Source organism: Mycobacterium sp. NGS48 (assembly GCF_059812585.1).
The window spans coordinates 1-53,844 of record NZ_JCALCY010000020.1 but is presented as its reverse complement, the minus strand read 5'-3'; the positions used below and the strand labels follow the sequence as shown (position 1 = coordinate 53,844).

Annotated in this window: 62 protein-coding genes (1 of these 62 only partly in view); 40 read left to right on the top strand and 22 right to left on the bottom strand. The window is 65.1% G+C overall.

Annotated features, from left to right (window positions below):
- Both AC5Y42_RS21770 and AC5Y42_RS21765 read right to left on the bottom strand, forming a co-directional pair.
- On the bottom strand, positions 1-365 hold the 5' end (the start) of the coding sequence (locus AC5Y42_RS21770; RefSeq protein ID WP_499900642.1) for an NADP-dependent oxidoreductase. The gene continues 574 nt to the left of window position 1, outside the view; the window shows 365 of its 939 coding nt (coding positions 1-365); it begins with the start codon at positions 363-365; its stop codon lies beyond the left edge, outside the window.
- 129 nt (positions 366-494) lie between these two features.
- Entirely contained in the window at positions 495-1,250 is a 756-nt protein-coding gene (locus tag AC5Y42_RS21765; RefSeq protein ID WP_499900647.1) for a L,D-transpeptidase, read from the bottom strand.
- A 224-nt stretch (positions 1,251-1,474) separates the two neighbouring features.
- Here AC5Y42_RS21765 and AC5Y42_RS21760 point away from each other — a divergent pair, with 224 nt between their 5' ends.
- The 3 genes from AC5Y42_RS21760 to AC5Y42_RS21750 are packed head-to-tail and all read left to right on the top strand — an operon-like array spanning position 1,475 to position 3,518.
- The gene (locus AC5Y42_RS21760) at positions 1,475-2,125 is read left to right on the top strand and encodes a cysteine hydrolase family protein (RefSeq protein ID WP_499900641.1); all 651 of its coding nucleotides are present in this window, start codon (positions 1,475-1,477) and stop codon (positions 2,123-2,125) included.
- On the top strand, positions 2,122-2,895 hold the full coding sequence (locus AC5Y42_RS21755; protein ID WP_499900640.1) for a CoA transferase subunit A: 774 nt from the start codon (positions 2,122-2,124) through the stop codon (positions 2,893-2,895). Before AC5Y42_RS21760 ends, AC5Y42_RS21755 begins: the two co-directional genes overlap by 4 nt.
- Positions 2,892-3,518: a 3-oxoacid CoA-transferase subunit B gene (locus AC5Y42_RS21750; protein ID WP_499900639.1), complete on the top strand. Its 627-nt coding sequence runs from the start codon at positions 2,892-2,894 to the stop codon at positions 3,516-3,518. Before AC5Y42_RS21755 ends, AC5Y42_RS21750 begins: the two co-directional genes overlap by 4 nt.
- Here the strand turns inward: AC5Y42_RS21750 and AC5Y42_RS21745 are convergent.
- Both AC5Y42_RS21745 and AC5Y42_RS21740 read right to left on the bottom strand, forming a co-directional pair.
- Positions 3,515-5,650: an elongation factor G-like protein EF-G2 gene (locus AC5Y42_RS21745; RefSeq protein WP_499900638.1), complete on the bottom strand. Its 2,136-nt coding sequence runs from the start codon at positions 5,648-5,650 to the stop codon at positions 3,515-3,517. The genes AC5Y42_RS21750 and AC5Y42_RS21745 overlap by 4 nt on opposite strands.
- Positions 5,651-5,731: 81 nt before the next feature.
- A complete protein-coding gene (locus AC5Y42_RS21740) occupies positions 5,732-6,139 on the bottom strand; it encodes a TIGR03668 family PPOX class F420-dependent oxidoreductase (RefSeq protein ID WP_499900637.1) in 408 nt (135 codons plus the stop codon).
- 214 nt (positions 6,140-6,353) lie between these two features.
- Between AC5Y42_RS21740 and AC5Y42_RS21735 the strand changes: the two genes are divergently transcribed.
- The 4 genes from AC5Y42_RS21735 to AC5Y42_RS21720 all read left to right on the top strand — a co-directional run bounded on the left by AC5Y42_RS21735 (position 6,354) and on the right by AC5Y42_RS21720 (position 11,506).
- On the top strand, positions 6,354-7,424 hold the full coding sequence (locus AC5Y42_RS21735; protein WP_499900636.1) for a S1C family serine protease: 1,071 nt from the start codon (positions 6,354-6,356) through the stop codon (positions 7,422-7,424).
- 90 nt (positions 7,425-7,514) lie between these two features.
- On the top strand, positions 7,515-9,281 hold the full coding sequence (gene treS / locus AC5Y42_RS21730; protein ID WP_499900635.1) for a maltose alpha-D-glucosyltransferase: 1,767 nt from the start codon (positions 7,515-7,517) through the stop codon (positions 9,279-9,281).
- The gene (locus AC5Y42_RS21725; RefSeq protein WP_499900634.1) at positions 9,278-10,591 is read left to right on the top strand and encodes a maltokinase N-terminal cap-like domain-containing protein; all 1,314 of its coding nucleotides are present in this window, start codon (positions 9,278-9,280) and stop codon (positions 10,589-10,591) included. Before treS ends, AC5Y42_RS21725 begins: the two co-directional genes overlap by 4 nt.
- Before the next feature lie 195 nt (positions 10,592-10,786).
- Entirely contained in the window at positions 10,787-11,506 is a 720-nt protein-coding gene (locus tag AC5Y42_RS21720; protein WP_499900633.1) for a DUF1275 family protein, read from the top strand.
- Between the two features lie 52 nt (positions 11,507-11,558).
- Here AC5Y42_RS21720 and AC5Y42_RS21715 read toward each other — a convergent pair whose 3' ends face one another.
- Positions 11,559-12,563, bottom strand: a complete 1,005-nt coding sequence (locus AC5Y42_RS21715) for an Lrp/AsnC family transcriptional regulator (protein WP_499900632.1) — start codon at positions 12,561-12,563, stop codon at positions 11,559-11,561.
- Positions 12,564-12,702: 139 nt separating this feature from the next.
- Between AC5Y42_RS21715 and AC5Y42_RS21710 the strand changes: the two genes are divergently transcribed.
- On the top strand, positions 12,703-13,560 hold the full coding sequence (locus tag AC5Y42_RS21710) for an LLM class flavin-dependent oxidoreductase (protein ID WP_499900631.1): 858 nt from the start codon (positions 12,703-12,705) through the stop codon (positions 13,558-13,560).
- 63 nt (positions 13,561-13,623) lie between these two features.
- Here the strand turns inward: AC5Y42_RS21710 and ag85C are convergent, their stop codons facing one another.
- The 3 genes from ag85C to AC5Y42_RS21695 all read right to left on the bottom strand — a co-directional run bounded on the left by ag85C (position 13,624) and on the right by AC5Y42_RS21695 (position 15,637).
- A complete protein-coding gene (ag85C, locus tag AC5Y42_RS21705; RefSeq protein ID WP_499900630.1) occupies positions 13,624-14,616 on the bottom strand; it encodes a diacylglycerol acyltransferase/mycolyltransferase Ag85C in 993 nt (330 codons plus the stop codon).
- A gap of 231 nt (positions 14,617-14,847) precedes the next feature.
- Entirely contained in the window at positions 14,848-15,396 is a 549-nt protein-coding gene (locus tag AC5Y42_RS21700) for a metallophosphoesterase family protein (RefSeq protein WP_499900629.1), read from the bottom strand.
- Positions 15,341-15,637, bottom strand: coding sequence for a hypothetical protein (locus tag AC5Y42_RS21695; RefSeq protein WP_499900649.1), 297 nt, complete (start codon positions 15,635-15,637; stop codon positions 15,341-15,343). Before AC5Y42_RS21695 ends, AC5Y42_RS21700 begins: the two co-directional genes overlap by 56 nt.
- 3 nt (positions 15,638-15,640) lie before the next feature.
- On the opposite strand from AC5Y42_RS21695, the gene AC5Y42_RS21690 reads away from it, so the two are divergent.
- Positions 15,641-16,096: a MaoC family dehydratase gene (locus tag AC5Y42_RS21690; protein WP_499900628.1), complete on the top strand. Its 456-nt coding sequence runs from the start codon at positions 15,641-15,643 to the stop codon at positions 16,094-16,096.
- 9 nt (positions 16,097-16,105) lie between these two features.
- On the top strand, positions 16,106-17,008 hold the full coding sequence (locus AC5Y42_RS21685; protein WP_499900627.1) for an alpha/beta fold hydrolase: 903 nt from the start codon (positions 16,106-16,108) through the stop codon (positions 17,006-17,008).
- An 11-nt stretch (positions 17,009-17,019) separates the two neighbouring features.
- Here AC5Y42_RS21685 and AC5Y42_RS21680 read toward each other — a convergent pair whose 3' ends face one another.
- Both AC5Y42_RS21680 and AC5Y42_RS21675 read right to left on the bottom strand, forming a co-directional pair.
- A complete protein-coding gene (locus AC5Y42_RS21680) occupies positions 17,020-18,309 on the bottom strand; it encodes an acyl-CoA dehydrogenase family protein (protein ID WP_499900626.1) in 1,290 nt (429 codons plus the stop codon).
- A 19-nt stretch (positions 18,310-18,328) separates the two neighbouring features.
- The gene (locus tag AC5Y42_RS21675; protein WP_499900625.1) at positions 18,329-18,805 is read right to left on the bottom strand and encodes an SRPBCC family protein; all 477 of its coding nucleotides are present in this window, start codon (positions 18,803-18,805) and stop codon (positions 18,329-18,331) included.
- A gap of 56 nt (positions 18,806-18,861) precedes the next feature.
- Between AC5Y42_RS21675 and AC5Y42_RS21670 the strand changes: the two genes are divergently transcribed.
- Positions 18,862-19,476, top strand: a complete 615-nt coding sequence (locus AC5Y42_RS21670) for a GNAT family N-acetyltransferase (RefSeq protein ID WP_499900624.1) — start codon at positions 18,862-18,864, stop codon at positions 19,474-19,476.
- A 65-nt stretch (positions 19,477-19,541) separates the two neighbouring features.
- The gene (locus AC5Y42_RS21665) at positions 19,542-19,892 is read left to right on the top strand and encodes a hypothetical protein (protein ID WP_499900623.1); all 351 of its coding nucleotides are present in this window, start codon (positions 19,542-19,544) and stop codon (positions 19,890-19,892) included.
- Here the strand turns inward: AC5Y42_RS21665 and AC5Y42_RS21660 are convergent.
- From AC5Y42_RS21660 to AC5Y42_RS21650, 3 genes are read right to left on the bottom strand one after another with little or no spacing between them, the layout of a single operon-like run.
- Complete coding sequence (locus AC5Y42_RS21660) at positions 19,871-20,926, bottom strand: glycoside hydrolase family 183 protein (RefSeq protein WP_499900622.1); 1,056 nt, start codon at positions 20,924-20,926, stop codon at positions 19,871-19,873. The genes AC5Y42_RS21665 and AC5Y42_RS21660 overlap by 22 nt on opposite strands.
- Entirely contained in the window at positions 20,914-21,591 is a 678-nt protein-coding gene (locus AC5Y42_RS21655; RefSeq protein ID WP_499900621.1) for a DUF427 domain-containing protein, read from the bottom strand. Before AC5Y42_RS21655 ends, AC5Y42_RS21660 begins: the two co-directional genes overlap by 13 nt.
- Before the next feature lie 24 nt (positions 21,592-21,615).
- Positions 21,616-22,290 (bottom strand): TetR family transcriptional regulator, encoded by a 675-nt coding sequence (locus AC5Y42_RS21650; RefSeq protein ID WP_499900620.1) that lies wholly within the window; start codon positions 22,288-22,290, stop codon positions 21,616-21,618.
- Positions 22,291-22,359: 69 nt separating this feature from the next.
- Here AC5Y42_RS21650 and AC5Y42_RS21645 point away from each other — a divergent pair, with 69 nt between their 5' ends.
- From AC5Y42_RS21645 to AC5Y42_RS21635, 3 genes are all read left to right on the top strand, one after another.
- The gene (locus tag AC5Y42_RS21645) at positions 22,360-23,424 is read left to right on the top strand and encodes a ferredoxin reductase (RefSeq protein ID WP_499900619.1); all 1,065 of its coding nucleotides are present in this window, start codon (positions 22,360-22,362) and stop codon (positions 23,422-23,424) included.
- A gap of 17 nt (positions 23,425-23,441) precedes the next feature.
- Positions 23,442-24,542, top strand: a complete 1,101-nt coding sequence (locus AC5Y42_RS21640) for a fatty acid desaturase family protein (protein WP_499900618.1) — start codon at positions 23,442-23,444, stop codon at positions 24,540-24,542.
- Between the two features lie 82 nt (positions 24,543-24,624).
- Positions 24,625-25,503 carry an alpha/beta fold hydrolase gene (locus AC5Y42_RS21635; protein WP_499900617.1) on the top strand — a complete coding sequence of 293 codons (879 nt, stop codon included), beginning with the start codon at positions 24,625-24,627 and terminating at the stop codon, positions 25,501-25,503.
- Positions 25,504-25,515: 12 nt separating this feature from the next.
- Here AC5Y42_RS21635 and AC5Y42_RS21630 read toward each other — a convergent pair whose 3' ends face one another.
- The gene (locus AC5Y42_RS21630) at positions 25,516-25,728 is read right to left on the bottom strand and encodes a TOBE domain-containing protein (protein WP_065014754.1); all 213 of its coding nucleotides are present in this window, start codon (positions 25,726-25,728) and stop codon (positions 25,516-25,518) included.
- A 68-nt stretch (positions 25,729-25,796) separates the two neighbouring features.
- Positions 25,797-26,405 carry a TetR/AcrR family transcriptional regulator gene (locus AC5Y42_RS21625; protein WP_499900616.1) on the bottom strand — a complete coding sequence of 203 codons (609 nt, stop codon included), beginning with the start codon at positions 26,403-26,405 and terminating at the stop codon, positions 25,797-25,799.
- Positions 26,406-26,517: 112 nt separating this feature from the next.
- On the opposite strand from AC5Y42_RS21625, the gene AC5Y42_RS21620 reads away from it, so the two are divergent.
- Both AC5Y42_RS21620 and AC5Y42_RS21615 read left to right on the top strand, forming a co-directional pair.
- Complete coding sequence (locus AC5Y42_RS21620) at positions 26,518-27,852, top strand: cytochrome P450 (RefSeq protein WP_499900615.1); 1,335 nt, start codon at positions 26,518-26,520, stop codon at positions 27,850-27,852.
- A gap of 15 nt (positions 27,853-27,867) precedes the next feature.
- Positions 27,868-28,326, top strand: coding sequence for a YiiD C-terminal domain-containing protein (locus AC5Y42_RS21615; RefSeq protein WP_499900614.1), 459 nt, complete (start codon positions 27,868-27,870; stop codon positions 28,324-28,326).
- Positions 28,327-28,407: 81 nt separating this feature from the next.
- Here the strand turns inward: AC5Y42_RS21615 and msrA are convergent, their stop codons facing one another.
- Complete coding sequence (gene msrA / locus AC5Y42_RS21610) at positions 28,408-28,920, bottom strand: peptide-methionine (S)-S-oxide reductase MsrA (protein WP_499900613.1); 513 nt, start codon at positions 28,918-28,920, stop codon at positions 28,408-28,410.
- Positions 28,921-28,988: 68 nt separating this feature from the next.
- Between msrA and AC5Y42_RS21605 the strand changes: the two genes are divergently transcribed.
- From AC5Y42_RS21605 to AC5Y42_RS21590, 4 genes are all read left to right on the top strand, one after another.
- Entirely contained in the window at positions 28,989-29,495 is a 507-nt protein-coding gene (locus tag AC5Y42_RS21605; RefSeq protein ID WP_499900612.1) for a nuclear transport factor 2 family protein, read from the top strand.
- Complete coding sequence (locus AC5Y42_RS21600; RefSeq protein WP_499900611.1) at positions 29,492-30,508, top strand: NAD-dependent epimerase/dehydratase family protein; 1,017 nt, start codon at positions 29,492-29,494, stop codon at positions 30,506-30,508. Before AC5Y42_RS21605 ends, AC5Y42_RS21600 begins: the two co-directional genes overlap by 4 nt.
- Before the next feature lie 110 nt (positions 30,509-30,618).
- Positions 30,619-31,401: a class I SAM-dependent methyltransferase gene (locus tag AC5Y42_RS21595; protein WP_499900646.1), complete on the top strand. Its 783-nt coding sequence runs from the start codon at positions 30,619-30,621 to the stop codon at positions 31,399-31,401.
- 64 nt (positions 31,402-31,465) lie between these two features.
- Complete coding sequence (locus AC5Y42_RS21590) at positions 31,466-31,846, top strand: DUF427 domain-containing protein (RefSeq protein WP_499900610.1); 381 nt, start codon at positions 31,466-31,468, stop codon at positions 31,844-31,846.
- Positions 31,847-31,852: 6 nt separating this feature from the next.
- Here AC5Y42_RS21590 and AC5Y42_RS21585 read toward each other — a convergent pair whose 3' ends face one another.
- Entirely contained in the window at positions 31,853-32,260 is a 408-nt protein-coding gene (locus AC5Y42_RS21585; RefSeq protein WP_499900609.1) for a nuclear transport factor 2 family protein, read from the bottom strand.
- A gap of 46 nt (positions 32,261-32,306) precedes the next feature.
- Between AC5Y42_RS21585 and AC5Y42_RS21580 the strand changes: the two genes are divergently transcribed.
- From AC5Y42_RS21580 to AC5Y42_RS21520, 13 genes are all read left to right on the top strand, one after another.
- Positions 32,307-33,230 (top strand): DNA-3-methyladenine glycosylase family protein, encoded by a 924-nt coding sequence (locus tag AC5Y42_RS21580; RefSeq protein WP_499900608.1) that lies wholly within the window; start codon positions 32,307-32,309, stop codon positions 33,228-33,230.
- Positions 33,231-33,312: 82 nt separating this feature from the next.
- On the top strand, positions 33,313-33,861 hold the full coding sequence (gene dps / locus AC5Y42_RS21575) for a DNA starvation/stationary phase protection protein Dps (RefSeq protein ID WP_499900607.1): 549 nt from the start codon (positions 33,313-33,315) through the stop codon (positions 33,859-33,861).
- Positions 33,862-33,923: 62 nt separating this feature from the next.
- Positions 33,924-34,910, top strand: coding sequence for a pirin family protein (locus AC5Y42_RS21570; protein ID WP_499900606.1), 987 nt, complete (start codon positions 33,924-33,926; stop codon positions 34,908-34,910).
- A 240-nt stretch (positions 34,911-35,150) separates the two neighbouring features.
- On the top strand, positions 35,151-35,783 hold the full coding sequence (locus AC5Y42_RS21565) for a TetR/AcrR family transcriptional regulator (RefSeq protein WP_499900605.1): 633 nt from the start codon (positions 35,151-35,153) through the stop codon (positions 35,781-35,783).
- A 71-nt stretch (positions 35,784-35,854) separates the two neighbouring features.
- Positions 35,855-36,802: an SAM-dependent methyltransferase gene (locus tag AC5Y42_RS21560; RefSeq protein WP_499900604.1), complete on the top strand. Its 948-nt coding sequence runs from the start codon at positions 35,855-35,857 to the stop codon at positions 36,800-36,802.
- A 28-nt stretch (positions 36,803-36,830) separates the two neighbouring features.
- Positions 36,831-37,769 carry a class I SAM-dependent methyltransferase gene (locus AC5Y42_RS21555; protein WP_499900603.1) on the top strand — a complete coding sequence of 313 codons (939 nt, stop codon included), beginning with the start codon at positions 36,831-36,833 and terminating at the stop codon, positions 37,767-37,769.
- A 79-nt stretch (positions 37,770-37,848) separates the two neighbouring features.
- A complete protein-coding gene (locus AC5Y42_RS21550) occupies positions 37,849-39,255 on the top strand; it encodes an aldehyde dehydrogenase family protein (protein ID WP_499900602.1) in 1,407 nt (468 codons plus the stop codon).
- 49 nt (positions 39,256-39,304) lie between these two features.
- Positions 39,305-40,165: an SDR family oxidoreductase gene (locus AC5Y42_RS21545; protein ID WP_499900601.1), complete on the top strand. Its 861-nt coding sequence runs from the start codon at positions 39,305-39,307 to the stop codon at positions 40,163-40,165.
- A 9-nt stretch (positions 40,166-40,174) separates the two neighbouring features.
- The gene (locus tag AC5Y42_RS21540) at positions 40,175-41,146 is read left to right on the top strand and encodes an NADPH:quinone oxidoreductase family protein (protein WP_499900600.1); all 972 of its coding nucleotides are present in this window, start codon (positions 40,175-40,177) and stop codon (positions 41,144-41,146) included.
- On the top strand, positions 41,143-41,622 hold the full coding sequence (locus AC5Y42_RS21535; protein ID WP_499900599.1) for a DUF456 domain-containing protein: 480 nt from the start codon (positions 41,143-41,145) through the stop codon (positions 41,620-41,622). The genes AC5Y42_RS21540 and AC5Y42_RS21535 overlap by 4 nt, the downstream gene beginning before the upstream one ends.
- 79 nt (positions 41,623-41,701) lie before the next feature.
- Positions 41,702-43,477 (top strand): serine/threonine-protein kinase PknH/PknJ, encoded by a 1,776-nt coding sequence (locus tag AC5Y42_RS21530; RefSeq protein ID WP_499900598.1) that lies wholly within the window; start codon positions 41,702-41,704, stop codon positions 43,475-43,477.
- A gap of 17 nt (positions 43,478-43,494) precedes the next feature.
- Entirely contained in the window at positions 43,495-43,965 is a 471-nt protein-coding gene (locus AC5Y42_RS21525) for an Rv0361 family membrane protein (RefSeq protein ID WP_499900597.1), read from the top strand.
- Positions 43,966-44,059: 94 nt separating this feature from the next.
- The gene (locus tag AC5Y42_RS21520) at positions 44,060-45,274 is read left to right on the top strand and encodes a DUF7373 family lipoprotein (RefSeq protein WP_499900596.1); all 1,215 of its coding nucleotides are present in this window, start codon (positions 44,060-44,062) and stop codon (positions 45,272-45,274) included.
- A 9-nt stretch (positions 45,275-45,283) separates the two neighbouring features.
- On the opposite strand, the gene AC5Y42_RS21515 is transcribed toward AC5Y42_RS21520, so the two are convergent.
- Together AC5Y42_RS21515 and AC5Y42_RS21510 are read right to left on the bottom strand one after the other, a co-directional pair.
- Positions 45,284-46,096 (bottom strand): tyrosine-protein phosphatase, encoded by an 813-nt coding sequence (locus AC5Y42_RS21515; protein WP_499900595.1) that lies wholly within the window; start codon positions 46,094-46,096, stop codon positions 45,284-45,286.
- Entirely contained in the window at positions 46,096-47,307 is a 1,212-nt protein-coding gene (locus tag AC5Y42_RS21510) for an acyl-CoA dehydrogenase family protein (RefSeq protein WP_499900645.1), read from the bottom strand. Before AC5Y42_RS21510 ends, AC5Y42_RS21515 begins: the two co-directional genes overlap by 1 nt.
- A 56-nt stretch (positions 47,308-47,363) precedes the next feature.
- On the opposite strand from AC5Y42_RS21510, the gene AC5Y42_RS21505 reads away from it, so the two are divergent.
- The 4 genes from AC5Y42_RS21505 to AC5Y42_RS21490 all read left to right on the top strand — a co-directional run bounded on the left by AC5Y42_RS21505 (position 47,364) and on the right by AC5Y42_RS21490 (position 50,762).
- Positions 47,364-47,825 carry a nuclear transport factor 2 family protein gene (locus AC5Y42_RS21505; RefSeq protein ID WP_499900594.1) on the top strand — a complete coding sequence of 154 codons (462 nt, stop codon included), beginning with the start codon at positions 47,364-47,366 and terminating at the stop codon, positions 47,823-47,825.
- 88 nt (positions 47,826-47,913) lie between these two features.
- Positions 47,914-49,005: a Re/Si-specific NAD(P)(+) transhydrogenase subunit alpha gene (locus tag AC5Y42_RS21500; protein ID WP_499900593.1), complete on the top strand. Its 1,092-nt coding sequence runs from the start codon at positions 47,914-47,916 to the stop codon at positions 49,003-49,005.
- Positions 49,006-49,341, top strand: coding sequence for an NAD(P) transhydrogenase subunit alpha part 2 (locus AC5Y42_RS21495; RefSeq protein ID WP_499900592.1), 336 nt, complete (start codon positions 49,006-49,008; stop codon positions 49,339-49,341).
- Complete coding sequence (locus AC5Y42_RS21490) at positions 49,338-50,762, top strand: NAD(P)(+) transhydrogenase (Re/Si-specific) subunit beta (RefSeq protein WP_499900591.1); 1,425 nt, start codon at positions 49,338-49,340, stop codon at positions 50,760-50,762. Before AC5Y42_RS21495 ends, AC5Y42_RS21490 begins: the two co-directional genes overlap by 4 nt.
- On the opposite strand, the gene AC5Y42_RS21485 is transcribed toward AC5Y42_RS21490, so the two are convergent.
- Positions 50,759-50,884 carry a hypothetical protein gene (locus AC5Y42_RS21485; RefSeq protein ID WP_156657862.1) on the bottom strand — a complete coding sequence of 42 codons (126 nt, stop codon included), beginning with the start codon at positions 50,882-50,884 and terminating at the stop codon, positions 50,759-50,761. The genes AC5Y42_RS21490 and AC5Y42_RS21485 overlap by 4 nt on opposite strands.
- Before the next feature lie 141 nt (positions 50,885-51,025).
- Here AC5Y42_RS21485 and AC5Y42_RS21480 point away from each other — a divergent pair, with 141 nt between their 5' ends.
- Entirely contained in the window at positions 51,026-51,682 is a 657-nt protein-coding gene (locus AC5Y42_RS21480) for a TetR/AcrR family transcriptional regulator (RefSeq protein ID WP_499900590.1), read from the top strand.
- Here AC5Y42_RS21480 and AC5Y42_RS21475 read toward each other — a convergent pair.
- Together AC5Y42_RS21475 and AC5Y42_RS21470 are read right to left on the bottom strand one after the other, a co-directional pair.
- On the bottom strand, positions 51,645-52,511 hold the full coding sequence (locus tag AC5Y42_RS21475; RefSeq protein ID WP_499900589.1) for a class I SAM-dependent methyltransferase: 867 nt from the start codon (positions 52,509-52,511) through the stop codon (positions 51,645-51,647). The two genes, AC5Y42_RS21480 and AC5Y42_RS21475, sit on opposite strands and share 38 nt — an antisense overlap.
- Positions 52,475-52,945 carry a GbsR/MarR family transcriptional regulator gene (locus AC5Y42_RS21470; protein WP_499900588.1) on the bottom strand — a complete coding sequence of 157 codons (471 nt, stop codon included), beginning with the start codon at positions 52,943-52,945 and terminating at the stop codon, positions 52,475-52,477. Before AC5Y42_RS21470 ends, AC5Y42_RS21475 begins: the two co-directional genes overlap by 37 nt.
- 98 nt (positions 52,946-53,043) lie before the next feature.
- On the opposite strand from AC5Y42_RS21470, the gene AC5Y42_RS21465 reads away from it, so the two are divergent.
- Positions 53,044-53,817, top strand: coding sequence for an SDR family oxidoreductase (locus AC5Y42_RS21465; protein WP_499900587.1), 774 nt, complete (start codon positions 53,044-53,046; stop codon positions 53,815-53,817).
- The last annotated feature ends 27 nt before the right edge of the window (positions 53,818-53,844 follow it).

Below are 53,844 nucleotides of genomic sequence, written 5' to 3'. Positions count from 1 at the left end.
CACGATAATTCGGTGGGTTTGGGGATCAGCTGGTCCACCGGGACGACGGCGTGGGTGGCATGGCTGGATCGGCGCAAGCTGAAGCCCAGCACCTCGTCTCCGATCGCGAAGTCGCGCACTCCGCTTCCCACACCGACCACCACCCCGGCCAGGTCACTGCCTTGGCCGGACGGAAACGTCGCGGGGAACATCTCATGCATTGCCCCGACCCGGATGCCGGCCTCACCGGGGTTGATGCCCGTGGCGCGCACTTCGACGAGCACCTCGGCCTTCTCAGGCGACGGCATATCGATCTCAGCGACGTACAACTCTTCGCGCCCGCCGTAGCGGTCGAAACGAACAGCGTGTGCTTTCGAAGATGGCATCGTGGACTCCTGCCTGCCGGCTTTTCCCCTAGCCTGCCGGAACCGCTACAGCGCCGTCACCATGCCGACGCTGGTGTCGCGGACTGCTTCAACGGCGTTGCTACCAAACCCAATTGCGAGCAGTTCTGATCAAGCCACCACTTCGATCGGGTCACCGATGTGCACGGTGTCGAAGTACCAGGCGGCATTGTCCGGGCTGAGGTTGATGCAACCGTGGCTGACGTTGGCGTATCCCTGTGAGTCCACCGACCACGGCGCCGAATGCACGTAGACGCCGCTCCAGGTGACCCGCACCGCATAGGAGGCGGTGATCTTGTAGCCGTCCGGCGAATTCAATGGAATCCCAATGGTGCGCGAATCCATCACGACGGTGCGCTCTTTGCCCAGCGCGGTGAACGAACCGATCGGTGTCGGGCGGCTGGGTTTGCCCATCGACGCCGGCATCGTGCGCAACACCTCGCCGTCGACGCTAACCGTGAACGTATGCGCGGAAATCGAGGCGACGGCCAGCACTTCCGAGCCGGTCTCGAAGCCGGTCGACAGGCCGTGCACGTCGACGGCCACGTGGCTGTGCGACGGCCAGTAACTGTCGGGAATGAACTGCACGACGTTGTCGTCAACCCAGTTGAAATGCCCGCTGGTCTGGCTGGGCGAACTGACTTTGATCGTTCGCTCGATGGCGGCGCGGTCGGTGACCGGTCCGGTGAATGTGACGACGACCGGATGAGCCACACCCACCGTTTGACCGTTGGCCGGCTGGATCGACGCGACGCCGACGGCCGCGTTCGGCGGCGCAATCGCGGCCATGCTCGGGCTCGCCGAACCCGCCACCCCCATCGCGGCGACAGCCACCGTGACCAACACATATCGAACCGCTTTACGCACGGTCTTCACCCTCCGAGATGGTGCGATCGACCGCACCGCATTCTGCTTTCATACATCTACCCGTCCAGGGTACCCAGCAAACCCAATACAAGTCCGGCATCAGCCGCTATGCAGGCCTGACTGCCGGCCGGTCATCCGTTCGCAAGGTCACGGCCGCCTGCAAAGCCGATATCGATCCCGCGGGAATATTCGCAGTGGGCACGCCTTGTGTTACACCCAAGGTTATGAGCGATCCGTACACATGTCCGCGGGCGGGATCAGCGGCGTTGGTGCTGATCGATGTCCAGCGGGACACCTATGCCGACGACGGGCAACTGCGCGTCGACGGAACCCGGGAAGCGATCCCGGCAATGGCGCGGCTGGCTGCGGCGTTTCGCGAACGCTCGCTCCCGATCGTCCATGTCGTCCGGCTTTATCGGCCGGACGGTTCCAACGTCGACCTGGCGCGGCGGCAGTCGGTCGAACACGGTGCCCAACTCCTGGCGCCCGGTAGCGCGGGGTCGCAGATCGCACCGGAGTTGTTGCCCAAAGCTGTTGAGTTGGACCATGAACTGTTGCTGCGCGGCGGTCTCCAACAACTGGGCACTTATGAGCACGTGATGTACAAACCCCGGTGGGGCGCTTTCTACCAAACCAGCCTCGAAGAACACCTGCGTGAAAGCGGCAGTGACACCGTAGTTTTCGCGGGCTGCAATTTTCCGAACTGTCCGAGGGCCTCCATGTACCAGGCGTCCGAACGCGACTTCCGGGTCATGTTGGTGTGCGACGCAATGTCTGGCCTCTACGACCAGGGCATCGAGGAATGCCGTCGAATAGCTGTCGATGTGCGAGATTTGACGGCGACGCTGGTGTGGCTCGACGGGGAGCTGCCGTGACTCGCAACAAGCTGGTCGGCTCGGCCGCCGAAGCGGTCGCCGACGTCCCCGACGGCGCCAGCCTGGCCGTCGGCGGCTTCGGATTAGCAGGCATCCCATGGCTTCTCACCGAGGCGCTACTGAGCCAGGGCGCCGGCGACCTGACGATCGTGTCCAACAACTGCGGTGTCGACGGCGCCGGCCTGGGGCTGCTGTTGGACGCGCATCGGATCAGCCGGGTGATTGCCTCGTACGTGGGCGAGAACAAAGAGTTCGCCCGCCAATACTTGACCGGCGAACTCACCGTCGAGCTCACCCCGCAGGGCACCCTTGCCGAGCGGTTGCGCGCCGGCGGCAGCGGCATCGGCGCGTTCTACACCCCCACCGGCGTCGGTACCCTGGTCGCCGACGGTGGGCTGCCGTGGCGCTATCGCGCAGACGGCAGTGTCGCATTGGCCTCGCCGCCCAAGGAAGTCCGCAGCTTCGGTGGCAAGCAGATGGTGCTCGAAGAGGCGATCGTCACCGATTACGCGCTGATTCGCGCCGCAGTTGCCGACAAGGCCGGCAACTGTCGGTTCCACGCGGCAGCCCGCAACTTCAACCCGCCGGTCGCAATGGCGGGCCGTGTCACCGCGGTCGAGGCCGAGCGGATCGTCGACGTCGGCGAACTGCACCCCGACGATGTGCACCTGCCGGGCATCTTCGTCCATCGGGTTGTCGTGCTGACTCCAGAACAGGCTGCGCGCAAGTACATTGAGAAACGCACTGTCCGGCGGGCGAGACGACAATGACCTGGACCCGCGATGAAATGGCCGCCCGCGCCGCACAGGAATTGCGCAACGGCGATTACGTCAACCTTGGCATCGGCCTGCCGACGCTGATCGCTGACCACATTCCCGACAGCGCCGACATCACAGTGCACGCCGAGAACGGCATCCTCGGCGTCGGCCCATTCCCGTTCGAGGAGGACGTGGACCCGGATCTGATCAACGCAGGCAAACAGACTGTCTCGGTCCTTGCGGGTGCGTCGTTCTTCGATTCCGCGACCAGTTTCGCCATGATCCGCGGCGGTCACGTCGACGTCGCCGTGCTGGGTGCCATGCAGGTCGCGATGAACGGCGATCTGGCCAACTGGGCGGTCCCCGGGTCGATGGTGAAGGGAATGGGTGGTGCGATGGATCTGGTGGCCGGTGCCCGCCGGGTCATCGTCCTCATGGACCACGTCACCAAAACCGGCGCCGCCAAACTGGTTTCCACCTGTCAATTGCCACTGACCGGGCGTGGTGTGGTCAGCCGGATCATCACCGACCTCGCCGTACTGGACGTGTCGGGCACCGGCTTCACGGTGGCTGAACTGGCGCCGGACGTGGAGATCGCCGACGTCGTCGCCAAGACCGACGCGCCGGTGTGCTAGCCGGCGGCCTTCACTCGGGTAGCCGCTGACTCCGGCATCGGTTCATACCGGGCGAACGACCGAGTGAAGGAGGCAGCGCCGTGCGACAGCGAGCGCAGGTCGATGGCGTAGCGGGTCAACTCCACTTGGGGCACTTCGGCTTTCACGACCGTTCGATCGCTGCCGGCGGTATCGGTACCCAGTACGCGGCCGCGCCGTCCCGACAAATCACTCATCACCGCGCCGACGAGATCGTCGGGTACCAACACCGAGATCTCATCGATCGGCTCGAGCAGAGCCACTTTGGTCGCCGCGGCGGCTTCCTTGAGTCCCAGTGAGCCGGCCATCTGGAACGCGAAATCCGACGAGTCGACGCTGTGTGCCTTGCCGTCGAGCAGTGTGACCCGGATGTCGACCACCGGGTATCCGGCATGCACACCTTTTTGCATCTGCGCGCGGACCCCCTTCTCCACGCTCGGGATGAACTGACGCGGCACTGCGCCGCCGACCACCTTGTCGACGAACTCGAAGCCCGAGCCCTCTGGTAGCGGTTCCACCTCGACGTCGCAGACGGCATATTGGCCGTGCCCGCCGGACTGCTTGACGTGGCGGCCGTGGCCCTTTGCCTTGCCGGCGAACGTTTCCCGCAGCGGCACCCGTAAGTCCACGGTGTCCACCGACACGCCGTAGCGGTTGGCCAGGCCGTCGAGCACGACGCCGGCGTGCGCCTCGCCCATGCACCACAGCACGACCTGGTGGGTCTCGGGGTTCTGCTCGATGCGCAGGGTCGGATCCTCGGCGGCCAGTCGGCCCAGCCCGACCGAGAGCTTGTCCTCGTCGGTCTTGGCGTGCGCTTGGATCGCGATCGGCAGCAGTGATTCGGGCATCGTCCACGGTTTGAGCACCAGTGGTTCGGCCTTGTCGGAGAGGGTGTCACCGGTCTCTGCCCGGCTGAGCCGGCCGATCGCGCACATATCGCCGGCCAATACAACCGACGCGGGCCGCTGCTGTTTGCCGAGCGGAAACGACAGCGTGCCGATGCGCTCGTCCTCGTCGTGGTCGAGGTGGCTATTCCCGTCACCGAAAAAAGATGCAAAATGGCCCGACACGTGAACCGTCGTGTCGGGCCTGATGGTCCCGGAGAACACCCGGACCAGACTCACCCTGCCGACGTAGGGGTCCGACGTCGTCTTCACCACCTCGGCAAGCAGCGGCGCATCGGCGTCGCAGGTCAACGTGACGTGCGAGGCGCCCTGCGGGGTAAACACCTCCGGCAGCGGATGTTCCAGCGGAGACGGAAATCCGCGGGTGGCAATCTCCAGTAACTCCAGCGTGCCGACACAGGTTGCGCTGCACACCGGGATCACCGGGAAAAACGAACCGCGCGCGACCGCCTTCTCCAAGTCGTCGATGAGCACCGACTCGTCGATGGTCTCCCCGCCCAGGTAGCGCTCCATCAACGATTCGTCCTCGGACTCCTCGATGATCCCCTCGATCAGGGCACCCCGGTGTTCTTCGATCTGATCGGCATACGAGGGGTCCGGTGAATGAGTGGTTCGCTTGCTGCCGTCATACTCGTAGTGAGTCTGGGACAGCAGGCCGATAAGACCACTGCCGGCCGGCAGGTACAGCGGTAAAACCTTGTCGCCGAACGCTTCTTGAGCAGCAGACAGCGCGTTCTGGTAATTGGCGCGGGCATGGTCGAGCTTGGTGATGACCACCGCCCGCGGCATACCGACCTGGCTGCACTCCTGCCAGAGCGATTTGGTCGGCTCGTCGAGAGCCTCGTTGGCGGCGATCACGAACAGTGCGCAGTCCGCGGCGCGCAGACCGGCCCGCAGCTCGCCGACGAAGTCGGCGTAGCCGGGGGTGTCGATGAGGTTGACCTTGATGCCGTCGTGTTCCAGCGACGCCAGGGCAAGCCCCACCGAGCGCTGCTGGCGGATCTCGGCCTCGTCGTAGTCGCACACGGTGGTCCCGTCGGCGACGGTTCCGGGTCTGGACAGCACACCGGACGCGACGAGGAGGGATTCGACGAGGGTCGTCTTGCCGCCGCCGGACGGGCCGACCAGCACCACATTGCGTACGGCGGCCGGACTGTCCGCGGTGGGCGCGGATCCGGCTCCTTGGGAAGTATTCGCCTTGTCTGCCATGACGGGTTTCTCCTCATACGCCGCGCCTCGGGCCTACTAGGTCACCATTCTCTTTGCGTCCGCGCAGCACAAGAGGAGAATTCAGGCGTGCCAGCTGCTCCAGCGGCTCACCGCAACCGCGATAACCGGGCCGTTCAACGGAACCGATTGATACTGGGAGTATTTGGCGCGCAGCAGGTTGTAGCCCAGCTGTAGCGTGTCGTCGTCGCGGTGGATCGCCGCGATTCCGTCGATGCGGACCCACCACAACTGTGCCCAGTCGTCGGTGTAGTGGTCGGCGAGCACACTCACGTGTGGGCTGTTCTCGATGTTGGCCAATCGGCGCAACCGGGTCGTGCTCTTCGGCTTCGCGTCGACGGCGGTGTAGACGACGTCGTCGCGCACCGCGAACACCACCGGAACCAGGTGCGGCGTCCCGTCGGGCGCGACGGTGGCCAGCCGGGCTACCGGCGCACCCGCGAAGCGGGCCTTGGGGTCGAAGTCGACCACCAAGCCAGCCTATGGGGTGGGCTGCGCCGCTCACCAGCAAACCGTCGCGATCGCCGAGACTGGCCTGGGCCGTTTGCCCGGACGGTGCCGTGGTTACTCCCTACCGCGTGTCTTGGACCCGGATGCGGGCTACGGTGAAGTGGACCAGTTCGCGCCGTCGGAATCCGACGCCCGGAGAATTCGGGTGGGTGTCACCCTTGCAGGAGGTATCGGGATGAGCGGATCACACCGCCGAACGCCCTGGTGGCGGTCGTGGTTACTCGAGGTGGCGGCGGTGGTGGGACTGGTCGCGGCCTTGGTGGCTCCAGTAGCGCCGGCCGTCGCCACGCCGCTGGCGCCGCCCGGTCCGTCGGCGCCGCCGGCCGACCCGTTGACGACTGTCTCGCAGGTGGGGGCGCAGATCGTCGACATCGACACGAAGCTGGGATACCAGAGCGCGGTCGGCGCCGGGACCGGCATCGTGATTGATCCCAGCGGCGTGGTGCTGACCAACAACCACGTCATCGCGGGTGCGACCGACATCAGCGCCAGAGCTATCGGCAACGGTCAGACCTATCCGGTCGAGGTGATCGGCTATGACCGCACCCAAGACATTGCGGTATTGCAGCTCGGCGGCGCGGCCGGACTGCCGGTCGCCAACATCGGTGACTCGTCGGCGGTCAAGGTCGGCGATCCGGTGGTCGCACTCGGCAATGCCGGTGGCGTCGGGGGAACGCCGAGCGCCGTGTCCGGCAAAGTCATCGCGCTGAACCAAACGGTGTCGGCGTCCGACTCGTTGACCGGTAGCTCCGAGACGCTCAACGGTTTGATTCACGTCGATGCCCCCATCCGTCCCGGCGACTCCGGGGGCCCCACGGTCAACACCAATAACCAGGTGGTCGGCATCAACACCGCCGCATCCGACAACTACAAACTCGGCGGCGGTCAAGGTTTCGTGATTCCGATCAACCAGGCTATGGCCGTCGCTGGGCAGATCCGCTCGGGGGCTGGATCGCCGACCGTGCACATCGGCCCGACGGGTTTCATGGGTGTCGGGGTCAATGACTCCAGCGGCGGTGCGGGCGCGGCGGTGCAGCGGGTGGTATCGAATGGTCCTGCCGCCCAAGCCGGGATCAGCCAGGGCGACGTGATCACTTCGATCGACGGCGCCCCGGTCAACTCGGCGACCGCGTTGACGAATCTGCTCGACCAGCATCATCCCGGCGACACCATCAGTGTGGGTTTACAAAACGGTGGTACTCAGCGCACGACTAGCGTGACGCTGGGGGAAGGGCCGCCCGGCTGATATCCGTGCAGCTGACGCATCGTCGGCGGGGCTCAAATCTGGGGCGCTGCAGATGATTCCGTGCGTCCGACGGAGGGTACGCATAAGACTGTGGATTTGACGAAAGAGGCACACGAACACGATCCGTCCGAGGGCAGCCGCGTCGAGGCCGGCGTCGTCGAGCATCCCAGTGCTGACGATTTCGCCGACGCCCGGGTGATGCCCGCTGACCCAACGTGGTTCAAGCATGCAGTGTTCTATGAGGTGTTGGTGCGGGCGTTTTTCGACGCCAACGCCGACGGCTGCGGTGACCTGCGGGGGCTCATCGACCGGCTGGACTACCTGCAATGGCTTGGCGTCGACTGCATCTGGCTGCCACCTTTTTACGACTCCCCGTTGCGCGACGGCGGATACGACATCCGGGACTTCTACAAGGTGCTCCCGGAATTTGGCACCGTCGACGATGTGGTGACGTTGGTCGATGCCGCTCACCGGCGGGGTATCCGGATCATCACCGACCTGGTGATGAATCACACCTCCGACTCGCACCCATGGTTTCAGGAGTCCCGGCGCGACCCCGACGGCCCGTACGGCGACTACTACGTCTGGAACGACACCAGCGACAAATATCCCGATGCGCGGATCATCTTCGTCGACACCGAAGAGTCCAATTGGACTTTCGACCCGGTACGGCGCCAGTTCTATTGGCACCGATTCTTCTCCCATCAGCCAGATCTGAACTACGAGAATCCGGCCGTGCAAGAGGCGATGATCGACGTGCTGCGTTTCTGGCTGGACCTCGGTATCGACGGGTTCCGGATGGACGCCGTGCCGTACCTCTTCGAGCGGGAGGGCACCAACTGCGAGAACCTGCCCGAAACTCACGCCTTTCTCAAGCGCGTCCGTAAGGTGGTCGACGACGAGTTTCCTGGCCGGGTGCTGCTGGCCGAGGCCAACCAGTGGCCCAGTGACGTCGTCGAGTACTTCGGCGACGCCGGCACTGGTGGCGACGAGTGCCACATGGCGTTCCATTTTCCGCTGATGCCCCGCATCTTCATGGCGGTCCGGCGGGAGTCGCGGTTCCCGATTTCGGAGATCCTGGCGCAGACGCCGCAAATCCCGGACATGGCGCAGTGGGGCATCTTCCTGCGCAACCATGACGAGTTGACGCTGGAGATGGTCACCGACGAAGAGCGTGACTACATGTACTCCGAATACGCCAAGGATCCGCGGATGAAGGCCAACGTCGGCATCCGCCGCCGCCTGGCGCCGCTGCTGGACAAGGACCGCAATCAGATCGAATTGTTCACCGCGTTGCTGCTGTCGCTACCCGGCTCACCGGTGCTCTATTACGGCGATGAGATCGGCATGGGTGACGTCATCTGGCTGGGGGACCGCGACGCGGTGCGCACCCCGATGCAGTGGACACCGGACCGCAACGCCGGCTTCTCCGCCGCCAACCCCGGCCGGCTGTATCTGCCACCCATCCAGGACCCGGTTTACGGATACCAAGCCGTCAACGTCGAGGCACAGCGGGACACCTCGACGTCGCTGCTCAACTGGACTCGCACGATGTTGGCGGTGCGGCGGCGTCACAAGGCTTTCGCCGTCGGGACTTTCAACGAGTTGGGCGGGTCCAACCCCTCGGTGCTGGCGTATGTGCGTGAAGCCGATGACGGTGTCGTGCTGTGTGTCAACAACTTGTCGCGCTTCCCGCAACCCATCGAGTTGAACCTGCAGCACTGGGCTTCCTACACGCCGGTCGAACTGACCGGGCAGGTGAATTTCCCCCCCATCGGTCAGTTGCCGTATCTGCTGACCTTGCCGGGCCACGGGTTCTATTGGTTCCAGCTGTCTGAGTCAGAGGAGACGCCATGAATTTGCCGTTCGCCCAATGGCTTCCCCAACAACGCTGGTACGCGGGACGTCGACGCGAGATCGCCGCCGCTGACCCCAGCCGGATCGTCGGCCTGCGTGAAGACCTGGACCTGGTACTCGTCGACGTCACCTACACCGACGGTTCGTCGGAGCGCTATCAGGTGATCGTCAACTGGGGCAGCGGGCCGGTTGCCGAATACAGCGCGGTCGCCACCATCGGCACCGACAACGATCGCACCGCCTACGACGCGCTCTACGATCCGGACGCAGGCCGATTTCTGCTGTCGCTGATCGACTCGTCGGCGACACGCGGCGAGGTGACCTTCGCCAAAGAGCCGGACGTCAAGCTGCCCCTGGAGGCGTGGCCACGGGTGGCAGACGCCGAGCAGAGCAACACCAGCGTGATTTTCGAGCAGGACGCCATCCTGAAGGTGTTCCGCCGGGTCAGCAGCGGCATCAACCCCGACATCGAACTGAACCGCGTACTGGGCCGTGCCGACAATCCGCATGTAGCCCGATTGCTGGGTTCCTACGAAACGCAGTTGGACGGTGAGCCCTGCCCGCTGGGCATGGTGACCGCCTACGCGGCCAACTCTGCGGAAGGTTGGGCGATGGCCTCCGCCAGCGTGCGTGACCTGTTTGCCGAAGCCGATCTGTATGCCTACGAAGTCGGCGGCGACTTCGCCGGCGAGTCCTACCGGCTCGGTGAGGCGGTCGCGTCGGTGCACGCCACGCTGGCTGAGCAGCTCGGCACCTCGCATGCCACGTTCCCGCTGGAGACGGTGCTGGGACGGCTGGCGACGACGGCTGCGACGGTGCCCGAACTCGAGCAGCACGCCGCCGCGATCGAGCAGCAGTTCCGCGAGCTCGCCGGGGAGACCATCAACGTGCAACGCATTCACGGCGACCTGCATCTGGGACAGGTGCTGCGCACCCCGGAGTCGTGGCTGCTGATCGACTTCGAGGGCGAGCCGGGTCAGCCGCTGGAAGAGCGGCGGGCGCCGGACTCCCCGTTGCGCGACATCGCCGGCGTGTTGCGGTCGTTCGAGTACGCCGCCTGCGGTCCGCTGGTCGACCAGGCCGACGACAAGCAGCTCGCCGCCCGCTCCCGCGAGTGGGTGGAGCGCAATCGCAGCGCATTCTGCGACGGGTACGCTGCCGCGTCCGGCGTCGACCCGCGCGCTTCGGCAGCGCTGCTGGCGGCCTACGAGCTGGACAAGGCGGTGTATGAGGCGGGTTATGAATCTCGGCACCGGCCTGGGTGGCTACCCATTCCGCTACGCTCGATCGCCCGGCTGACCGCGGCCTGACGCGGCGACCGCAAACTCGGCGGAGCCGAGTGCAGCGGGTCGACGCAAACCCCACGGCGATCGCAAGCTCGGCGGAGCCGAGTGCAGCGGGTCGACGCAAACCCCACGGCGATCGCAAGCTCGGCGGAGCCGAGTGCAGCGGGTCGCCGTTAATCCTGAGCGCCCGCGCTGCGTGCAGTCCACATTTCTGGAAATATGTCCACCGTGATGGTGGCTCTTCGTCGGATGTACGACAGCGAAGCCAAGTTGTCGTGGGTGTTGGCCGCGTTGGCCGGTTTATTGGGCGCCACGGCCTTTTCCCATTCCGCCGGATACTTCGTGACGTTCATGACGGGGAACGCCCAGCGCGCGGTGATGGGGTACTTCGCGGAAGAACAGTGGGCGGCGTCATCGCCGTGGCTAGCGTTATCGGCAACCATGCTGATGGTGGCCTTCGTGGCCGGCGTGATCAGCGCGTCGTTCTGCCGACGCTACATCTGGCCGCGACGGCCACACGGTGCCACTTTGCTGACCACGCTGGCGCTCGTGCTCGCTACCGTGCTCGACCTCATCCTGTTGGGCGGCCCCGAGCTTCCATTGCCCTTCCCGCCGATCCTGCTGGTGACCTTTGGTGTCGGCGCGCTGAACACCACCTTCGTCAACGAAAACGGCGAAACGCAGATCGGTTTGAGCTATATGACGGGAACGCTGGTCAAGATGGGTCAAGGAATCGAACGGCACTTCCACGGGGGAGAACTCACAGATTGGCTGGGCTATTTTCTGCTCTTTGCCAGTTTTGTGATCGGCGCCACGATCGGCGGGTCGATCAGCTTGGTCGCTGGCGGCACCTACATGCTGGCGATCGCCAGCGTGGTGTGCGCACTGGCCACCGGATATACATATTTCTATGCGGGCCGTCGCGCCCTGTGGACGTAAAAACGCGAAATCGCCGCCGCCAGTGCATATTCGGCGCGGTTGAGCGCCGTACCTATTCTCCGGTGCGACGTGGGGTGACCAGTCGCCCGCCTGTGACGAGGGATGCGGATTGCTTGAGCCGTTGCGCCCGGACGCTGATGTCGTAGCCGTCGACATCAGCGATGGCCGAGAGGTTTTCGGTCAGGTAACGAAAGAGATCGTCGGCGTCGCGGCAGATCACCACGGCCATCAGATTATTGCGGCCGCTGACGGCAGCAGCGAAAGCGACCTCGTCATGAGCTGCAATCTGTTCGCCCACACGGTGGATGTTTTGTGGTGCAATCGTGAGCCACAACATCGCGTTGAGGTGAAAACCGAGTCGCTCGCCCAGCACGTCGACGTCATAGACCAAGGTGCCCGAGGCTTCCAGCGCCGCAACGCGCCGAGCCACCCGTGCCATCGACCATCCGGTCCGTTCGGCCAAGAGTGCCTGGGTGGCGCGGCCGTCTTCGGCGAGCGCGTCTAGGAGCGGGCGATCATGCGCGGTCGGGGTGATCAGCCGCCCTGGGGCTACCTGAGTGATCGGTTCGCCCAGGATCTGCCGCGTCTGCTCGCTGTTCAGCTTGTGGCCGTAGCCGGCCCACTGCGCGGTCGCCGATTGGCCGAATGCGTGCAGAACAAGGTCAACGCTGACGTCGATCACAGAGGTGGTTCGTGGAAGTTGTTGTAGCAGCGGACTTTCCTGACTCTCGCCGATCGGTGCGCGGATGACGCACACCAGCTCGGTCCAGCCCGACAGGATATTGGCATGGGTGACCTCTGGGCGCCGCGCCAGCGCGTCGCCCAGCTGGGATATGCGGTCCGGTTTGGCGCGGATGCGGGCTATCCACTGTGCTTCGCCGTAGACCCGGGGATTCACCAGTCCGACGACGCGTACCACGCCGGCGCGACGCAACCGCTGGTAGCGGCGGGCGACGGTTTGTTCGGATGCCCCGACGACCCTGGCGATGCGGCGAAACGACACCCGCGGCGACAACTCCAGCGCATGGAGGATTTGCGCGTCCAAAGGATCCGGCATGCGTAGAGTATGCGGAATTTGCCAGTTCCGAGAGGATTTATCTCGGTTTCGACCGCGCGCATAGGCATTGCGGGACGGTGACTGTAACTCTGGGCTGGCGTGGTCGAGCGACAGGCCAGCGTGAAACGAAAGGACTGCTATGCAAATCGGAATCGGCTTGCCGAATCATGTCGCGGGCGTGCCCGGCTCGTTGATCTCCAGATGGGCGCACCGCGCCGAGCAACTCGGATTCGCAAGCGTGGCCAGCATCGACCGCGTGGTTTATCCCAGCCTCGACTCGATCGTCGCCCTGTCCGCTGCAGCCGGCGCTACCCGCGACATCGGCCTCGTCACCAACGTCCTACTGGCCCCGCTGTATCCCGCCGCATCGTTGGCGAAGCAGCTGGCCAGTTTGGCCGAAATTGCCGGAAACCGGCTCACGCTGGGTCTAGGGGTGGGCCGTCGCACCGACGACTACACCGCCACTGGGGCGGACTTCCACCAACGCGGGCGGATTTTGGACCGGACCGTTGAATTGATGCGTCGTGCCTGGCAAACCGACGTCGTTACCGGTGACGTCGCACTGTGCCCAGCGCCTGTGCGGATTCCCGTGTTGTTCGGCGGGGCGTCACCAGCGACTCTGCGGCGAGTGGCCACGGTGGGGGATGGCTGGGCCGCCGGCGCGGTCCGCGACTATGCGAATCAGTCGTCGTTCGCCAACGAAGTGCGCGATGCCTGGCGGGAGGCGGGTCGCGCGGGTAAGCCGTGGCTGAATGCCAGCGTGAATTTTGCGTTCGGCGACGCGGCGACGGTGGGTGCCGCGCACGCAAATCTGCGCAGCTACTACGGTTTCGTGCCCGAGTATGCCGAGCTCAACGTTGCGGACATGCTGACCTCGGCGCAAGACGCGGTGAGCACCGTGCGCGCCTACCGCGACCTCGGCTTCGACGGGCTGCTGTTTCACCCGGGTGTCGCCTCGCTCGACCAGCTTGAGCGCCTCGCCGACGCGGTGCTGTGAACGCCAGAAATAGATCGGCAGCAGCGCCGGGGGTGCGCTGCTGCCGATCGTTAGGCCGTTGTCTCAGGCCGGGTTTGGCGGCCCGTTCAACACCGCCTGGATGTCGGGCTTCATGGCCACCAGTTGGCTGTTCCAGTAGCCCCAATCGTGTGTTCCGTTGGTCGGGAAGTTGAACACACCATTTCTGCCGCCGGCTGCTGTGTAGTTGTCGCGGAAGGCTTCGTTGGTGCGCAGCGTGAAGCTTTCCAGGAACTTGGCCGGCATGCTGTCGCCGCCCATCTCGTTGGGTGTGCCGTTACCGCAGTAGACCCAGACGCGGGTGTTGTTGGCGACCAACCGTGGAATCTGGATCATCGGGTCGTTGCGCTTCCAGGCCGGATCGCTCGACGGACCCCACATGCTGTTGGCGCTGTACCCACCCGAGTCGCTCATCGCCAGCCCGATCAGCGTCGGCCACCAGCCCTCGGACGGGTTCAAAAAGCCCGACAGCGACGCCGCATACGGGAACTGTTGGGGGTAGTAGGCCGCCAGGATCAGCGCCGAACCACCCGACATCGACAACCCGACTGCCGCGTTGCCAGTCGGAGAAACACCCTTGTTGGCCTGCAGCCATGCCGGCATTTCGCGGGTCAGGAACGTCTCCCATTTGTAGGTGTAGTTCTGCCCGTTGCCCTGCGACGGCTGATACCAGTCGGTGTAGAAGCTGGACGTTCCGCCGACCGGCATGATCACCGAAAGACCTGACTGGTAGTACTCCTCGAACGCCGGAGTGTTGATGTCCCAGCCGTTGTAGTCGTCCTGGGCGCGCAAACCGTCGAGCAGGTAGACCGCGTGCGGCCCGCCGCCCTGGAATTGCACCTTGATATTGCGGCCCATCGACGGCGAGGGGACCTGCAGGTACTCGACCGGCAGGCCCGGCTTGGAGAACGCCCCCGCGGTCGCCGAGCCGCCGACGGCGCCGACCAGGCCGGGCAACAAAACTGCCCCGATGGCCGCGATCGTCAGCCGACGCGGTAAACGTGTTGCCGCGTCACGCAACTTCTCAACGAACTTCATAGCTCCTACCTATCCCAACTTTTATCTGCCGCAACATGCGGTCGAATAGCTGTCCGTCGCAGTCAAACACAGCAATGCGGCGTGTCCGGTTTGTCGCCACGGGGTGTGATGTCGCGGTTAACTAACGATTGAGCCTCGGCGCGGACTCGAAGATAACGATTACGTAGCGGTGCCGACGGTGGCCGCAATTCGAGCTGGTGACAAAGCCTTTCGATGGACAGCGGGGGAGAGCTACTTGTGCACCGGGTGCAAGACCACATCCGTCAATGCGCCGTTGCTTGCGGTAGCGGTCATGTATGTGCATGTCGGTTGGCGGCGCCGATCCGTCGGCGAGCCGGGATTCAACAGTCGCAGACCGGTTTTCGTCGTGGTATCCCACGGAATATGACTGTGGCCGAATACCAGCACGTCGGTGTCTGGATACATCCGCGACATCCGCGCCTCCCGGCCGGCCGTGGGACCGGTCTCATGAACCACCGTGAACCGCAGGCCGCCGAGCACCACGTCCGCACGTTCGGGCAGCCGCGCGCGTAATGGCGGCCCGTCGTTGTTTCCCCAGCAGCCCACCAGTCGAGCGGCCGTCGACTCCAGCTTTTCCAGCAGGTCAAGTGCCACCCAATCGCCGGCATGCAGGACGACGTCGGCGGCGGCCACCTCGTCCCATATTCGTGCCGGCAGGTCGCGGGCCCGCAACGGGACATGCGTATCGGCGAGCAGCAGGAGCTTAGTTGTCGTCGCTGCGGGCCTCCGCTCCGGTTTCGCCGACGTCGAGGGCGTCATCGGGGTCTGTCCCCCCGACGTACGTGCCGTCATTCTCGTCGTCGCCGGCGCGGGAGCGAGCCTCGTGCTCTTCAGCCTCCACGTCCGATTCGTTCTTATGGCCCTTCGATTCGGCCATGTCGTTGTCCTTCCGCTGCCCCTGCGCCGAGTCAACAGCGTGACTACCCGTGTCGGAATCCAGCCGAAACACCCAGAGCATGGGATGCCAGTATTGAATGGCACCCCAAGCAGAGGAGACCACCGCATGCGCACCTTTGAGTCAGTCGCCGACCTCGCCGCCGCAACGGGGCAAAGCATCGGGCAAAGCGACTGGGTGACCATCACTCAAGAGGACGTCAACCTGTTCGCCGATGCGACCGGGGACCATCAGTGGATTCACGTCGATCCGGAACGAGCGGCCAGTGGGCCGTTCGGCACAACCATCGCCCACGGTTTCATGACGCTGGCTCTGCTGCCCCGGTTGCAGCACCAGATCTATACGGTCAACGGCATCAAACTCGCCGTCAACTACGGGCTGAACAAGGTTCGGTTCCCCGCACCCGTACCAGTCGGGTCAAAGGTTCGTGCCCAGAGCACATTGGCCAGTGTCGAGGACCTGGGCAATGGTGCGGTACAGGCGACGATGTCGACCACCGTCGAGATCGAGGGTTCCGAAAAGCCCGCGTGCGTGGCCGAGAGCATCGTTCGATACATCTCGTAGGCTCAGGCCATGGACGCTGAACTGGCATCCTGGCTAGCCGCCGGGCAGCACTTCGACTACCTCGGCTTTGACATCTTCTACCGCATGGAAGGCAATGGACCTGCACTGCTGCTGATCCACGGTTACCCGTTCAACTCCTTTGACTGGGCACCGATCTGGCCAACACTGACGCAACGTTTCACGGTCGTCGCACCGGACATGATGGGCATGGGCTTCTCGGCAAAGCCAGTCGCCTACGAATACTCGGTGCACGACCACGCCGACATGCACGAGGCACTGTTGGACCACCTGGGAATCGGCAACGCGCACATCATGGCGCACGACATCGGCGACTCGGTGGGCCAGGAACTGTTGGCCCGCCACGAGTTTGGTCAGCCCGCCTATGGCGAGTTGAGCATCGACTCAATCACCTGGCTCAACGGCGGCATGTTCGTCGAGACCTACACGCCGCGGACGGCGCAGAAACTGATGTCCCGGACTCCGTTGGGTGACATCGTCAGTCATGTACAGAACAGTCCCTTGTCTCGTCGGCTACTGGAACCGACGCTGCGCGAGATGTTCGGCCCCAACACCAAGCCGACACGGCACCTGATGGACGTGTTAAACCAGATCCTGGATTACAACGACGGCCGCCGCGTGCTGCACAAGGTCGGCCGCTTCATCAACGACCGCTACACGCATCGAAACAGGTGGGTACGTGCCATGCGCCAGACCGCGGTTCCGATGCGGTTGATCGACGGGCCGGTCGACCCCAACTCCGGCGCGCACATGGCGCGCCGCTACGCGGAGGTGATACCGCACCCCGACGTGGTGATGCTCGCCGACGACATCGGGCACTGGCCGCAACTCGAAGCCCCCGATGCGGTGCTGGCGCACTTCCTGGCCCATATCGACCGCATCGCAGCGGGCTGACGGCAGCCAAGTCAGAACTCGGCGACCGCGTGCTCGAGACGTTGCGCGAGTCGAACCTCAGCTTCCGCTCGCCTGGTCGGCAGATGCTGCGACGGGAAAGGTGTTGACACCGGCTGATATTCGCGCAGCGTGCGGCGGGCCACCGTCATCTTGTGCAGTTCGGTGGCGCCGTCGGCGATACCCAGTGACTCCGCGGCCACCATCATCTTGACGAACGGCATCTCGTTGGAGACACCCAGCGCGCCGTGCAGGTGCATCGCGCGCTGCACGACATCGTGCAGAACCTGGGGCATGGCTACCTTCACCGCCGCGATGTCGCGCCGCACCTTCTGGTAGTCGTGGTGCTTGTCGATCAACCATGCGGTGCGCAGCACCAGCAGCCGGAATTGCTCGATCTGAATCCAGCTGTCGGCGATCTTTTCCTGGGTCATCTGCAAGTCACCCAGCCGGCCCAGTCGAGTCTGGCGCGATACCGCCCGCTCGCACATCATGTCGAACGCACGCCGGGCCAGGGCGATCGTGCGCATTGCGTGGTGAACCCGGCCGCCGCCGAGCCGGGTCTGCGCAATCGCAAACGCCTGTCCTTCGCCGCCGAGCACATGGTCGGCGGGCACCCGGACGTCGGTGTAGCGGACGTAACCGTGGCTGCCGTGTGAATCCGTGCCGACACCCACATTGCGGACGATCTCGAGGCCAGGCGTCTCGGCCGGAACAATGAACAGCGACATCTTGTCGCGGGTGCGGGCGTCGGGATTGGTGACCGCCATGACGATGAAAAACGCGGCGTGTTTGGCGTTGCTGGAGAACCATTTCTCGCCGTTGATCACCCAGGAGTCGCCGTCACGCTCGGCGCGGGTGACGAACATCCCCGGGTCGGACCCGCCGTGCGGTTCGGTCATCGAATAGCAGGAGCTGATTTCGCCGTCGAGCAGCGGCTGCAGATAGCGCGCCTTCTGCTGCTCGGTGCCGAACAGCGCGATGATCTCGGCATTGCCGGAGTCGGGCGCCTGGCAGCCGAACACCGACGGCGCCCAGCGGGACCGGCCGAGGATTTCGTTGAGGAGTGCGAGCTTGACCTGCCCGTAGCCCTGGCCGCCGAGTTCGGGTGTCAGATGGGCGGCCCACAGTCGCTGGTCCTTTGCCTGCTGCTGCAGCGGCCGCAGGATTGCCATCGTCTCGGGGTTCTTCTTGTCGTACGGATCGAGTGCGACCAAATCCAGCGGCTCGAGTTCGCCGACCATGAATTCTTCGACCCAGTCCAGCTTTTGCTGATATTGCGGGTCGGTTTCGAAGTCCCACATCGTAGGCCTTTCCGGAGAGTCAGGTGTGGCGCGTGTAGCGGTCGCGCAACTTGGCCAGGGTTGCTTCGATACCGGCCGCATTCCGTTTGGCCAAGCCGGCTCGTTCATAGAAGTGCAGCCGGTCCTTCACCGGTCCGGTGTCGCGGTAGTCGAACGTCTCCGTCACCTGGGTGGTCGTCGGCGAGATCGCGGCGAACTCCCACCGCCAGTGATGCCCGGCCGGATGCGACCACTCGACGAGGCGGTCCCGTTCGACGGCGGTGACAGTACTGGTGAGCCGGTAGCGCAGGCCCCAGACCCGCATCGTGGTGGAGAATCGGGCGCCTGGCGCCAGCTGGTGAGGACCGCCAACGCCGGCACCGACGGTTCCTGAGCCGTCCAACTCCTGATGCCGCCGCGGATCTGCAACCAGCGCGAACAATTCCGCCGCGGGGGCGTGAACCTCGACGGTGCGGCTGACCTGATCGGGTCCGGTATCGACGGGAGTGATGGTCATGATTGCTGCCGTCCTGACGGTACATCCAACCGCTGGCCCGCCGCTAACCTGGTGCGGTGACGATCCAGGCACGCCCGGCAGCCAAAGTCGATATCCCCGCACTGGCACAGACTCTGGGCCGCGCCTTCTACGACGATCCGGTCGCGACGTGGATCATGCCCGACGACAGATCGCGAGCAGCGCGGCTGCATGAATTTTTTGCCACGATGACCCGGCATCATCACCTCACCGGCGGGGGAGTCGAGGTCGCTTGCGACGGGCCTGATATCGGCGCGGCCGCGCTGTGGGATCCGCCCAACCGGTGGAAGCACTCGCTTGGGGAGCAACTGGCGATGTTGCCGTCGCTGGTTCGGGGCTTCGGTTTACGGCTGACGGTTGGCCGCCGGCTCGCCGAACTGCTGGACGCGATGAAGCGCCAGCACCCCGAAGAGCCGCACTGGTATCTGGCCACCATCGGAAGCGACACGACGGTCCGCGGTCGCGGGTTCGGCCAGCGCCTGATGCGTTCGCGGCTCGATCGTTGCGACGCCGAGCACTGTCCGGCGTATCTGGAATCCAGCAAACCCGACAACGTGCCGTACTACGAGCGTTTCGGCTTCACCGTGACCGGTGAGATCGTGCTGGGCAACGGCGGCCCGACGCTGTGGCCGATGTGGCGGGCGCCGCAGTAGCCGGGCCTGTCCGCCGAATTGGTGAAGCTCGTTTAGAGCGTGGAGTCCACGGGCAACCGTTGGCCATGCCTACCGACCAAGCCGGCGACCTCGTCGACCCATCGGATTTCCCGGAAGAAGGCGGACCGGGCGACACGCTGAACCCGAGCGAATCGACCGACTCCGACGAGGTCCGCAACGACGACGGCGACATCGTCGTCGACCCGCCCGAGCGCTGGAGCGAGGCCGACAAGTTCGGGATGACCGAACGCGAGGAGGAAGAGGGCGAATCCCTCGACGCCAAACTCGCCGCCGAAGAACCCGATGCGCCCGCCGACGGCGTCCCCGATGACCAAGGTCCACACCGCGCACACCGGGGCCAGATCGATGGCACACCGGAGGATGGCGACTCGCTCTACGACGTCGTCGACGAGTGAGCAGTGTCCCGCAGCGTCACCCGAAATTGCATTGTTCGATAGGGCCAACCGCAGGCGGTATTCCACTGCGACACCACCAGACCGACGCCGCGTGCGACATCCAATTGAGAACCGGGCAAGACGTATCCGCCGTACAACTGCGCGACGCGGTTGCGGGCGTGATCTTCGCAGTCCCAGGCATCCCCGACGACCGGCAGCTGCAGCGGTGAATTCGCCACCGCGGTAGGAGAGTTGAGCACCCGGTAGCCCAGCGCGTACTTCGACGACAGAAAGCCCCCGAGGACCCATGTGCCGGGCGCCAGCCGTCGCAACGACAGCTCACCCCAGGTTTCGCCGTCGGGAGTGACCGGAGTCGGTTCGGTGCCCCACGACCAGCGCCCCGCGCGGTAACCCCACGAGACGTATTTGGACCGCATACCGATGTGGTCCGGGCGAACCCGTCGCACGATGATGCCTTTGTCGCGCTGAAACCCCGTCGAGACGATATAAACCCAACCGTCGTCGGGATCGTAGTCCCAGGACCAGCATTGTGCGTGACCGTGATGCAGGTCGGCCGGTAAACGGGCACCGAGGCGACGCCAGGAAGTTGCGTTGTCGTCGGATTTCCACACCTCGGTCCACACGACGTTGCCGAAACCGCGGTTGACGATCGCGTGCAAATACAACGCGTTGTCCACCCGCAGCAGATCCGACGGGATCACGGTGCTGATGCCGCGGCGTAGTCCGGCACCGTCGCGGTGCGCGTAGTGCCACAACTGGCGGGCATAATCTGGATCGTCGCCGCCGGCGCGGTGGTATCGGATCCGGTGAGCAGCGTCCCCGGTGCCGATCAGGATTACCGGCGATCGCCAATCGCCGAGGCCAACCTTGTTGCCGGAGAACGTATCTCCGAACACCGACACCAGTGTGCCGTTAGGTGCGAGCACCGATGCGCCCAGATCCGCACAGGTGACCCCCCATCGGTCGGTGAGACCCGGACCAGTGAGGTCGGCCAGCTTGCCGTCGGCGCGCCGACGCGAGCTCAGCTCGACCATGGCGTGACCGGCCGTTCTTGGTGCTGACCGTCGACGATGACATCCACCTTCTCGTTGAAGAAGGCGATGCGGTCTCGCACCGGTTCGGCCTCACGCAGCGGCGCGGGGTACGTCCAGGCCAAGTCGCGCAAGCCGTCGCGCACAGACAGGTACGACGCGCGGCCTTTGTATGCGCAATAGGTGACGGTGTCGCTCGGTTCGAGGTCGACGACGACGTCTGCGCGCCGCAGGTAGTACCGGATCGGCAGCAGCGTCTCGAACAGCAACAGCGCTCGCGACGATTCGGCCAGCAGCCGGCCGTGGTGTTCGATCCGGACAGGTTGGGTGCTGGACAAGATGTCGATCCGTTTGAAGGGGTCATGTGGGTGAGCCACGATGGGCTCGTCCTCCTCGCGCCAGTCAAAGGCGTTGAAATTGAGGATGAGGTAACCGGCCAGATCGGGGTCGTCGCTCCGAAATGCGGAGGCAGGTTCCAACTCCGTCAAGACATCGGATTCCGGTACTGCGTACGTCGGGACCACCCGGCCTGGCTCCCAGACCAACCGTCCATTCAGCGTGTCGGCGACCAACTCGTCGGCGAGGTAAGCCCGCAGCCGCTTATCGGTGGGTTCGTAGCGCAGCGATCCGAGTGCAGTGCCGAGCAGATCCCGCATCTTGATGGCCATTGACCCATCATCACCCCGGCTCGACTACGGCTGGCTACGCCAGCCCGCGACACCCACGGCGATCATCCGCAACTGCTTGACCGCGGTCCGGCGGATCTCGTCAATGGCCTCCGCACCCTGGGCGTCCTCGATCGCCTCGGCGACCACGATCATCGAGTTGACGAACAGGGTGGCCAGCACATTGAGGTCTTCGGTGCTCCACGTGTTCGGCCCGTTGAAGCGCGCGAGGTCGGTGGCCAGTTCTGAGGTAAGCAGCCGAAGTTCGGTGCGGATCGCGTACCGCAACACGGTGACGCCGCTGGAGCGCTCCCGGTAGATGAACCGCCAGTGCTCGCGTTTGTCGGTGATGCTGGCGATCACGATCTCGACCGACGACTCGATCACCCGATTGGGGTCGAGTTTGCCGGCCCGGGCGCCGCGCAGCATGTCCCGCAAGGTTCGAAACGACTCGTCGATCAGCACCAGACCCAGCGCTTCCATCGACTCGAAATGACGGTAGAACGCTGCCGGCACGATTCCGGCCTCCCGGGTCACCTCACGCAGGCTCAGGCTGCCGAAACCGCGGTCGCTGAGCAGTTTGAGTGCCGAGGCGATGATGGCGCGCCGGGTCGCCTCCTTGCGCTCTTCGCGGGAGGGACTGTCCCGGGTACGGCCGCGACCCGACCGGTGTGACCGCGAACTGGGCGTACGGTCGTTCACCGTGTGAACCCTACCACAATACTGTTGAGATGCTTGACGACCTGCGGCATCCGGCCGCACGGTGTACATATGTTCACTCAAACTTTATCGAAGCGGGTGCTAGGTTCCGGCCTGGTCGACCTGCTCGCCGGTCCGCACGGCGTTGACCGGTACACCGAGATTCTGACCCCGACCTGGACGCAGGGCGAGGCACGCGCCAAGGTCGTCGATGTGCGGCGGACCACTCCGCGCAGCGTCACCCTCGTCCTGGCGCCCAACCCGGCGTTCGACGCTCTTGGTGGCGTTCGCCGGGCCGGCCAGTACGTCAACCTCACCGTTGAGGTCAACGGCCGCCGACACGCCCGTTGCTACTCCCCGGCCAATGCCGAGGGCACGTCGCATCTTGAGCTGACGATCGGTCATCACGACGGCGGGGTGGTTTCCTCCTACCTGTACAAGCACGCCCGGCCCGGCATGGTGGTGGGTCTGGACGGCGTGGCCGGCGACTTCGTGCTGCCGGCATCTCGGCCTCGGCGCACCCTGTTCGTCTCCGGCGGCAGCGGCATCACGCCCGTGATGGCAATGCTGCGCACCCTGATCGCCGAGGGACACGACGGGGAGATCGCGTTCGTCCATTACGCACGCACTCCTGCCGAGGCCTGCTACCGCGACGAGCTCGCCGCCATGCCCGGAGTGCGGGTACTGCACGGCTACACCCGGTCGGGTGTCGGCGACCTGAATGGCCGGTTCGGACCTGAACACCTGGCGTCCGCCATGCCGGAGCCCGACGCCGTATTCGTCTGTGGGCCGCCGGCTTTGGTAGCCGCAGTGCGCGAACACTGCAGCAATGTTCACGCGGAGAGCTTCGTGGCACCCACCATCGAGGCGCCCGCGAAGCCATCAGGCGGACGGGTTTCGTTCGCCGACAGCAGGATTGAGGTCGTCGACGACGGTCGGTCGTTACTGGAGCAGGCCGAATCGGCCGGCCTCAGTCCGCAAAGCGGATGTCGGATGGGCATCTGCCACACCTGCACCCGCCGCAAGACCTGCGGTGTGGTGCGCAACCTGACCACTGGCGCCGTCTCTACCGCCCTCGACGAGGACGTGCAGATCTGCGTGTCCGTCCCGGTCGGCGACGTCGATATAGCGCTCTAGGCGATAAAGGAGCAGTCATGTCACAGCCCAGAATCACTCTGACCCCCGAGCAGGCTGACGAATTCGGCCGCGAGCTCGACGCAATCAAAGAGCGCGTGATGGCCGACCTCGGCCAACGCGACGCCGACTACATCCGCCGGGTCATCAAGGCGCAGCGCGCGCTTGAGGTCGGCGGACGCGCCCTATTGTTCGCCGGCATCCTGCCGCCGGCCTGGCTGGCCGGTACCGCGATGCTTGCGGTCTCAAAAATCCTCGACAACATGGAAATCGGCCACAACGTGATGCACGGTCAATACGACTGGATGCGCGATCCGGCGATCTCCGGGCGGGCCTTCGAATGGGACACCGCCTGCCCCGCCGACCAGTGGCGCCATTCGCACAACTACATGCACCACACCTACACCAACATCGTGGACATGGATCGCGACATCGGCTACGGCATCTTGCGGATGAGCGAAGATCAGCCCTGGCAACCGTACTTCCTCGGCAACCCGCTCTATGCGTTCCTGCTGATGGTGCTGTTCCAGTACGGCGTCGCGCTGCACGAACTGGAGACCGAGCGCATCCGCGCCGGTGAGATCAGTTTGGCCGACAAACGTGAGATCCTGCAGGGCATTTGGCGCAAAACGCGCCGCCAGATGTTGAAGGACTACGTCGCCTTCCCGCTACTGGCCGGGCCGTTCGCTCCGTTCGTGTTCGCGGGCAACCTGTCGGCCAACCTGATCCGCAACGTGTGGTCATACATGATCATCTTCTGCGGTCATTTCCCGGACGGCACGCAGGAATTCTCCATCGAGGAGACGCAGAACGAGTCACGCGGCATGTGGTACTTCAGGCAGGTCCTCGGCTCGGCAAACCTCACCGGCGGCAAGCTTTTCCACCTGTTGTCCGGCAACCTGTCGCATCAGATCGAGCACCATCTGTTCCCGGACATGCCGGCGCGGCGCTACGCGGAGATCGCGCCGCAGGTGCGAGAGATCTGCCAGCGCTACGGCATTCCCTACAACGCCGGCTCACTGCCGCGGCAGTTCGCCACCGTGGTGCGCAAGATCGTCAGGTTGGCTGTGCCGCCGAAGAAGCACGACGTTCAGGCCACCCCGGAGGCCGTCGCCGCCTAACGCTGAAATTGCGCTCAGGGTTGTGGTTTTCGAAAAATCACGACCCTACGCGCAATCTCGACGACTGATACGCTGCCAATCCATGGTGACTATGCCCGCACTCGACGGCGTTGAGCACAGGTTTGTCGACCTGGCCGACGGCGTCACCATCCACGTCGCCGACGCCGGGCCGCCCGACGGGCCACCGGTGATGCTGGTCCACGGCTTTCCGCAGAACTGGTGGGAGTGGCACGCGATGATCGGGCCATTGGCCGCCGACGGTTACCGGGTGTTGTGCCCGGATCTGCGCGGGGCGGGCTGGAGTTCGGCGCCGCGTTCGCGCTACTACAAAAGCGAGATGGCCGACGACCTGGCCGCCGTGCTGGATCGGCTGGGCGTCGGGCCGGTCAAGCTGGTCGCCCACGACTGGGGTGGGCCGGTCGCATTCATCATGATGCTGAACCATCCGACGAAGGTATCCGGGTTCTTCGGACTCAACACCTCAGCGCCCTGGGTGACGCGCGATCTCACGACAATGTTGGACGTGTGGCGGTTCTGGTACCAGATCCCGATCGCGCTGCCAGTCATCGGTCCGCGAGTACTCGGCAGTCCGAAGGGGCGCTACCTCCGGACAATGCTCGGATGGGGCGGATCCGCAGTACCCAAAGACGATGTCCGCATGTACGTCGAATGCATGCAGGAACCGGGGCATGCGGTTGCGGGGTCGCGGTGGTATCGCACATTCCAGACCAGCGAAATGCTGCGGTGGCTGCGGGGCGAATTCGACGACACCCGTGTCGACGTCCCGATCCGGTGGCTGCACGGCACTGACGACCCAGTGCTTACGCCGGAGTTGCTTCGCGGCTATGCCGACCGCGCAAGCGATTTCGAGGTCGAGTTGGTCGACGGAGTCGGCCACTGGATCGTCGAGCAGCGCCCCGATCTGGTGTTGGACCGGCTCCGCAAATTCCTCAAAACCTGAGCCGCGTATTACTCAATCGACGCCGATCGTCACCTCGGTCGCTTTGATGAACACCGTCGCCGGTTGACCGGCCTTGAGGCCGAGATTGACCGCGGCGTCTTTGGTAATCGAGGAGGTGACGACCTGGTCGCCTCCATCGAGCCGAACTTTCACGGTCGCCATCACGCTGCCGAGGTCGACATCGTCGATCGTCCCGGTCAGTTGATTTCTGGTCGATAGCCGCATCGCAGGCCTCCCATTCATCGGTGATCTCCGAGGAAGCCTAAGCGGGTGCATCGGGCGGCGTTAGCGTTTCAGCGGCGGCGCGCACCCAGCAGTGCCACCGACGCGTCCACTGCGGGCGCAACGATCTCACGCACATCCTTGCCGTCTTCGACGGCGAGCGCGGTCAGTTCCCGCAGGCCGCCCAACAGGATTACTGCCATCGACGGTGTCAGTGGTGCCAGATCGGAGCGGCGGAATCCGGCACTGCCACTGAGCGCGACCAGCAGAGTGGTCAACAGCTCCAGCCCCCGCCGTTGGACCGGCCGGGCAACCGCACCAAGCGATGGAAACTCCCGAATCCAACTCAACGTCAGCGCCGGCCGCGACTCGATGTGGCTGACGTAGGCCTCGACCGCCTGCCGGATCTGGTCGCGCCAGTCGGCGTCCGAATCAACGGCCGCCCGGATATCGTCGCCGAGCTTCTCGTTGTCTGCTTCCAACAGTTCGAGGAAACACTGCTCCTTACTGGGGAATTGGTCATAGAAGGTGCGCTTCGACGTGCGGGCATGCCGGACGATGTCGGCAACGGTGGTGGCGCGGTAGCCGCGCTCGCCGATCGAGGCGGCAAGGCCGTCGAGGAGCCGACGCCGAAACGGGTCGATCTCGAGGCACGCCGCGTCGTGGACCACTGCTGTCATGACCGCACCTCCTCTCGATGAGTCCTTGCCAGCCGTTGGTACCACACGGTACCGTACCGGAGTACACCGCGGTACCCCCGAGTACCACGCCGATGTTGGGAGTGCACCAGTTATGAGCTCCGCACAGACCGAAGTGACCGCCGGGCAAAAGGCGGTCAAATTCCCGCCGGGGCCGCGTATTCCAAAAGTTTTGCAGGGCACAGGTTTTGTCGTCTCACGGCGACGGACCATCCAGCAGATGGGCCGTCGTTACGGCGACATCTTCACGCTGAACGTCCCGGTGTACGGCCGAACCGTGGTGGTGGCCAACCCAGCGCTGGCCAAGCAGGTCTTCACCACCAATCCGGACGATCTCGGCAATATCCAGCCCAACCTGAGCCGGTTCTTCGGACCGGGTTCGGTATTCGCGCTCGATGACGATGACCACCGCCTGCGACGCCGACTGCTGGCGCCGCCGTTCCACGGCAAGAGCATCAAGAACTACGAGAACATCATCGAAGAAGAGACGCTGCGCGAAACGGCCGGCTGGCCGGAGGGCACGGCGTTTGCCACGCTGCCCTCGATGATGCGCATCACGCTCAATGCCATCCTGCGCGCGGTTTTCGGCGCCGAGGGCGCCGAACTCGACACGTTGCGGCGCATCTTCCCGCCGTGGATCACGTTGGGCTCGCGATTGGCAACACTGCCCCAACCCTCTCGGACCTACGGGCGCTACAGCCCGTGGGGGCGGCTGGCGGAATGGCGACGCCAGTACGAGGACGTCATCGACAAGCTGATCGCCGACGAGCGTGCCGACCCGAACTTCGAGGATCGGACCGACGTGCTGGCGCTGATGCTGCGCAGCACCTACGAGGACGGTTCGGCCATGTCGCGCAGTGATATCGGCGACGAGCTGCTGACCCTCCTGTCTGCCGGGCACGAAACCACCGCCTCGACGCTGGGCTGGGCATTCGAACGACTCAGCAGGCATCCCGATGTGCTGACAGCGCTGATGGCAGAGGCCGAGAGCGACGACAACGAACTGCGTCAAGCGACGATCCTCGAAGTGCAGCGCAACCGGACGGTCATCGATCTGGCCGGCCGACACGTCTATGCGCCGGCCTACGAGCTCGGCGAGTGGGTCATTCCGCGTGGTTCGTCGATTCTGGTCAGCATCGCGCAGCTCCACGCCAACGCTGACATCTTCCCGGACCCGGAGCGCTTCGACCCGCAACGTTTCATCGACAGCAAGCCGTCCAGCTTCGCCTGGATCCCGTTCGGCGGTGGAGCACGCCGCTGCGTGGGCGCCGTGTTCGCCAACATGGAGATGGATGTGGTGTTGCGAACAGTGTTGCGCCACTTCACGATTTCGACTACCGGCGAGCCGGGCGAACCATGGCACTCGCGTGGCGTTGCCTTTACGCCGAAGAACGGCGGACGCGTGGTGGTGCATCGCCGTCAGCACTGATTAGGCTGTGCGCCCATGACCAGTGACGCCGGCGAAGTTGTGGACATGATGAATAACGCGATGGCATCCACCATTCCGATCGCGCACAAAATGGGCGTGCAGGTTGCCGATGTCCGGCGGGGTTTCGCGGCAACGACGGTCCCCGCCGAGGGCAACGGGAATCATTTCGGCGTCATGTACGCCGGCGTGCTGTTCACCGTGGCCGAAGTCCTCGGCGGGATCATCCCGCTGAGCACGTTCGATACCGCCAAGTACTTCCCGCTGGTCAAAGGGATCGAGATCCAGTTCGTCGCAATGGCCAAGACCGCGGTACGGGCGGAAGCCACGCTTGACGACGAGACGATCGCCCGCGTCGAGGCTGAGGCCGCCGAGCACGGCAAGGCCGATTTCACCCTCGACGCGGTAGTGACCGACGCCGACGGTCAGACCGTCGCCACCACCCGCGGCCTCTACCAGCTACGGACGTACCGCTAGTTCTCCGCGAGATCGCCGTGAGGGTTGTGATTCCGCAAAAATCACAGCCATAGCCGCAATCTCGCGGTCGGCCCTGACAAGCTAGTCGACGCTGGCGCGTCGCGGCAGCTTCCAGTCGGAGCGCGGGAAGTGGCAGGTGTAACCACCCGGGAAGCGTTCCAGATAGTCCTGGTGCTCCGGCTCGGCCTCCCAAAAATCCCCCGCCGGGCTGACCTCGGTCACCACTTTGCCCGGCCAGAGACCCGACGCCTCGACGTCGGCGATGGTCTCCTCAGCGATCCGCTTTTGTTCCTCGTCGAGGTAGAAGATCGCCGAGCGGTAGCTGGTCCCGACATCGTTGCCCTGCCGGTTCTCGGTGGTCGGGTCGTGGATCTGGAAGAAAAACTCCAGCAGCGTGCGATAGTCCGTGCGCGCCGGGTCGTAGTCGATTTCGATGGCCTCGGCGTGGCCGGGGTGATTGCGGTAGGTGGCGTTGGCGTTTTGGCCACCGGTATAGCCCACCCGGGTTGAAATCACACCGGGTTGCTTGCGGATCAAATCCTGCATGCCCCAGAAGCAGCCGCCGGCCAGGATCGCTCGGTTAGTAGTCGTCATAATTGCCCTCCTGACTCGAGCATAGGAACCGCTCGACAAACATCAATAGAACGTGTTCTAGTTTTGGCGTGACAACCCGCATCTTCACTCGCGACGAGCTTTCCGCCGCCTTCCACACGTTCGAGCAGACGGTACAGCGTGCCGCCGAGACGAAGGACTGGGACGCCTGGGTGGAGCATTACACGCCCGACGTCGATTACATCGAGCACGCGGCCGGAACCATGAAAGGCCGTGACGAGGTGCGCGGCTGGATCCGTAAGACGATGACGACGTTCCCGGGCAGCCACATGACCGCTTTCCCGTCGTTGTGGTCGGTCATTGACGAGCCCACCGGTCGGATCATCTGCGAGCTGGACAATCCGATGGCCGACCCCGGTGACGGCACGATCATCAGCGCGACGAACATCTCGATCATCACCTACGCCGGGGACGGCCAGTGGGGGCGCCAAGAAGACATCTACAACCCGCTGCGGTTTGCCCAGGCGGCGCTGAAGTGGTGCCGAAAAGCGCAGACGCTCGGCACACTCGACGACGACGCGGCCCGGTGGATGCGTCAGTACGGAGGAGAAGCATGAACGCACCGCCGAAACTGGTCATCGGCGCCAACGGCTTTCTGGGCTCGCATGTCACCCGTCAACTCGTCGCCGACGGTGCCGACGTGCGGGCCATGGTGCGACCGACGGCCAACACCCGCGCCATCGACGACCTGACCGTCACCCGCTTCCACGGTGACGTGTTCGACACCGCCACGCTGCGCGAAGCGATGGAGGGCTGCGACGTCGTCTACTACTGCGTCGTCGATACCCGCGCGTGGCTGCGCGACCCCTCGCCGCTGTTCCACACCAATGTCGAGGGACTGCGCAACGTGCTGGAGGTCGCGAAGGACGCCAACCTGCGGCGGTTCGTCTTCACCAGCAGCTACGCGACGGTCGGCCGCCGACACGGCCACGTAGCCACCGAAGAGGACCAGATCAATCGTCGCGGACTCACCCCGTATGTCCAATCTCGGGTCCAGGCCGAAGATTTGGTGCTGCAATATGCAACTCAGGCCGGCCTGCCCGCCGTCGCGATGTGTGTCTCGACGACGTACGGCAGCGGTGACTGGGGGCGCACCCCGCACGGCGCCTTCATCGCAGGAGCGGTATTCGGCAAGTTGCCGTTCCTGATGAACGGCATTCAACTGGAAGTTGTCGGCGTGGATGACGCCGCCAGGGCGTTGATTCTGGCCGCTGACCGCGGACGCAATGGGCAGCGGTATCTGATCTCCGAACGGATGATGGCGTTGAAGGAAGTCGTGCGCATCGCCGCCGACGAAGCCGGGGTGCCCCCGCCGCAGCGCTCGATCTCGGTACCGGTGCTCTACGCGCTGGGCGCAATGGGCAGCCTCAGAGCCCGGCTCACCGGGAAAGACGCCGAGTTGAGCTTAGCGTCGGTGCGGATGATGCGCGCAGAAGCCGACGTCGACCACAGCAAGGCGGTCCGCGAATTGGGTTGGCAGCCAAGGCCAGTCGAGGAATCCATCCGCGAGGCAGCCCGGTTCTGGGTGGAGCTGCGCAACGCCAGAGGCAAGAGCACCGCTGCGGGCTGAACACCGCGCCGACCGCTGTTCAAAATGTCCTCAGCGCCCGGTGCGCGGCTAGCGTCGGACGTGTGACCACCGAGAAAGTTCGCGCAGACTTGAGCGGCGCCCCGCAGACCATGCTGGCAACCCTGTATGCCAAGGCGCTGGACGCCGACTTCGAGCATCCGATTCTGGGGGATCGCTACGCCAAGGCCGTCGTCGAACGCATCGACTACGACTGGAAAAAGACCACCATCACCGCGCGCCGGGCCCCGTCGGTGACAACCCGCTCCGCACATTTCGACAACTGGACACGTCAATTTCTGGACGCACATCGGCGGGCGGTGGTGCTGCACCTCGGCTGCGGTCTGGACAGTCGGTTCTGGCGGTTGCGGCCCGGCCCCGAGGTCGACTGGTATGACATTGACTATCCCGATGTGGCCCGGCTACGCACCCAGCTCTACCCACCCGGTGACCACTACCACGTCGTCGCCGCCTCGGTCACCGATCCGGCCTGGTTGGCCGGCATTCCCAACGACCGGCCCACCCTGATGATCGGCGAAGGCCTGACCATGTATCTCACCGAGCACGACGGCATCGCGTTGCTGCGTCGGGTGGTCGAGCGGTTCGGCCGCGGCGAGCTGCAGTTCGACGGGTTCAACTGGCTCGGTATCAAGTCGCAGGTGCTCAATACCGTCGTGCGCCGCTCGGGATCAACATTGTCCTGGGCAATCAATGGTCCCGATGACATCGTCGATGCCGTCCCCGGGGTACGGCTGGTGGCCTGCCAGCGGTGGTTTGAGTCGTTCACGTTTGCACAGCTGCCGCGCTCATCCCAGTTGATGGGCAAAGCCATGGCAGTGATTCCGGCGGTTGCCAACATGGCGCAGTATCACCGGTACGCATTCGGACGCGCCTGACAGCGGGGAATCTTCTCCCTCATGAGGTGTTGCAACTCCTATCCACACCTGAGGAGATGTCACCATGAGCCACCGGCCTGTCTTGGAACCCAGCACCGGACACCCGATCACGATCACGCCGACCGCGGGCCGGGTCCTGGTCCGGGTCAACGGGGAGATCGTTGCGGACACCAGCGCAGCACTTGGGCTGCGAGAAGCCACTATCCCTGTGGTGCAATACATTCCGTTCGACGACGTGGTGCAAGAGCGGCTGACCCGCACCGACACCACCACGTACTGCCCGTTCAAAGGCGAAGCCAACTACTACAGCGTGCGGACCGCAGCCGGCGACACCGTCGACGACGTGATCTGGACCTACGAGCAGCCCCATCCCGCGGTCGCAGAGATTGCCGGTCATGTCGCGTTCTACGCCGACAAGGCCGACATCAGCGTTGAGGGCGACTGAGGCCCGCTACGGGCCGACGGCGTCGAACACTTGCGCCGCCAACCGGGTGTCGCTGTATTCGCGCAATGACGTGATCAGCCCATCCCGGGTTTCGACGATGAAGACGTACGGGCTGTCGTAGCGCCTGCCGTCCGCGGTGACGCCGTCGCCCTGCGCCTCGACCACCACGCTTTCGCCGTCGTTGACGCATTGGATGAGCTCGAGGTCGATCTCGACATGGCGTTTGCGTCGCTCGATCTCCTGCCACAGCGCCGCTTTGTCGATCGATTGGCGGGTGATGATGCTCCAGTAAGTGAAATCGTCGCTCAACAACGCGAAGCATTCGTCGACGTCTGCGCAATCACAGAGGCACTGCAAGAACATCCACGCCAGTTCGGCCTGTGGATCGTCGAACGGGGTGGTCACAATCGCCATCCTGTCGCGGAAGACGGGTGAGGGTCAATCGTCAGCGGCTGAACCTATGATCCGGGAGGTGAAGAGCGCTCGCACCGTCACATTCCCGGGTGTGGTCAGCCCCGGGATCACGCTGGCGCCGCTGCGTCGAGGTCCGGGCGACCCGTGCTATCAAGTTACCGACGACGGTGCGATCTGGCGGACCAGCCTGCTGTCCAGCGGTCCCGTCACGGCGCGCATCAGCCGGGCCGCGTCGGATGCCGTCGAGTGCGCGGCATGGGGAAGCGGTGCTGCGGAGTTCCTCGACGTGTTGCCCGCCCTGCTCGGCGCCGACGATGACACGTCCGATTTCGTACCGCGCGACCCCACGGTGGCCGCGGCGAACCGCCGCGTTCCGCACCTGCGGCTGGGGCGCACCGGGCAGGTGCTCGAAGCGCTCATCCCCGCGGTCCTCGAGCAGCGGGTTCCCGGTACGGACGCGTTCCGGTCCTGGCGCGTACTGGCGACCAAGTTCGGGACGCCGCCGCCGGGGCCGGCACCCAAACGCATGCGGGTGCCGCCATCCGCCGATGCGTGGCGGCGCATCCCCTCGTGGGAGTTTCACCGCGCCAACGTTGATCCCGGGCGGGCCCGCACCGTTGTCGGCTGTGCCCGACGAGCGGCATCGCTGGAACGGCTGGTGTCACGACCGGCAACCGAGGCGCGCGAAGCGCTGACATCGTTGCCGGGCGTCGGCGTCTGGACTGCGGCCGAGACCGCGCAGCGAGCGTTCGGCGACCCCGATGCGCTCTCGGTGGGCGACTATCACGTTCCCAAGATGATCGGCTGGACGCTGGTGGGGCACCCGATCGCCGACGACGACATGGTCGAGTTGCTGGAGCCGATGCGGCCACATCGGCACCGGGTGGTTCGCCTGCTGCAGGCCAGCGGACTGGCGTACGAGCCGCGGCGCGGGTCGCGGCTTCCGGTGCAGAACATCCGTGCGCTTTAGTCGCCCGGGTGGTTACCCGCGGCGGCCATCGGGTATGCAAGGCCGGAAGTGACCGTGTCCGAACGACCTAAGGGAGCAATCGATGACGCAGTTCACTATCCCCGGCCTAACCGACAAGCAGGGCGCCCAGGTCGCCGAGTTGCTGCAGCGGCAGCTGAGCACCTATAACGATCTTCACCTGACCCTGAAGCATGTCCACTGGAATGTCGTCGGGCCCAATTTCATCGGCGTGCACGAAATGATCGATCCGCAAGTGGAATTGGTGCGCGGTTATGCCGACGAGGTGGCCGAGCGCATCGCTGCCCTCGGCGGGTCGCCGCAGGGCACGCCCGGCGCGGTCATTCGCGACCGCAGCTGGGACGACTATTCGGTCGGTCGTGACACCGTGCAGGCGCATCTGGCCGCGCTCGACGTGGTCTACACCGGCGTGATCGAAGACGTTCGCCGAGCGATCGATGAAACCGAGGAACTGGACAAGGTCACCCAGGACATCTTGATCGACCATGCCGCTGAGCTGGAGAAGTTCCAGTGGTTTGTGCGAGCACACCTGGAGAACTCCGGCGGCAAGCTCGCCCACGAGGGCTCACCCACCGAGCGGGGTGCGGCCAGCGCGGCCCGTAAGAAGGCGTAGCCGACGGAATAATCGGACCGCGGTCCGGTTATAGCGGGTAGCTCTATCGCACGGAGGTACCGTTGCCCGCCATCACCGCCGACACCTTGGCCCTGCCGCGAGTGCCTGCCGCGGCCCCCACCGACACCGAACGACCGGTCCGGTCGATCACCGCCGGCCCACGCGGCTACGAAGGTGAGGGATTTCCCGTCGTCAGGGCGTTCGCCGGGGTCAGCACGGCGGCGCTGGACCCGTTCGTGCACATGGACCAGATGGGCGCCGTCGAGTACTTACCTGGGGAACCCAGAGGAACCGACTGGCATCCGCACCGGGGATTCGAGACGGTCACCTACATGATCGACGGCCGGTTCGCCCACCAGGATTCCCACGGCGGCGGTGGGCTGATCGGTGATGGCGCCACCCAGTGGATGACGGCGGGTTCAGGCATCCTGCATATCGAGACTCCGCCCGCTGAATTGGTTGAGAGCGGAGGAGTTTTCCACGGCATCCAGCTGTGGGTGAACCTGCCGAAAGCGCATAAATTAGCCGCGCCCCGCTATCAGTCCATCGAGGGCGACGACGTCAAACTGCTGGCATCCGAGGACGGCGGAGCGCTGATCCGCATCATCGCCGGCGACATTGACGGGCACCGCGGTCCCGGCCGCACATATACCCCGATTACCTTGGCGCACGCCACTATCGAACCTGGCGCGCGCCTGAACATCCCCTGGAAACGGGTCTTCAACGCACTGGTCTATGTACTGTCCGGTCGCGGATCCGTCGGACCGGTGGGGCACCCCATCCAGCACGGTCAATTGGTGGTCCTGGGACCCGGCGATCGGCTGACCGTCGCCGCCGCGGCGTCCCAGGACGCGCCCGCCCCGGCGTTGGAGGTCCTGCTCCTGGGCGGCCAGCCGATCCGAGAGCCGGTGTTTCACTACGGGCCGTTCGTGATGAGCACCAAGACGGAGTTGATCGAGGCGCTCGAGGACTTCCAGGCCGGCAAGTTCGGCAGCGTTCCACCCGGCGCGCTGATGCCTCACGCGCCCCGGCGCTCCCGGCTCGGCTAACTCGAAACGACCCCGGCCCCGCTATCTGGCGAGCCGCAGCTGGCAAACTGACCGACGCCAGCGGACGCCAGGTGTCAACCGCTTCGCGGGACGGTTGTCCGGCGAGCAAGACAGCCGCCGACGCGATGTAAGGTGGCCCAACGGTCGACGTCGTTCGACGCGCGTAGAAGCGGTTTTGAGCGGCGGGGCCGCCCGCCGGCCCGGGAAGCCGGGAGTGTGATCTGTGGCACAATCGTGGATGTGCCGCATCCCGCGAGCCGGGGGCCCGGTCGTCCCCCTGCAGCGAAGGCGGCCGACACCCGTAAGCGCATCACGCTTGCGGCTCGCGACGTGTTCAGCGAACGCGGCTATGAGGCCGCCACGTTCCAGGCCATCGCGCTGCGTGCCGACCTCACCCGACCGGCGATCAATCACTACTTTTCGAGTAAGCGGGCCCTGTATCACGAAGTCGTGGAGCAGACCAACGAGCTGCTGATTCAGGCCGGCATCGCCCGGGCGCAGCGCGAGACGACGTTGATCGGGCGGATCTCGGCATTCCTTGCTGCGGCGCTCGAAGCTGACTCCGAAAACCGTTCGGCCGCACGATTTCTGGTGACCTCGGCACTGGAATCGCAACGCCACCCGGATCTGAAAGGCAGCGAGAACGATTCGATGCGACGTACCCGCGAATTTCTCGCCGAGGTCAGCAGCGACGCGATCGAGCGCGGCGAAGTCAGCGCCGATACCGATGCCGAGTCGTTGACCGAGGTGCTGCTGGCGGTGCTGTGCGGCGTGGGCTTCTACTCCGGCTTTGTGGAAAGCGCCCACGAGATGGAAGCGGTCATCGCCGGATTGGCGCGATTGCTGGCCGGTTCGCACTCGCGGCGGCAGTAACTGCCAGCGCAGTGATATAACGCACAGCGGCATATAGGTTGCCTAACTTATTAGGTAGCATGGGCCGCGGCATGACTGATCTGGACGAAGCGGACTGTGTACGGACCGCAGGGGATAGCTGGGACATCATCGAAAGTGTCGGCGCCACCGCGGTCATGGTTGCCGCCGCGCGTGCTGTCGAGACCGGATCGGCCGATCCGCTGATTCGTGACGAATTCGCCCGCGTGCTGGTGACGGCGGCGGGCACGGGCTGGACGCAGTTGGCCGACCCGGACCTGGATTGGATCGGGGACGACGAACCTGGCCGACGAGCACACCGAGTGGCCGTCAATTACCAGGCCGTACGCACGCATTTCTTCGACGAGTACTTCACCAACGCGGCCGAGCACGGTGTGCGGCAGGCGGTGATCCTGGCCGCCGGACTCGATTCGCGTGCCTACCGGCTGGATTGGCCGACGGGCACCACCGTCTATGAAATCGATCAGCCCAAAGTCCTGCAGTACAAGACGAGTGTCCTGGAATCGGCAGGCGCGGCTCCCCGCGCCGTGCGCCAGCCGGTCGCGGTGGACCTGCGGGACGACTGGCCGGCTGCACTGGATGCGGCCGGCTTCGACCGTAATCAGCCCACCGCATGGCTGGCCGAGGGTTTGCTGCCCTACCTGCCGCCCGATGCCCAGGACCGGCTTTTCGAGATGGTCACTGCGCTGAGCGCGCCCGGCAGCCAGCTCGGCGTCGAGGTATTCAGCTTTGACGCCACCAATGAGCGGCGCCGGGCTGCCCGACGCGCGCGGTGGGCGCGCATGCAGCGGCTTGGTTTGGACGTCAACGTTGAAAGCCTGACCTACCGCGAAGGCGACCGTGCCGACGCCGCGCGGTGGCTGACCGACCACGGCTGGCAGGTACATGCGGTGAACAACCGCGAGGAAATGGCCCGCCTGGGCCGACCGATACCCCACGACCTGCTCGAGGAGAGCATCGTCAGCGCGTTGGTGCGTGCGCAACTCACGCCAACCAGCTGACCGGTCAATTCGCAGAAACGGAACCACGATGAGCACCCTGCGCAGCCATGACGACACCTGGGACATCACCACCAGCGTCGGCAGCACCGCCGTGATGGTGGCCGCCGCCCGAGCCGTCGAGACGGACAGCCCCGAACCGCTGATTCGTGACCCGTATGCGAAGCTCCTTGTCGCCGACGCGGCTACCGGGGTCTGGGAAGCCATGCTCGACGATTCGTTGGTCGCCAAGATCGAGGCCGCGGATCCGGAGACGGCGGCGATCTTCCATCACATGCGCAGCTACCAGGCGGTACGTACCCACTTTTTCGACGCGCATTTCACCGGCGCAATGGCCGCCGGAATCCGGCAAGTCGTAATCCTGGCCTCAGGCCTGGATTCCCGCGCCTACCGGCTGGACTGGCCGACCGGTACCACGGTGTATGAGATCGACCAGCCCAAGGTGCTGGCCTACAAGTCCGCGACGCTGGACACGCATGGTGTCGCGCCCTCGGTTGAACGCCGCGAAGTGCCGATCGACCTGCGCCAGGACTGGCCTGGCGCGCTGCGCGGCGCAGGCTTTGACTCGGCGGCGCCGACGGCCTGGTTGGCCGAAGGACTGTTGATGTATTTGCCCGCCGACGCCCAAGACAGGCTGTTCGCACAGATCACCGAGCTGAGCGCACCCGGAAGCCGCATCGCAGCTGAAACCGCGGCCAGCCACGGCGACGAGCGGCGGCAGGAAATGCGGGAGCGCTTCGAGCGGGTGGCCGACGAGCTCGGTTTCCAACAGACGGTCGACGTCGGGGACCTGATCTATCACGACCCGAATCGCGCCGACGTCGCCGAATGGCTCAACGGCCACGGCTGGCGGGCTACGTCGCAGCACGCGCTCGACGAGATGCACCGGCTGGACCGAGCGGTGCCGGGCGTGCCGATGGCTGACGACAAAGACGCGTTCTCGCACTTCGTCACCGCCGAGCGCGGATAGCTCAGGCCTGACCGGCATCTGTTGCCCAACCGGGTGGTTGATTAAGCTTGAGCTTCCGCCGGTCAGGAAGGGGACCCCTGTGACCACCGAAGCCGCCGCAAACGCCATCACAACACCCGGCAGCGACGTCGCGAAAACCGTCGCTCGGCTACGGGGCGCTTTCGCGACTGGGCGAACCCGAAGCCTGGAATGGCGGCGCAGCCAGCTGCGTGGCCTCGAGCGGATGATGACGGAAAACGAGTCGGCGATCGCCGCCACGCTGGAAACCGACCTCGACCGCAAACCGTTCGAGGCATGGCTGGCCGACAGCGCAGCCACCGCCGGGGAAGCGCGCTACGCGGCCAAACACGTCAAAAAATGGATGCGTCGCAAGTATCGCCTCCTCGAGCTCGCGCAGTTGCCCGGGCGCGGCTGGGTGGAGTACGAGCCCTACGGCACGGTGTTGATCATTGGCGCATGGAACTACCCCTTCTACTTGACGCTCGGTCCTGCGGTAGGAGCGATCGCCGCAGGAAATGCCGTGGTGCTCAAGCCTTCTGAGATTGCACCGGCGTCGTCGGCGCTGATGGCCGAGCTGGTGCCGAAATATCTGGATAGCGACGCGATCGCGGTGGTCGAGGGCGACGGCGCGGTCAGCCAGGAGTTGATCGCCCAGGGCTTTGACCGGGTGTTGTTCACCGGCGGCACTGAGATCGGCCGCAAAGTCTACGAGGGTGCGGCACCGCATCTGACGCCGGTCACGCTCGAGTTGGGTGGCAAGAGCCCGGTGATCGTCGCGGCCGACGCCGACGTCGACGTCGCGGCCAAGCGGATCGCCTGGATCAAACTGCTCAACGCCGGGCAGACCTGCGTGGCACCCGATTACGTGCTGGCCGACACCACGATCCGCGACCAGCTCGTCGACAAGATCGGCGAGGCCATCACGAAGTTCCGGTCCGCGGAACCGGCCGGAATGCGCATCGTCAACCAGCGTCAATTCGACCGGCTGACCGGCTATCTGTCCGACACAAAAGGAACGATCGCCCTGGGTGGCGAGTTCGATGCCGCGGCCCTGCGCCTGCAGCCCACCGTGGTCGTCGATCCGGACCCGGACGAGCCGCTGATGACCAGTGAGATCTTCGGCCCGATCCTGCCGATCATTTCGGTCCAATCGATCGACGACGCAATACGTTTCGTCAACGCACGGCCCAAGCCGCTGTCGGCGTACCTGTTCACCAAGACCCGCGCCGTCCGCGAGCGGGTGATCTCCGAGGTGCCGGCGGGCGGCATGCTGGTCAACCACCTCGCCTTCCAGGTGACCACCGCCAAGCTGCCGTTCGGCGGAGTCGGCGCCTCGGGCATGGGTGCCTACCACGGACGTTGGGGTTTCGAGGAATTCAGCCACCGCAAGGCGGTGCTGACCAAACCGACCCGACCCGATGTATCGAGCATGATCTACCCGCCGTATACAGAGAAGGCGTGGAAGTTGGCGCGCCGGCTGTTCTGAGGCAGATCCGATCAAGGCGTGCCAAACCCTGAAAACCGAAAGGAAGTTCATGCCTGGAGTGCAAGATCGTGTCATCGTCGTCACCGGAGCGGGCGGGGGACTGGGGCGCGAGTACGCCCTGACTCTTGCGCGCGAAGGCGCCAGCGTCGTCGTCAACGACCTCGGTGGAGCCCGCGACGGTACCGGTGCAGGATCGGCGATGGCCGACCAGGTGGTCACCGAAATCAAGGACGCGGGGGGCCGCGCGGTCGCCAACTACGACAGCGTCGCGGATGAGAGCGGGGCGGCCAACATCGTCAAGACGGCGCTCGACGAATTCGGCGCTATCCACGGTGTGGTGAGCAACGCCGGGATTCTGCGGGACGGCACCTTCCACAAGATGTCGTTCGAGAACTGGGACGCCGTGCTCAAAGTGCATCTCTACGGCGGGTACAACGTGATCCGTGCCGCCTGGCCGCACTTTCGCGAGCAGAGCTACGGCCGGGTGGTGGTGGCAACCTCGACCAGTGGGCTGTTCGGCAACTTCGGCCAGGCCAACTACGGGGCGGCCAAGCTGGGTCTGGTGGGCCTGATCAACACGCTGGCGCAAGAGGGCGCCAAGTACAACATTCACGCCAATGCGCTGGCGCCGATCGCCGCAACGCGGATGACCCAGGACATCCTGCCGCCCGAGGTGTTCGAAAAGCTCACACCGGAATTCGTGGCGCCGGTAATTGCCTACCTGTGCACCGAGGAGTCGGACGACACCGGATCGGTGTTCATCGTCGGCGGTGGCAAGGTGCAGCGCACGGCGTTGTTCCAGAACGACGGCGTCACCTTCGAGAATCCGCCCTCTGTCGACGACATCGCGGGTCAGTGGTCGACGATCAGCGACCTGTCCGGGGCGCAGCAGGCCAAGTTCTCGTTATAGCAGCCGGCCGTGAAAGCCTGTGTAGTACAGGAACTCTCAGGCCCATCGGGCATGGTGTACACCGACGTCGATGATGTCCGCGGTAACCAGGACACGGTGGTCATCGACGTCCACGCCGCCGGGGTGTGCTTTCCCGACCTGTTGCTGAGCAAGGGCGAGTACCAACTGAAGCTGCCGCCGCCGTTCATACCCGGCATGGAAGCCGCGGGCGTCGTGCGCTGGGCGCCTGACGAGTCCGGTGTCCGGGTGGGCGAACGGGTGTCGGCGTTCGGCGTGCTCGGCGGCTTCGCCGAGCAGGTGGTCGCCCCTGTCGACAATGTGATACCCAGCCCGGCGGAACTCGATGACGCCGAGGCGGTGTCGCTGCTGGTGAACTACAACACGATGTATTTCGCGCTGACTCGCCGGGCTGCGATGCGGCCAGGAGACACGGTTCTGGTACTTGGCTCGGCCGGCGGGGTGGGCACCGCGGCGATTCAGGTGGCCAAAGCGATCGGCGCGAGCGAGGTGATCGCCGTGGTTCATCGATCGGGCGCAACGGAATTCGTCGAGTCGCTGGGCGCCGACGTGGTGTTGCCGTTGACAGAGGGTTGGGCGCAGGCGGTGCGCGATGTCACTGATGGCCGCGGCGTCGACATCGTCGTCGATCCAGTCGGCGGGGATGCTTTCGACGACGCCATCCGGGTGCTGGCCGTCGACGGCAAGCTCCTGGTGATCGGCTTTGCTGCCGGCGGCATTCCCACCGTCAAGGTCAATCGGCTGCTGCTGCGCAATGTGAGCGTGGTGGGTGTGGCCTGGGGTGAGTACCTCAACAAAGTTCCAGGCTCGGCCAAGTTGTTCGCCTGGGGCCTCAATGAATTGGTGTCATTGGGGCTCAAACCTCCCCCGCCGCAACGCTATCCGCTGTCGGATGGGCCCGCCGCGCTGCAGCTCCTGGCCGACGGCGGCGTGCTCGGCAAGGTGGTTTTGGAGCCGCAGTGAGCAGCGGCGGGGTGGCCTTGGTCGCGCTAGCGATCGCCATCGGCCTCATCGGTGTCGTCGTGCCGATGCTGCCCGGGTCGGCGCTGGTATTTGCGGCTATCGCGGTGTGGGCTGGCGTCGAGCGGACGGCCACGTCGTGGGTGACACTTGGCGTCGTTGCCACGCTGCTGAGCGTTGGCATGGTGGTCAAGTATCTGTGGCCGGTGCGCCGGATGCGCCGTGCCGAGGTGGCGATGTCGAGCGTTGTCATCGGCGGATTGCTCGGCATCGTCGGCTTTTTCGCGATCCCGGTACTCGGGTTGCCGATCGGCTTCGTGGGCGGCATCTATCTGGCTGAGCTGACACGCGGCCGCGACCAGCGAGCCGCATGGGTAGCAACCGTGCATGCAGTGAAAGGCGTGGCGCTGTCCGTGGGTGTGGAACTGACTGCAGCGCTGCTCGCCACCGTGGTGTGGATTGTCGCCGTCGCTTTCTAGGGTATCGGCGGGCGCCGAGACTGATTGGAAGTAGCGTATGGCCTGCGGGTCGACCGACACCGCATCGGAGGTGCAGTAGATGCTGACGGCCGGGTCGATGGTGGCCGGATACCGTATCGAACGCATCTTGGGTGTCGGCGGGATGGGCGCGGTGTATCTGGCCGCTAACCCGACACTGCCGCGCTTCGACGCACTCAAGATCCTCTCCCCCGAGCTGTCACGTGATCGCGATTTCCGGGCCCGCTTCACCCGCGAGGCCGATGTGGCCGCCGCGCTACAACATCCGCAGATCGTGTCGGTGTACAACCGCGGGTCCACGGATGACGGCCAGCTGTGGATTGCCATGCAATTCGTCGACGGCACCGACGCCGACGACGCGCTGCGCGCCGGCACGATGACACCGCAGCGCGCCGTGCACATCATCACCGAGGTAGCCAAAGCTTTGGACTTCGCCCACGCACGTCACGTCGTGCATCGCGACGTCAAACCGGCGAATTTTCTGCTCTCCGGGCCCGTAGGCGCCCAGGAGCAAGTGCTATTAGGCGATTTCGGGATCGCGCGCGCCCTCGACGACGTCGGTCTGACCGCAACCGGATCGGTGATGGCCACTATCGCATATGCCGCACCGGAAGTGTTGTCCAGCTGGCGGTTTGACGGCCGCGCCGACATCTACTCGTTGGGCTGCACACTATTTCGGCTTCTGACCGGCAAAGCCCCGTTCTCCGGCGGCAATGGACCGGCCGCCGTGATGCTGGCTCATCTACAACGGCCGCCGCCGCGCGTCACCGACTTGGTGCCCGGGTTGCCGCCGGCCCTAGACCACGTGGTCGCCACCGCGATGGCGAAGGATCCCGGCGCCCGATTCGCCTCCGCGTCCGACTTGGCCCACGCAGCCGCAGCCGCGCTGCGCGACCCCACGCTGACGTTACGAGCGCCGCTACCGGCGGTGCCGACCGCCGACGTCGTCTCCTACCCGCACATGCAGGGCGACGGCAGCGCACCGTGGTGGCAGAACGCGGCACCGCGCACCACGCACAGCCCGCTCGCACCGCCACCCCCGCCAACGGCGCAACGGCGACGCCGCATCGCCATCGGTGCCGGCATCGGCGCGGCGGCGCTGGTTGCGGCCACAATGGTCGCCGTGGCGGTGTGGCCGGATGCCCACGACAGCACCCCGCGTGGCTCCGCCGCGCAACCCCCTACGACGCCAGCGCCGACATCCGTATCGGCGCCGGGCCTCCAATCCGCCGCCACCGACATCGGGCCCGACCAATTACGCCCCATCCTGCTGACTGCCGCCGAGCTTCCCCAATCCGGCGGCGCACCGATGGCGCTCGAGCAAGACAACACCGGCCTGGCAGACGATGCCGGCACCGTCGCCCCGGCCGACCAGCAGTGCCTCAACGCATGGGTGCCCGGCCAACAGTCGGTGTATCACGCAACGCGGTCTGCCCCGAATGTTGTCGTCACCGGGGCCGCGATCCAAACCCTGCGTGGGATCAACCAGAAGCCCTGGCAAGATGGCGTCGTCCAGGCCGTGGTGTCATTCGCCACCGACAAATCGGCCAGCGGCTTTTACGTCCGCCAACGCGGCGCAGTGGAGCTGTGCGGCGGCAAGACAATCACCGTCCTCCCGTCCGGCCAGGCGCCACAAACCTGGGAGTTCACCCACCCGGTCACCACCACCGGCGTTTACACCATCACCGCCACCCTGCATGGCGAGAATGGAACCTGCCAACACGGGATAATGCCGCGCGGCAACATCATGATCGACATCCGGCAATGCCGGGCCGACGGCGGCACCGACGTCGCCGCCTTGGTTCTGGCGACCGCCGCCAAGGTGCCACACCAGTGAGAAGGTGTTCAATGTCCATGAACGCGTTCAGACTTACCGGAGTTGTGCTGTGTGTCGCTGCGGTCTCTGCCGCGTGCGCGCACACCACCGGCGGTGCTCCAGTCCTGCCACATGTCCGCACGTCGGCGCATGCCGGCGCACCCAACCCGGCGACGTCGCCGGCGCCGGCGGCCCCCGCCTCCGACGAAGAGCAGATTCGCCGAACCGTCATGGCTTTCGGAGATGCGTACAACACCGAAAATTGGGACGCCTACACCGAATTGATGTGTGCGCCGATGCGGGCCCGGTTCACCGGTCCGGTGATGGACTACCTCAAAAAAGATCGGACCAACACCGGCGTCACGACGGTGTCCATCACGTCGGTCTCCATCGACGGCGACAACGCCACAGTCACCATGAATTCGCACAACGAAGCCCTAGGATCGGCATCGGCCAACTTGCCGGTGAAGCGCGACGAGGACGGGTGGAAAATCTGCCAAACCTACTGATGACCGCCATAGAACTCCCACTCAAGCGAGAAGACGGGTAAAAGGTGTGCACGTTAGCGTAGCAGCGACACTACCTGCACGCCTTGGAGTTTCGGTGCTGTCGAGTGCGCTCTTCGTCATGCTGGTCGGCTGCAGCAACACCACCGCCGGTGTTGCTGTCACACCACCTGCTGCGCCGACCAGCTCGGTCAACGCGTCGCTGCTGGACCCGGGCCGATTCCCGACGACACCGCAACCGCCGGCCGGCGCCGCCGGCTCTGAACAGGCCGGCCGCCTCGCAGAGGGGCGCCGCATGGCTAACTACACAGTCGGGCCCTGGCAAGTGGATCCAGCCCTGAACTCCCACCGAGGTGGAGACGCCGCCGTCATCGACACCTACGATCAAATGGGCCAGGTGCTGTGGCCCTGGGTTGCCGGCGGCGCCTGGGGGCAGCCCTTCCTCGTGGGATTCACCTCCGAGCGCCACAGCGCTGCAGGACCTCAAAAGTCACTGCGCAACGCGGTGCTGCGCTTCGCCGACGACCGCGCGGCATCGGCCGTTGCGCAAGGCTTTCACGACAAAGCCATGTCCTTCCCCCGCCTCGAGGACGTCATGCCCGTCGTGACCGAACCCGAACAGGCCATCCCCATACCCGCCCATCCCGACGCCCGCGGCGCACTGATCACTTACCAGCAAGGCGCCGAACGCCTCCAAGAGCTGATCGTGGCCACCGCACATGGTCCCTACGTCCTCGTCCAAGTCATCCACTGCGCAGCCACGCGAGACTGCCCGGCACAACTCGCCGCACACACTCTCGACGTGCAACTTCCGCTGATCGACACGTTCACACCCACCGACCCCAACCAGTTCGCCGCGCTGCCGCTCGATCCCACCGGCCTCGTCGCCCGGACCCTCCCCTTGCCGCCTGACGAGGCCACCTCCACGACAGGAGCCGCCTACGAACCAGCCGGCGCGCTGCACTTCGAAAACGACCCCGCCGCCGTCGGGCCGGCCCTCAGTTCCGCAAAAGTCGACGAGGTTTCGATCAACCGCGCGACGATCTATCAGGCCGCCACCCCCGAGGCGGCTCAGACGCTGCTCCAGGTTTACAGCGACACGCTGTCGGCAACCAAAGCCGCCCAACCCGCCGACGGTGTGCCCGGCCTACCGCAGAGCCGTTGCACACTCATACCAGGAGCCGGCGGACTCATTCCACACCACTGGTGTCTAGCCACCGTAGGGCGTTACTTGATCAAAACCGTTGCACGCCAGCTGGACACCACGCACCAGCAGGCCGCCGCCCAGTACCGCATCCTCGCCAGCAGTTAGATCCCGCAATCAGCCCAGCAGCGCTTCGCGAAGCCGATCGACATCAGACTCCGTGATGCCCGCATCACGCAGGTAGCCATCCAGCGAGCCATAGGTCTCGTCGATCGTGCGGCGCGCCGCGTTCAGATACTCTTCGCGGACACCGAGAACCTCATCGGAAAGTCGCGCCTCGGTGAATGTCATAACCTCAGGCGTCAACTCGGCTTCCGAGCGCTGCTGGATCATTTCCAGGATCCGTTCCCGAAGCTGCGGTGCCGCGTCGTTGCTACGCAGGTAGTCCGCCAGCACCGCGTCCCGGTCAATACCGATCGCTTCCAGCACCACTGCGACCATGAAGCCGGTGCGGTCCTTGCCGGCGAAACAATGCGCCAGCACCGGGCGGCCGGCGGCCAGCAGCATCACCACCCGGCGCAGTGCGGGCTGCGCGCCGTTGTAGGTCGGGAACCGGCGGTACTCGTCGACCATGTAACGGGCAGCTGCGTCGGCGACGGATTCTTGGTCCGGTTTTTCGGTCATCATGCGCTGCCACGCATGCTCGTGCGGCGCAGCGCCGTCCGTCTCCTCGGCGGCGAGGTCGGGGATCGGCAGCAGGTGGATGTCGACGTCGCCGGGCACCCGGCCCGGACCGCGTCGCTCGACCTCGCGCGGCGAACGTAAGTCGGCGACGTCGGTGATACCCAGCCGGCGCAGCGCGTCGCGCCCATCATCGTCGAGTCGGCTCAGCTCACCGGAGCGGAACAACCGGCCGGGCCGCATCCCGGCCGCCATTGCGACGTCACGAAAGTTGACCGCGCCGGACAGCTCGCGAATCTCAGTGGTCACTAGGTAACCGCCGCAGCGAAAGCGCTTTTTTCCCGACCGATCTCGGCCCGCGCGATCGATCGCATGTGCACCTCGTCGGGCCCGTCGAAAATCCGCATCGCCCGATGCCACGCGTACAGCCGGGCCAGTGCGGTGTCCTCGCTGACCCCGGCTGCTCCGTGCACCTGGATGGCGCGGTCGATGACATTGCAGGCCACGTGCGGCGCCACCGCCTTGATTTGCGACACCAGCAGGTGAGCAGCCTTGTTGCCGTGTTGGTCGATGGTCCATGCCGCCTTCTCGCATAACAGCCTGGCTTGATCGATCTCGTTGCGGGACGAGGCAATTGCGTGCTGGACAAGACCTTGGTCGGCCAGTGGGCGGCCGAACGCAATCCGGGTGTTCGCACGGTGCACCATGAGCGCGAGCGCACGTTCGGACCCGCCGAGCGCACGCATGCAGTGGTGGATGCGGCCCGGCCCCAGCCGCGCTTGCGCGATCGCGAAGCCGCCGCCTTCTTCGCCGAGCAGGTTGGTGACGGGTACCCGGACGTTGTCATAGAGGATCTCGCAGTGCCCGGGCTGGTCCTGGTAGCCGAAAACCGATGTCGAGCGGACCACAGTCACACCCGGCGTATCGATGGGAACCAGGACCATCGACTGTTGCTGGTGGCTGGCCGCCTCCGGGTTGGTGCGGCCCATCACGATCAGGATTTTGCAGCGCGGATCGGCGGCCCCCGACGTCCACCACTTGCGGCCATTGATCACGTAGTCGCCACCGTCGCGCACGATCGAGGTCTCGATGTTGCGGGCGTCGCTGCTGGCGACCGCGGGCTCGGTCATCGAGAACGCGCTGCGGATCTCGCCGGCCAGCAACGGCTCCAGCCACTGGGTGCGCTGTTCCTCGGTGGCGAACAGGTGCAGGGTCTCCATGTTGCCGGTATCGGGGGCCGCGCAGTTGAGCGCCTCGGGCGCGATCTCGAGGCTCCAGCCGGTCAACTCGGCCAGCGGCGCGTACTCCAGGTTGGTCAGGCCCGACTCCGCCGGCAGGAACAGGTTCCACAGGTCTGCGGCTTTGGCCTTGGTTTTCAGCTCTTCGATGACCGGCGGCACGGTGTGGTCGTTCGGACCGGCTTCGTGGCGGTAGCGGTCGTACTCGGCCTCGGCCGGAAAGACATGCTCGGTCATGAAGTCGGACAGCCGCTTGTGGTAGTCGCTCGCTTTGGCTGACATCGCGAAGTCCATGCCGTCACGATAAGCCACCGCGGATCAGGCGCAGGATGAACGTCATGACCGAGACACGTCCACCGTTTCCGCCGTTCACTCTCGAGACCGCGATCCAGAAGGTTCAGTCTGCCGAAGACGCCTGGAACACGTGCGACCCAGAGAAGGTCGCGAGCGCCTACACAGTCGACTCGCAGTGGCGTAACCGCGACGAGCACGTCGTCGGCCGCGACCAGATCATCGCGTTTTTGGCCCGCAAGTGGCAGCGCGAACTCGACTACGTGCTGCGCAAGAGCCTGTGGGCGTTCCATGGCAACCGCATCGCCGTGCGCTTCCAATACGAGAGCCACGACAACGCCGGCCAGTGGTATCGCAGCTACGGCAACGAACTGTGGGAGTTCACCGACACCGGTCTGATGGCGCGGCGGGAAGCCAGCATCAACGACGTCGCAATCGACGCTGCCGAGCGCCGCTACTTGGGTCCGCGCCCAGAAGCGGAGCACGGCCAGGACATCCCGCTCTGGTGATGCGGCCACCGTCTGCTCGCGCCGGGCCAGTGACCGCCAGTTAGGGTGAGGGCCGATCTACTCGGGTAGGGAAAGTACAAGGAAGCCGATGGCAGAAACGCAGACGACGGTCGGGGTGGTCGCCGAGTCCGGAGCCGACGAGCGGCGGGTAGCGCTGGTGCCCAAGGCGGTCGCACCGCTGGTGAAAAGCGGCGTAGCCGTCGTCGTCGAGTCGGGCGCCGGTGAGCGGGCGCTGCTTCCCGACGAGCTGTATACCGACGCCGGCGCCACCATCGGCGATGCCTGGACCGCCGACATCGTCGTGAAGGTCGCACCGCCCAGCGCCGACGAGGTGAGCCGGCTCAAGAGCGGACAGACCCTGATCGGCTTCCTCGCCCCACGCAACTCCGACAACCAGGTCGGCGCGCTGACCGAGGCCGGCGTCCAGGCGTTCGCGTTGGAATCGATACCCCGGATCTCCCGGGCTCAGGTGATGGACGCGCTGTCGTCGCAAGCCAATGTGGCCGGCTACAAGGCGGTGCTGCTGGCCGCCTCTGAGTCGACCCGATTTTTTCCGATGCTGACCACCGCGGCGGGCACGGTGAAGCCGGCTACCGTATTGGTGCTCGGGGTCGGCGTGGCCGGGCTGCAGGCCCTGGCGACGGCCAAACGGTTGGGTGCCCGCACGTCGGGCTACGACGTGCGGCCCGAAGTGGCCGACCAGGTCCGCTCGGTGGGGGCCCAGTGGCTCGATGTCGGGATCGATGCGTCCGGCGAAGGCGGATACGCCCGGGAGCTCACCGACGAGGAACGCGCTCAACAGCAGAAGGCGCTGGAGGAGGCGATCAGCGGGTTCGACGTGGTGATCACCACCGCGCTGGTGCCGGGCAAACCCGCGCCACGGCTGGTGACCGCCGCTGCGGTGGAAGGGATGAAGCCGGGCAGCGTGGTCATCGACCTGGCCGGGGAGACCGGCGGTAACTGCGAACTGACCGAGCCGGGCGAGACGGTCGTCAAAGAGGATGTCACGATCGCGGCTCCGTTGAACTTGCCGGCGACCATGCCCGAGCACGCCAGCGAGCTCTACAGCAAGAACATCACCGCGCTGCTGGAGCTGCTGATCACCGACGGCAAGCTGGCCCCCGACTTCGACGATGAGGTCGTCGCGGCCGCCTGCGTCACCCGCGGAGAGGACGCCTAGATGTACGACGACCTTCTGGCCAACTTGGCGATCCTGGTGCTGTCCGGCTTCGTCGGTTTCGCCGTGATCTCCAAGGTGCCCAACACGCTGCACACCCCGCTGATGTCGGGCACCAACGCCATCCACGGCATCGTGGTGCTCGGCGCACTGCTGGTGCTCGGGCGTATCGAACACCCGACTCTCGCCCAGCAGATCATCCTGTTCGTGGCGCTGGTGTTCGGAACTCTGAACGTCATCGGTGGCTTCATCGTCACCGATCGGATGCTGGGCATGTTCAAAGGCAAGAAGCCGTCGCCGGCGCAGGCCGACAAAGCGGAAGCGCCGGTCGCCAAATGAACTACCTCGTCACCGTCCTGTACCTCGTTGCGTTTTCTCTCTTCATCTACGGCCTGATGGGCCTGACCGGCCCCAAGACGGCGGTGCGCGGCAACTGGATCGCCGCGGTCGGCATGGTCATCGCAGTAGCCGCGACGCTGATCCTCATCCGGCACACCGGGCATTGGCCGCTGATCATTGCGGGTCTGGTGCTCGGCGTCGTGCTCGGCGTTCCGCCGGCCCGGTTGACCAAGATGACCGCGATGCCGCAACTGGTGGCGTTCTTCAACGGCGTCGGCGGCGGCACGGTGGCGCTGATCGCGTTGTCGGAGTTCATTGACACCACCGGGTTTTCCGAGTTCCAGCACGGCGAGTCACCGACCGTGCACATCGTGGTGGCGTCGCTGTTCGCCGCGATCATCGGCTCGATCTCGTTCTGGGGATCGATCATTGCGTTCGGCAAGCTGCAGGAGATCATCTCCGGTCGACCGATCGGTGTGGGCAGGGCGCAGCAGCCGCTGAACTTGCTGTTGTTGGCCGCGGCCGTCGCCGCGGCGGTGGTGATCGGGGTGCACGCCCATCCGGGCAGCGGCGGGGTGTCGCTGTGGTGGATGATCGGGCTGTTGGCCGCCGCCGGCGTGCTGGGTCTGATGGTGGTGCTGCCGATCGGCGGCGCGGACATGCCCGTGGTGATCTCGATGCTGAACGCGATGACCGGTCTGTCCGCGGCGGCGGCGGGGCTGGCGTTGAACAACACCGCGATGATCGTCGCCGGCATGATCGTCGGCGCCTCCGGTTCGATCCTGACCAACCTGATGGCCAAGGCGATGAACCGCTCCATCCCGGCGATCGTCGCGGGCGGGTTCGGTGGTGGCGGGGTGGCCCCGGGCGGCGGCGACGGCGGCGACAAACACGTCAGGTCCACCTCGGCGGCCGACGCCGCGATCCAGATGGCCTACGCCAACCAGGTGATCGTGGTGCCGGGCTACGGGCTGGCAGTCGCCCAGGCCCAACACGCCGTCAAGGACATGGCCGCGTTGCTGGAAAATCGCGGGGTGGAGGTGAAATACGCAATCCACCCCGTCGCAGGCCGGATGCCAGGCCACATGAACGTGTTGCTGGCCGAGGCCGAGGTGGACTACGACGCGATGAAAGACATGGACGACATCAACGACGAGTTCGCCCGCACCGACGTCACGCTTGTCATCGGCGCCAACGACGTCACCAACCCCGCGGCCCGCAACGAGGCGTCGAGTCCGATTTACGGCATGCCGATCCTCAATGTGGACAAGTCCAAGTCGGTGATCGTGCTCAAGCGGTCGATGAATTCAGGATTCGCGGGCATCGACAACCCGCTTTTCTACGCCGAGGGCACCACGCTGCTGTTCGGTGACGCCAAGAAGTCCGTATCGGCAGTGACGGAGGAACTCAAAGCCCTCTAGACCGGGGGATATGCCGGCGGCGGGTAGCCGTTACCGTCGACGACGCCGCGCAAACCCCAGGGCACATAACGAAAGAAGAACTCGACCTCGTCGGAAAAGTCGTAGTCCGGATTCGGGTCCATCTGACCATCTCTTTTCAGTCGCCTCTTGCCTCGTTGAGCAGTCTAGTCCCATCGGTCAACGTCGCGACAGACAACACTTAAACTGTCCAACTAGTTGATTGACACCCGGAGACGCTCCGGACCTGCTGATAGTGAGTAGACATGCCATCCGAGAACGGGCAATCCCGCCGCGAGGAGCTGCTGACCGTTGCCACCAAGCTGTTCGCCGCACGCGGCTACCACGGCACCAGGATGGACGACGTCGCCGATGTGGTCGGCCTGAACAAGGCGACCGTTTACCACTATTACGCCAGTAAGTCGCTGATTCTCTACGACATTTATCAGCAGGCTGCCGAGCGGACGCTGGCCGCGGTGCACGACGATCCGTCGATGACCGCGCGCGAGGCGCTGTATCAGTACACGGTGCGGTTGCTCAACCAGATCGCCGCCAACCCGGAAGGGGCGGCGGTGTATTTCCAGGAGCAGCCCTATATCACCGAGTGGTTCACCGAAGAACAGGTCGCCGCGGTCCGCGAAAAGGAAACCCAGGTCTACGAACATGTCCACGACCTCATCGACCGCGGTGTCAGCAGCGGCGAGTTTTACGAGTGCGACTCCCACGTGCTGGCGTTGGGCTACATCGGGATGACGCTGGGCGCCTACCGGTGGCTGCGGCCCAGCGGACGCCGCACGGCCAAGGAAATCGCCGCCGAATTCAGCACTGCGCTGCTGCGTGGGCTGATTCGCGACGAGACCATCCGCGCCGAGTCACCGCTGGGCGTCAGAACTGAAATCGGTACAGCCGGTCGTAGTTCCTGACAGCGGGGATTGTGGTCAGCAGTTGGTAGACCAGACGTTGCGGCTTCAGCGGGATCTTGGCGGGGTCGAGGAACACGACTTGGTCAGCGAGCCTTAGCCGTGGGTTCCACTCTGGTAGCTCATGACCGTCGCGCGTGCCCCATTTGGTGATGCCCGAGGTGGAAAACCTGGCGAGCATTGGCGAATTGGAGAACCGCGGACCCCATGGTGAGAGCAAGTCGGCCAGCAGCTCGCCGGTGGCAAAGCGATCCGTCAGCCGCTTCAGCAGATCGCGTAATTCCGCTTCGGTGAGATACATCAGCAGGCCCTCGGCGACGATCAACGCGGGACGATCCGTTGGGATCTGGTCCAACCAACCGGCTTCGGTGACTGACGAGCCGATCATCGTGTAGCCGGGGTAGTCGTCGTACAACCTGCGCCTCAGGTCGATGACTTCGGGCACGTCGACGTCGAACCAGCTCACCCCGCGCGGCACGTCGAGGCGAAATGCGCGACTGTCCAGCCCGCATCCCAGGTGCACGACAACGGCTTCCGGGTTGCGCCGCAGGTAATCATCGGCCCATATGTCGAGTTGCTTGGCACGCAAGGCAACCAAGAACTGGTTAGCCCATGGCTGGGCGGTTCGGTGCATTCGGGCGAAGTCGTAGTCGATCCGGTCGACTGCTTCGGCCGCCGCCCGGTCGGCGAGAACTGGTTGCTCCAAACGGCTTTCATACGCCCGGAGGTACAGGGTGCACAGATTGGTCCATTCCACAGAGCCCCAGCGCACCCCGGAGAAGTCGAGCTTGTTCGTCATCGTTTCCTCCTCTTTGCCCGGTAGTCCTCCCATCGACGCGTCAGCTCGTCGCGGTAATCGCTTGCGCAAAATTCACAGAAATCCCGGAAGTCCTGGAGCCGCTCACGCTGTGCCGCTCGGTCATCGCCGAGCAGCTGCAGGCCGAAGTCGGCGGCATGGATGCCTGCACCCATCAGTGTCATCTGGACGTTGACCACGTGGGTAAAGCCGCCCGGCGTGATGCGGTAGCGATGCTGGCGGGCCGCCGACGGCAGTCGCTCGACCATGCCGGCCTCCCGTAGCTGTCGCGCCACGGTGCTCACCGACGCCTTACTGACCGACAGCGCCGCCGCCAGCTCACTCAACGACTGCTGCGGCGGATCGCAGATCATCAACCAGCCGTAGATCCGCCCCATCGTCCTGCCGGCGCCGAGCGTCTCGAAAAACAAGCCCATCCGGTCGACGAACTCCGCTTCATCCGGAGACACCCGAACTCCATCCTATAAATAACGTTCAGTACGGACTGAATGTACTGTACACACTCCCGCCGGGCGTGGCGATTGGGCCGGCGTCCAGACTGATGGCCATGACTGAGATGTTTCGACTCGACGGAAAGGTCGTCGTGGTCACCGGCGGCGGTCGCGGTATTGGTGTGATGATGGCGCGTGGCTTGCTGCGGGCCGGCGCAACGGTGTATCTGTCCAGCCGTAAAGAAGCCGAGTTGGAGGCGGCCGTGGCCGAGTTGTCGGCTGATGGGCCAGTCCATGCCATCCCCGCCGACCTGGGCACTGCCGAGGGGGTGCAGACGCTCAGCGCGGGGCTGGCCGACCGGGAGGACGCCATCCACGCACTGTTCAACAATGCCGGCGCGGCGTGGGGAGCGCCATTCGGCGAGTTCCCGGAATCCGGCTTCGACAAAGTCTTCAACGTCAACGTCAAGGGACTGTTTCTGTTGACCCGCGCACTGGTGCCGATGCTGACCGCGGGCGCGACCGATGGCGATCCGGCGCGGGTGATCAACACCGGCAGCATCGACGGGATCGTCGCCCCCGAGCGTGGCAGGGACAACTTCTCCTACAGCGCCAGCAAGGCCGCCGTGCATATGCTCACCAAGCACCTGGCCGGTGAACTGGCGCCGCGAATTCTGGTCAACGCAATCGCGCCCGGGCTCTTCCAATCCCGGATGACCAAGGAGTTGTTGCGGGCCGGACCGGACGCGGTGGGCTCGCTGTTGCCGTTGGGGCGGATCGGCCAGCCCGACGACATGGCCGGCATCGCGGTGTTTCTCGCCAGCCGCGCCAGCTGCTATATCACCGGCGCGGTGATTCCCGTCGACGGCGGCGCGACCGTCATCCGCTAAGCCACTGGGGTGAAATGCGCCGAGGGC

What these genes read in the sequence shown, in the direction of transcription:
- AC5Y42_RS21600 (WP_499900611.1), top strand. Translation starts at nt 29,492, where the DNA reads ATGAACGCACCGCCGAAACTGGTCATCGGCGCCAACGGCTTTCTGGGC.
- AC5Y42_RS21615 (WP_499900614.1), top strand. Translation starts at nt 27,868, where the DNA reads ATGACCAGTGACGCCGGCGAAGTTGTGGACATGATGAATAACGCGATG.
- AC5Y42_RS21555 (WP_499900603.1), top strand. Translation starts at nt 36,831, where the DNA reads ATGAGCACCCTGCGCAGCCATGACGACACCTGGGACATCACCACCAGC.
- AC5Y42_RS21700 (WP_499900629.1), bottom strand. Translation starts at nt 15,396, where the DNA reads ATGACGCCCTCGACGTCGGCGAAACCGGAGCGGAGGCCCGCAGCGACG.
- AC5Y42_RS21545 (WP_499900601.1), top strand. Translation starts at nt 39,305, where the DNA reads ATGCCTGGAGTGCAAGATCGTGTCATCGTCGTCACCGGAGCGGGCGGG.
- AC5Y42_RS21560 (WP_499900604.1), top strand. Translation starts at nt 35,855, where the DNA reads ATGACTGATCTGGACGAAGCGGACTGTGTACGGACCGCAGGGGATAGC.
- AC5Y42_RS21645 (WP_499900619.1), top strand. Translation starts at nt 22,360, where the DNA reads ATGTTCACTCAAACTTTATCGAAGCGGGTGCTAGGTTCCGGCCTGGTC.
- AC5Y42_RS21510 (WP_499900645.1), bottom strand. Translation starts at nt 47,307, where the DNA reads ATGTCAGCCAAAGCGAGCGACTACCACAAGCGGCTGTCCGACTTCATG.
- AC5Y42_RS21745 (WP_499900638.1), bottom strand. Translation starts at nt 5,650, where the DNA reads ATGGCAGACAAGGCGAATACTTCCCAAGGAGCCGGATCCGCGCCCACC.
- AC5Y42_RS21475 (WP_499900589.1), bottom strand. Translation starts at nt 52,511, where the DNA reads ATGGGAGGACTACCGGGCAAAGAGGAGGAAACGATGACGAACAAGCTC.
- AC5Y42_RS21685 (WP_499900627.1), top strand. Translation starts at nt 16,106, where the DNA reads ATGGACGCTGAACTGGCATCCTGGCTAGCCGCCGGGCAGCACTTCGAC.
- AC5Y42_RS21500 (WP_499900593.1), top strand. Translation starts at nt 47,914, where the DNA reads ATGGCAGAAACGCAGACGACGGTCGGGGTGGTCGCCGAGTCCGGAGCC.
- AC5Y42_RS21525 (WP_499900597.1), top strand. Translation starts at nt 43,495, where the DNA reads ATGAACGCGTTCAGACTTACCGGAGTTGTGCTGTGTGTCGCTGCGGTC.
- AC5Y42_RS21655 (WP_499900621.1), bottom strand. Translation starts at nt 21,591, where the DNA reads ATGGCCATCAAGATGCGGGATCTGCTCGGCACTGCACTCGGATCGCTG.
- AC5Y42_RS21465 (WP_499900587.1), top strand. Translation starts at nt 53,044, where the DNA reads ATGACTGAGATGTTTCGACTCGACGGAAAGGTCGTCGTGGTCACCGGC.
- AC5Y42_RS21490 (WP_499900591.1), top strand. Translation starts at nt 49,338, where the DNA reads ATGAACTACCTCGTCACCGTCCTGTACCTCGTTGCGTTTTCTCTCTTC.
- AC5Y42_RS21630 (WP_065014754.1), bottom strand. Translation starts at nt 25,728, where the DNA reads ATGCGGCTATCGACCAGAAATCAACTGACCGGGACGATCGACGATGTC.
- AC5Y42_RS21675 (WP_499900625.1), bottom strand. Translation starts at nt 18,805, where the DNA reads ATGACCATCACTCCCGTCGATACCGGACCCGATCAGGTCAGCCGCACC.
- AC5Y42_RS21620 (WP_499900615.1), top strand. Translation starts at nt 26,518, where the DNA reads ATGAGCTCCGCACAGACCGAAGTGACCGCCGGGCAAAAGGCGGTCAAA.
- AC5Y42_RS21530 (WP_499900598.1), top strand. Translation starts at nt 41,702, where the DNA reads ATGCTGACGGCCGGGTCGATGGTGGCCGGATACCGTATCGAACGCATC.
- AC5Y42_RS21590 (WP_499900610.1), top strand. Translation starts at nt 31,466, where the DNA reads ATGAGCCACCGGCCTGTCTTGGAACCCAGCACCGGACACCCGATCACG.
- AC5Y42_RS21635 (WP_499900617.1), top strand. Translation starts at nt 24,625, where the DNA reads ATGGTGACTATGCCCGCACTCGACGGCGTTGAGCACAGGTTTGTCGAC.
- ag85C (WP_499900630.1), bottom strand. Translation starts at nt 14,616, where the DNA reads ATGAAGTTCGTTGAGAAGTTGCGTGACGCGGCAACACGTTTACCGCGT.
- AC5Y42_RS21660 (WP_499900622.1), bottom strand. Translation starts at nt 20,926, where the DNA reads ATGGTCGAGCTGAGCTCGCGTCGGCGCGCCGACGGCAAGCTGGCCGAC.
- AC5Y42_RS21750 (WP_499900639.1), top strand. Translation starts at nt 2,892, where the DNA reads ATGACCTGGACCCGCGATGAAATGGCCGCCCGCGCCGCACAGGAATTG.
- AC5Y42_RS21760 (WP_499900641.1), top strand. Translation starts at nt 1,475, where the DNA reads ATGAGCGATCCGTACACATGTCCGCGGGCGGGATCAGCGGCGTTGGTG.
- AC5Y42_RS21595 (WP_499900646.1), top strand. Translation starts at nt 30,619, where the DNA reads ATGCTGGCAACCCTGTATGCCAAGGCGCTGGACGCCGACTTCGAGCAT.
- AC5Y42_RS21480 (WP_499900590.1), top strand. Translation starts at nt 51,026, where the DNA reads ATGCCATCCGAGAACGGGCAATCCCGCCGCGAGGAGCTGCTGACCGTT.
- dps (WP_499900607.1), top strand. Translation starts at nt 33,313, where the DNA reads ATGACGCAGTTCACTATCCCCGGCCTAACCGACAAGCAGGGCGCCCAG.
- AC5Y42_RS21735 (WP_499900636.1), top strand. Translation starts at nt 6,354, where the DNA reads ATGAGCGGATCACACCGCCGAACGCCCTGGTGGCGGTCGTGGTTACTC.
- AC5Y42_RS21640 (WP_499900618.1), top strand. Translation starts at nt 23,442, where the DNA reads ATGTCACAGCCCAGAATCACTCTGACCCCCGAGCAGGCTGACGAATTC.
- AC5Y42_RS21625 (WP_499900616.1), bottom strand. Translation starts at nt 26,405, where the DNA reads ATGACAGCAGTGGTCCACGACGCGGCGTGCCTCGAGATCGACCCGTTT.
- AC5Y42_RS21580 (WP_499900608.1), top strand. Translation starts at nt 32,307, where the DNA reads ATGATCCGGGAGGTGAAGAGCGCTCGCACCGTCACATTCCCGGGTGTG.
- AC5Y42_RS21495 (WP_499900592.1), top strand. Translation starts at nt 49,006, where the DNA reads ATGTACGACGACCTTCTGGCCAACTTGGCGATCCTGGTGCTGTCCGGC.
- AC5Y42_RS21725 (WP_499900634.1), top strand. Translation starts at nt 9,278, where the DNA reads ATGAATTTGCCGTTCGCCCAATGGCTTCCCCAACAACGCTGGTACGCG.
- AC5Y42_RS21680 (WP_499900626.1), bottom strand. Translation starts at nt 18,309, where the DNA reads ATGTGGGACTTCGAAACCGACCCGCAATATCAGCAAAAGCTGGACTGG.
- msrA (WP_499900613.1), bottom strand. Translation starts at nt 28,920, where the DNA reads ATGACGACTACTAACCGAGCGATCCTGGCCGGCGGCTGCTTCTGGGGC.
- AC5Y42_RS21715 (WP_499900632.1), bottom strand. Translation starts at nt 12,563, where the DNA reads ATGCCGGATCCTTTGGACGCGCAAATCCTCCATGCGCTGGAGTTGTCG.
- AC5Y42_RS21505 (WP_499900594.1), top strand. Translation starts at nt 47,364, where the DNA reads ATGACCGAGACACGTCCACCGTTTCCGCCGTTCACTCTCGAGACCGCG.
- AC5Y42_RS21710 (WP_499900631.1), top strand. Translation starts at nt 12,703, where the DNA reads ATGCAAATCGGAATCGGCTTGCCGAATCATGTCGCGGGCGTGCCCGGC.
- AC5Y42_RS21720 (WP_499900633.1), top strand. Translation starts at nt 10,787, where the DNA reads ATGTCCACCGTGATGGTGGCTCTTCGTCGGATGTACGACAGCGAAGCC.
- AC5Y42_RS21485 (WP_156657862.1), bottom strand. Translation starts at nt 50,884, where the DNA reads ATGGACCCGAATCCGGACTACGACTTTTCCGACGAGGTCGAGTTCTTC.
- AC5Y42_RS21690 (WP_499900628.1), top strand. Translation starts at nt 15,641, where the DNA reads ATGCGCACCTTTGAGTCAGTCGCCGACCTCGCCGCCGCAACGGGGCAA.
- AC5Y42_RS21665 (WP_499900623.1), top strand. Translation starts at nt 19,542, where the DNA reads ATGCCTACCGACCAAGCCGGCGACCTCGTCGACCCATCGGATTTCCCG.
- AC5Y42_RS21585 (WP_499900609.1), bottom strand. Translation starts at nt 32,260, where the DNA reads ATGGCGATTGTGACCACCCCGTTCGACGATCCACAGGCCGAACTGGCG.